Genomic DNA, 57,671 nt, shown 5'->3' with positions numbered 1-57,671 from the left:
TTTACCTCCGTGAGTTCAGCCGCGCAGCGCAAGCGCATCTTGGTTCGAATGCGATTGTCGGCCTCATCGACTCAGCACCGCGGCGTTTGGAACTCTATGGTCAGCAGGCTAGCCGTTGGGTTCGATCGAATTTGTTTGTGATGGACAAGCACGCACTGGAAAGTATAAACAACCAGATTTACGTCGCGCCACTGGATTCTTTCATCAACGAAAGCCCGAGAGAGGATGACTTCTTTTCCGCGAGCATTGGGCCGTCACTGCGGTCCCATATCTCCCATTGGCTGTTCTCTGGTTCGTCGGACACCTGGTATAAGTCTGAGCCGCTATCGCTCGATAACCACCTGAGGATGGCCAGGAAAGCACGGTCTATCTTGCAAGAGCTTTTTCTTAGCATGCGCCTGGAAGGCGCTGAGACTGCACTCGTCCAGCCACAGCTCAGCAAGGTCGAAAGAGTGCTGGTGAATCTTGGTTGTGCGGCGGTCTAACAAAGCAAGCCATGACGACGAGAAAGGTAATTGCCTCACTCTACTCTGTTCAATTGCTGAACTATGCGGTGCCCGTCGTGGTTTTGCCGTACTTGTCGCGCGTTCTCGGACCGGCGGGGTTCGGTGTAGTCGGGTATGCCCAAACTGTCGCGCAAATTTTGTTGATCTTCGTCGACTTCGGCTTCGACCTCACAAGTGCTCGCAAGGTCGCTCTTCATTCCGACCAACCCGAGGTCTTGAATAAGATCTACTGGACAACGATGAGCGCAAAGTCGCTGCTCGCCATGATCTGCTGCATGGGACTGGCCGCTCTCGCATTCCTCGGCCCTGACAGTGGGACGAATCGGGTTGCAATGCTGCTCGGCATGCTGATTATCTGGGGAAGCGTGCTTACTCCGACATGGTTTTATCAGGGCATTCAGCGCATGCCGATGCTCGCGCTGTCGATGTTGCTGGTCCGCGGAGTACTGTTGATTCCGCTTTTCATTTTTGTCAGGACGGCAGCCGACGTGGCTGTTGCGGCCGCATTGCAGTTCTCGCCGGCAGTAGTGGCGGGGCTTGTCTTGACGGCATGGCTATTCCGGACGCGCCGGGTATCGTTCGGGTGCACGGTCAAGCTACGCGACGTCTTGCGCGACATGAAAGACGCGTATCACATCTTTGTAAGTTCGGCACTAACGTCGGTTTATATGTACGCGAACGTCGTGTTCTTGCGAGCGATAGCAGGCAACGCCGATGTCGGATACTACGTGGCTGCCGAGAAATTGACGACGCCGCTTCGCCAGCTATCCGTTCCGTTGATCCAAAGCTTTTTCCCAAAGATGTGCCAGTTATATGCGAACGGTGATGTCCATGCGGTTGGTCGGGTCTTGCGCCGCATCGTGGCAGTCTTCACTATTGCGGGCGCACTCCTCTTTGTCGGCTTTCAGGTGTTGGGCAAGTGGTTTGTTACACGCTTTTTTGGGGACGGGTTCACGAAGACATACCATATCCTGCAGGTGATGATCCTGGTGCCAGCCATCATCTGCGTCGCCGCGGCGGTGGTGCAGTTGTGCATCGTCGCGTCAGGTAATCAGAACGTCTTGAAGCGCATCTATGTGGTTGGGGCGCTTTTCCATCTTTGTCAGATGCCGCTGGCGATCTACTTTTGGGGCAGCGTTGGTGCCGCATACTCGGTGGCCGCAACAGAGCTATTCATGAGCGTGATCGCCTGCTTCAAGGCCGCAAAGATCAACGCACAGCTGTTAGCAAGCGGCCAGTCGAAAGACCTGGCCGAGACGCTCAGACGGGCACAATGACGTGACCAGCTCGCCGCCCACTGCGGCGGAACCCCGAGATTGTAAGTGGCGGATACCGCCACAACAATGTCTGAACACCCCTTGCCACCTATGTTGAGATGGGCCAATACCGGCCGGTAAAAAAACCGCAGCAGGCGGCGTTCAGACCGATACCGCACGAGGGCAAAGCGCATGTCAGGCTCATATCTCAATACCATGGCGCAAAAAGCGGCGCTCATCAGCCGAAGTCATCAACCGCCTTTTGCCCGGTCGTTTCATGCATAAATTTCATATGATTGAGAGCCAAAAATGCACCCGACAGCAGTTAGCAATTGCAAGAGTTTTTTTGAGGCGTATGCAAGCTCATTTTCGTCACAACCGAAAGCAAGAGTCATTGAGATAGGCTCGCAAGACGTGAACGGCAACCTGAGAAGCACAATTCCGTCTGATTTCGAATACGTCGGCGTCGACTTTATTGAAGGCAAGAACGTTGACATCGTTTTGGAAGACCCATATAAACTGCCATTTGAAAACAACTCAGTTGACATCGTCTTGTCAAGCTCCTGCTTTGAGCACTCAGAAATGTTCTGGCTCGTCTTCCTGGAAATAATGCGAGTTTTGAAGCCAAAAGGCCTTTTTTATTTGAACGTCCCATCAAACGGTTGGTTCCATCGACACCCGGTAGACTGCTGGAGATTTTATCCGGACAGCGGAAGGGCTCTGGTTTCCTGGGCGAAGAGAAACTCGATCAACGCTGCGCTGCTGGAATCCTACACAAGCCTGCAGGCAAAGGATGTCTGGAATGACTTTGTCGCCGTATTTCTGAAGGACGAAAAATACGTACCCGGGTTTCCATCAAGAATATTGAACCACAAACGCGATATAACCAATGGCCTTATTTATGGCAGCAATGATTTTATAAGCAAGTCGGATGCGACAGAGGATCAAAAAGGGCTTTCTATTATTCACAGGAAAAGGATACATCGAAGAAGACTTGAAGCGTAGCCAAAGTTCCAATGCCTGGCTAGCACACTCTCCAGAAGGCCCGCAATCGACGGTTTTCGAGCGAACTCGAATCGTTTGAACACGCCTCGCCGTAACAGGAAGTCCTTTATCGAACGCTGCAGCGAAGTTTATTCAACCGTCGTTACGGACTGCAGACGAATTGAACTGCATTTGCGAGTGACCACTCCTGGCTGGTGTCGACAAACGAGTTTTGGCTCATGCGGACTCGAAAGAACCGGTCGAGCCTCTCGCTCTCAGCCATCCATTGACTGCCACGCAACGGACATTCGAGAAAGCGGCGCAGTGACCTGAACCATCACCATTGCAATGCGGCGCCGCTGCATCGTAAGCGCTTATGACACCACTTCGCCGTACACCACAAACGACGCTCTCGAATCAGACCGGGCTGTGTTAGATTAAGATGAGTAACGACCCGCTACGAAAAATAAAAATGAAAACTTTAATTCGATTTAACAATGGTTTTCCGATTGCATGCGTGAGCGCATTTTTCTTCCTTGCGGCATGCGCCCCGGTTGCAAACAACGCAGCGCACGCGTCCGGCCAACCTGAAACTTCGACATTTGCCGACGCGCTCACTCCGCCAGGCGGCGTGCCTTGCCGCTTCAAACGACCGCCTTACACCGCGCTGCAACGTCAGTTGGGAATAAGCGGCAGTGTCCACGTCACTTATGTGGTCAACGCCGTCGGTCGGATCGATCTTGCCATCGTCGACAAAAGCAGCGGTAACCAGGAACTTGACAATGCAGCGCGTGATTCCGTCGCGCAGGGGAGCTGCGCGCCGTACGTCGTGGATGGCGTTGCACACCGGGTTGTGCAAAACACGACCATCACCTTCGGACCCGCGCTAACGGTTAAACCGGCGAGTCGGACCGATGGCCCAATGGCCGTCGACTCAGCATCCGCGATAAAGCCGGGTAACGCGTCACCGGGTCACACGTCACAACAGGCAGCGCTCGCCAATCCGCTCAATCCGCTCAATCCGGCCAATCGGGTCAATCGGGCAACACCGGCAACCAGCGCATCATCGGCAGCCACAGGGCTCCCCGCGTCGTCGATCGCATCGCCGCTGCCGCTGGAGCAGGCGATCCAGGCGGCCATGCTGCAAAGAATGGGGATCGCACCAGATTCGGCCAGGGCAGCCCAGATCAAACGCTGGAGCGCACGCATAAAAGACGATCCCGATATCAGCCGCCTCCTTGGCAACGGACCGAATCACGCCAGCGTCTTTTCTCTTAGCCCGCAAGTGCGTGCGCAGTTCTTCGCTGATGCCGTGTTGCGGCTGTCACCGGAGGATCGCAGCAAGCTCCTGGAGCTAATGTCGAAAGCGCTGGACAACGCGCCGCCGGACTGCGGGGGACTCAAAGACTCGGGTCTGGTGATTTCACGCTACATGCCGATGGCAAAGATGTCTGATACGGATTTCGACTCCTATTTTGGCGTCACTTTCGCGATGCTCAAGCAATCGGCGGTGCAAGCTCCCGTCGCTCGCGTGACCGAGGAACAACGTGCCGAAGCTATGCATGCCGTCATGAACACGCTCAAAGACATGCTGAAGAGCGACGCCGAAGGCACGCGCGATATCGCTGCCGCGGTGGTCGATCCGACAGGCGTTTCGGCCGAAGTCTGGTGCAAGAACGCGCGCCTTTATAACCGCGCTTTGCTGGCTACACCGCAGCCCTTGCGCGATTGGTCTCTAGTGGCCGCCGACACCGATGCGAAAGCCAGGCTCAATTCGTTGGGCAAATTGGTGCCGGGAGTCGCGCTGCCGAGCGCCCGCTCGCAAGACTAGACCGAGGCGGTGTGCCGCGCTCGCTGTGACCGGAGTGGAAGCCGCCCGCGGCGGCGACGCCGACGAGACCGTGGGCGCTGGCTGGACCGCAGTGCGGAGTGCGCTCCACACGCACGGCGAAACGCTTAGTAGATCTAAGGTCATCGATACGCGAGAAAAATACCTCATGCATACCGTCGCTGGCCTCATATAACCGCTTTCTGAGCTGCTCCTTGTACGCGCCGATGCGCTCGGGCGAGACCTGGCAGAATGCCTGCGCGAATTGATTGGGCACGCTCGCCCGCCGTCTGCGCGCTGGCGTTCGCGGCGTCCTCGCTCGCCACGGCCGACACCGGCACCGCCGTGGCCAGCACGAGCACGGACGCTGCCGCGAAAATCACTCGATAGCAGTACTGCCGGTCCTTCATCATCGCCTCCAGACTCTTCGCCACAGCGCCCAGGGATTCCCCCTGGCCTTCGCGACATTCCCGCCGCTTCACGCCGATGTGTCCTGATTGGACTGCAGGATGGCGTTTTCGCGCGCTATCCTATGTAGTGTGGTGATCATCCGCGGTGTTACGCTCGCCAAAGCAGCCTTCGCGACAACGACCCGCCGCTCAGCGGCAGAATCGACAACCAACTGACCACGCCGCGAAGTGCAATGGCCAATGAAAAATGCGAAACGAAACGGCGAAACATCGCTGCGGGAGCAACTGCGATGGAACTTAGAACATATACCGTACTGACGCTGATGGTGTTTAGCACTGCCGCCTTCGCGTGGCAGCCGCTCACCTATCCAATCCAGAGTCAAAGCCCCTATCGGCGCGGCGTCGATACCGCGTTGTGCTTCGCGGAGGCGAGCCACAAGACCAAGGTCGACATCCGGCGCGAACCGCAGATTCCGCCGCGCACGCCGCCTGCCAGCAAAAGCTCGTCAACCGGTGTGCCGTCGCGACCGCCATTGCCGTCCAGCACCTTCTCGGCCGCACCGATGAGCGCGAGCATGCCGTCCGCCGCGACCGCGCCGGGCGCCAGCGCGCCGGTGGCGACCGCGGCGACGGCCGCTGCGCCGGCGAAAACGGCGAGCGAGGCCACGACGGGTAGCGCCACGACGGCCACGACAGCCGCGTCGGCGACTAGCGCGGACCTCGGCGCATCGAATCCGCAGGCCGCCGGTTCACTGGAGGCGAACGCCGCATCCGGCGTGAAGCTGCCACCGCTGCCGGCACCCGAGCCACCCATGACACGGTATTGGGCCGCGTATGGCGCGTGCATGCAGGCGCGGGGTTACGTCGTCGTGCAGTAACCACCGCTTGCAAGCGTCGTTGCCGTACCGGTCCCTTTTTGACTGTGGCGCCGGCACCCGACGCCCGTTAGCGATACGTCCATGCACAGCGAGACCCGTTCCGACCAGCCGGATTTCCTACGCTGCCGCCATTGCGGCGTGCCGCTTGCGAGCCGCTTTTCGCCTTGTCCTTCATGTCATGCGCGCCCGGTCGGCACGTTCGGCGCGCACGCCATCCGACCACCGGCGCTGAACGCGCCATGCGATGCTCCGCAAGCGATGCCCGCCACCCTATGGCCGGTGCGCAGGAGCTGGAGGCCGACGTCGCGCGCACTGGTCAATCGCTACGAGGTGATCGAAGAGTGCGTGGCCCGGCCGAGCCTTTATCAGCGGCTGCGCCAACCGATCGCGTTGGCCGCTTCCATGCTGCTGGCGACGTCCGCCGTCTATCTGGGCTTCATTTATCGCCACGATGTGCGCGTCGGTACACCGATCGCGGTATCCGGCAAGGTGCAGATGCAGCAAGCAAAGCCCTCCATGGCCGCTTCGCAAAAGCCGGCCAGGGCTGCAACGCCGCAGCCGTCGGCTGAGCTCGCGCTGCGCCCGGCGCCCTTGCGTTCACCGTTGGGCACGTTGCCCGCTGCCGCACCGACTATCTCAACCAATGCTGCGTTGCCGGCGCGGCGTCGCGCCACGCCGCCGGCAACGCCCGGTGCAATGAGCGCGTCCGCCAGTGTGCCAGCCGACCCGGCCGATAAACTGCGCGCGGATCTGTCGAGACATCTGAATGCCGCGCGTGCGAATCTGCAACGGAACAATCTGTCGGCAACCAGGACGCGTCTCGCCGCGGCCATCGCGGTCCAGCCGGACAACCGCGACGCGCAGCACATGCGCTCGGCGCTGAGCACGCGCGAACAGGAGCGCGACGCGCTACTGAGCCTGGCGCGCGGCTGCAGCTATGTCGCGCATTGGGCGTGCGTCTCGCGCAACGCCAGCGACGCGCTGCAGGTCGATGCGAGCAGCAAGGAAGCGCAGCGACTCGTGACGCTCGCGATGCAGGCGTCAGAACTGCAGCAGGTCGCGCCGCCCGTCGAAGTGCAGCGGGTTACGCCGCCTGTCGAACAGGCGTCCGATGCGCGCAACCTGATGACCCATCATTGACAGCCGGTCGACGACCATCGGCTACCAGCGCACGCGCTGGACGCTAACGCGCCGCAATCGCAAGACTCACCTGGCGCGCGATCGCGCGGTAACGGGCGGCGGTATCCGTGAGCGTCAAGCCCGCCAGCGAGCGTTGCGCGCGCGCCTGACCGAGCGCGACGACAACCGCATCGGCATAGCTCTGCACGTTGTCGGTATCGACTAGCTGAACGCCTGGAAAACCGTTCGCAAACGCAAATGCGGGGATCTTGCTCGCCACGATCGGCACACCCGAGGCCAGCGCCTCGAGAAAAGCCACGCTGTGCGCCTCGGACTGCGACGGCATGACGAATACATTCGACTCCGACAGCACCGTCGCCACATCGGAACGCGGGCCGGCCACCTCGACGCGCTCCGCGATGCCCAATTCTTTCGCGAGCGCGATGACCGCGCGCTGATAGTCGGGATCTTCCACCACGCCATACAGCACGAGACGCGCATCGCTCACTTGCTTGAGCACTTCGCCGAAAGCGCGCACCGTCAGCAGTTGATTCTTCACCGCTGCGTAGCGGCCAATCTGCGCGACCTGCGGAGCGGCGCCGTTGCGCCCCGTGCCCTCGGTGAACGTGAACCGCGCGAGGTCGACGCCGTTGGGCACCACGGTCATCGAAGGATGCGGGCCGATCGCCTGCACATAGTCCGTCACGCCTTGCTGCGACACGCTTATCACCACTCTCGCGCGGCCCGACAGGATGTGTTCGACGCGCCGGAACAGGGGCCGCTCGAAATCGTTGGTGGCCGAATGCATCACGTACACGACCGGCACGCGCAGCGGCAACGCACGCGCGTAAAACGACGGAATGGTGGCATGCGCGAAGATCACGGTCGGACGAAAGCGCCGCACCGCGACAAACAGATTCCACAGCTTGAGAGCCGCGCGGTGGCGCCGCTGCGGAAACCAGCACTGCACGCCATGGCTTTCCAGCTCCTGCTGCACCGGCATGAAGTCCGCATGCGCGGGCAGCAGCGACGCGACGCAGACCGGCATGCCTTCCGCGCGTTGATCGAGCGCGAGATCCCTCGCGAGAACCTCCGCGCCCGACAACCGTGGGGCAAGGACCAGATGTAAAACCCGCATTATTGCGTCCTTGCAGTCAGCGTCCTGAACAGCATCCACGCCGCGGCGCAGCCGAGGCCAAGCGTCATCGACCACGCGATGCCCGTCACGCCCCACCAGTGCACCCCGAGCGGCGCACTGACGAGCAGCACGACGACCTGAATCGCCGACGCATGCACGGTCGCCTTCGCATCGCCTACGGCGCGCAGATAAGCGACCAGTACCGCGATCAGCGCGCCGATCGCCATATTGATCACCAGAATCCGGAACAACGGCACGGCGGGCAACCATGCCGGTCCGAGGACGAACGAGAACAGCGGCTCGGCGATCAGTCTCAGCGCCTCGACGAAGGCGGCCAGTCCGATCCCGACCAGCAGCAGATAGATCTTGATGATCCGCGCGGCCGCCTGCGGACTTCTGCGATGATGCGCGGCAAAGGTGGGGAACAGATATTGCGACATCGCGATCGCGGCGTCGGCGAGCAACATCTGCGCAAGCCGCGACGACATCTGATAGCTGCCCAGTTGGGTGGGGCCGAGCAGCTTGCCGACCACCACCTTGTCGAACTGGTTCAGCAACAGGTTGATCACGCTGCTAGCCCAGATCCACCGGCTAAAGCCGATGTAATGACCAATGCCCGACCACACCGGGCGGATCGGCGGACGCGGGTTCATGGTCGTCCAGGTCAGCACGCTCTTCAGGCTTTCACCGGCCACGAGCCCGATCAGCACCGACACCGCGCCGGCGCCGAAAAACGCGAGCGCGAGTCCGACCGAACAATCGACGAAGGCCGCCGCGACTTCCACGCCGGCGATATGCTGGAAGCGCCGCTCGCGCTGCACCACGTAATAGGTAGGCGACGCCAGCCCACGCAGCAGCGGCAACAGCGCGGCGAGCTGGATCAGCACCAGCGAACCGTCGAGATGGAACTGGCTGCCCAGCACCGGCGCCAGCGCGACCAACAGCAGCGAAATGAGCACGCCGCGCGAGGTCAGCGTGGTCCAGACCGCGCCCAGCTGCGTGCGTGTCGGCGCATGCTCGCCTTGAATGACCGCTTGCGCGAGACCGGTGTCGGACAGCGCTTCCGCGATCGCCACCGCGAGCAGCGCCACGCTCACGCTGCCGATCGCCGCCGGCCCCAGCATCCGGCCGATCAAAAGAAACTTGATAGCGACGAGTCCGCGCACAGCAAACTGCTGCAGCAGCACCCAGGTCGCAGCACTTGCGCCGAAGCTGCCCGCTATCGAGAACGCCGGAAGCCTGATCGCCCGCAAGCTGAATCTCCGTCGAGTCGCAACGCCGTTCAGTCGGTCATCCCGCAGCGCATTAAACGATCGCTGCAAACGCCGCCGGCGCGTAATTGATTAGTTGCACCAGCAAGCTGGCGAAGTGCCTGACTGCACTTCAGGTACGACCTTACCGCGAGAGAATCGGCGACAACCGCCATCAGCTAGGCCGGTTCAGCCGAAGCCCCGGCGCACCAGTACGTTGCCACACAAAGGCGCTCAAATAGGTCATTCTCCATACGTCTGCAATGCTAACGTTGTTGCTGGCGCCGCCGGACCGTCGGCGCCGATGTCCTTTCTTTGCAACGCACATGACTACAGACGCACCACAAGCCGACTACGTCCTGATCGTGGAACCGAATCTCACCGGCCATCGCTGGCGTTATGTCGAGTGGACCATGCAGGCCTGCGCGGATGCGGGCTATCCGTGCCTCTTCGTGACCGAGTGCGCCAACGAGGATCACCGGCTCCCCCGGCAGATCGCCGCCGCCAACCGGCCCGACCAGCAGATCGCCTTCGTCGATCCCGACGAGCCGTCGTCACGGCGCCTCGCCGGCAACGATCAGTACACACGCTTTCACCGCTATTTCAAACGCGCGCATACGATCATCAGCCGCACGCAATCGATTCGTCTGGTAGTCGTACCGTACGCCGATTATTTCCTCTATGCGCTGCCGTTTCTCGGTTCGCCGTTCGGCGCGACACCGTGGATCGGCATCACGATGCGTTCGACGTTTCATCATCACGAGGTCGGCATCAAGGCGCCCGATCGGCCGTTCGTGAATGCGCTCAAGGCGCAGCTGTTCAAGCGCGCGATCCGCACCGCCGGACTGCGCACGCTGCTGACGATCGACCCCACGTTGCCGGAATGGGCGGCTCGCCACGCGTCGAAGCGCAGTGCCGCTGTTGGCTACGTGGCCGATCCTTTTCCTGACGAGCACGCCGAGAACCCCGTGCTGGCCCGCCAGCGTCTCGGCCTCGCGCCCGACGCGCGCTATCTGCTCGTCTATGGCGCAATCACGGAACGCAAAGGGATTTACGAACTGGTCGATGCGTTGACGCGTCTCGAACATGCGCCCACGCTGATCGTCGCAGGCGAGCAGGATGCCGGCACGCGCCATTTCATGCGCCATCATGTGCGCAGCCTCAAGCCCGCGCCGCTGGTGCTCGACGCGTTCATTTCCACCGACCTCGAACGCGACCTGTTCTCCGCCTGCGACGCAGTCTGGCTTGGCTACAAGGGGCATTACGGCATGAGCGGCGTGCTCGTGCAGGCCTACCGGTTCGGCAAGCCCGTGATCGCGACGGAAGATGGATTGATCGGCTGGTTCAGCCGGCGCTGCGAGCTCGGTCCGATTCTGGGTGACCTGAGCTGCGCGTCGATCGGCAACGCGATCACCGAAACCATGACGAGTTGGCCGCACGCGCCCGACACCGTGCCGGCCGCACGCGAGGAACTGCTGTCGCGACATACGCTCGGGCAGTTCAAGCAGACCTTGTTACAGCAGATGGCCTGAGCCGGCTTCGGAACGGGCCGGCCGGGCGGCTTCACCGACAGCCGGCCACGCACTGCCCGTGAGTGTTGAGGGCGACTGCCCACCAGCGGGCGCTTCTTCGTGCACGAAGCTGCTGCGCTTTTCCGGGAACAGCGTGTTGCGCATCAGCAGGAACGGATACTCGATCGCACGCGTGGTCACATAGCCGAGCCCGATCGCGAGCGCGGACTGCGCAGCCAATGCCATGATCCAGATCAGGCTCGGCGCGAGACCGAGCGCGCTCGCCTTGTGAATGAGCATGTCGCCGGGTACGAGAGCAACCGAATGCCAAAGATAAATACCGTACGAATAGAGACCGATCCACGCGACCCCGCGATAGATCCACGTCGAGCGCAGCGAGCCGGAATACTCGAGCACCAGCACGATGAACGCGGCAAAGCCGATCGCCTGCACCGTGTAGCCAATGCTTTGGTCGAGCGCGAGATGCGGGATCGCAAACGCGAGCCACGCGCATAGCACGGCGACGCCGGCGAGCAGCAGCCATTTTCGTCTGGCGAGCTGATGGTAGACGCCTGGCTTCAGCCAGTAGAGCGTCGCCAGAATCACGCCGTACAGCAAGCTGTCGAGGCGGTATTGCGTGTAGGCGAAGGTCCCTTCCAGATCGCCATTCGCGACCGCGAAGCAGCGCGCCGTGAGCACCACCAGACAGATGCTGGTCAGCACACTGACGATCGTCCACGCGCCGAGTCGCAAGCGCGCGAATAGCAACAGCAGCGCCGGCAGCACCAGATAGAAATGTTCTTCGACCGCGAGGCTCCAGGTCTGCGTGATCGACGTGCCCAGATAGTTCTGCAGATGGGTCAGGTTCTGGACCAGGAAGGTATTCCACGGATGACGGCCGGCCAGCACATGAAACGCGATCAGCACGTAATACGCAGGCCAGATGCGGAAGATCCGCCGGATGATGAAGCGCCGGGCATCGACGTGACCCGTTTCGGCGTACTGCCGAAGCAGCAGTCCACCCACGAGGAAGCCGCTCAGCGTGAAGAACAGGTTGACGCCTTCGCGGCCAAAATTCTTCAGCGGGTATTCGATAGTCTCGATCAGCAAGTTGCCGGTATGGACAAGATGAAAGTGATAGCCCATCACCATCATAATTGCGATGCCGCGAACGAAATCGAGCTCAATTGCCCGTGCGCCCATTTTTTTTGGAGGCCCCGACCCGCGAAACGATTTCATGTTGTTCTCTCCAATCACCTAGCCGGGCCAATGCCCCTTTTTACATCTTCACTGGCGGCACACCGGCATGTGCGCCAACCTAGAGGCATTAACCGACAACATACTCCAGTGTGCGCGTATCTTGCAGTGGGCGCCCTTGCCGCGGTCGCCAGAACCCAGGCGATCAGCGACGAATGTGGTCGGGGTAACTAACAACCAGGGAGATTCCCTCACAATGAACCCGTGCGAGACCGTCCGCCACAGACCGACGGCGAAAACGAAGGCGGGGGAGGGAATCAACAATGCGCCATCAGTATGCGACGCCCTGGATATGGATTTTTCTGTTACCGCTTGCGCTGGACTATAAGGCAACCGATGCGAACACGGGCCACCTGGCGCAATTCGTGTTCGTCGCGCCCGCAATGGCCGCGGGCCTCGCGCTGCTGCTGATCGCGCCACGCTTTCACGAACGCTCGCGGCTGCAATCGGTCGTCACCATCAGCATGCTGCTATGCGTGTTCGGCAGCATCGTCGCGCAACTGGTGCAGGATAACGACGTCGGCAACTATCTGCGCACCGTGCTGCCATTCGTGCTGTTCATGCTGGGCTATTTTGTGGCGTGTCGCCCATGGAGCGAATACCGGATCTCGCAGTTCGAAAAGGCGCTGTTCGTCGCCAACGTGATCAGTCTGGTGTTCACCCTCGTCTACGGCATGGCGACGGGCGGCGCCCTCGAGAACGTGCGCTACCGGATCATCTCCGTGACGCTGCTCGGATTGCAAGGCGTGCTGCTGCACGAATTCGTCGTGGCGCGGCGTTACTCGTTCTTCTCTATCGCGGTTTTCGTGGTCACCATGTTCGTCGCATTGCTGAGCGTGACGCGCAGTCTGCTGGTCGGCACCGTGCTGCTGTTCCTGCTCGCCATGGCGCTGAGCGCGCCGTCGATGCGCCATGTCTGGCGCGCGCTGAACCGCAGCCTGCTGATCGGCGCGGTGCTGGCGGGGATGGCCGGCATCGCGGCATTGAGCTTTCCGGAAGTGGCGGAGCACTGGACGCAGCGCATCTTCGCGTCAGAAGAAACCGTGTCCGGCAAGGACCCGACCACGATCACGCGTCTCGCGGAAATGCGCGATCAGTACGACCAGGTGACGAAGTCGGCGGACACGCTGTTGTTCGGCGAAGGCTATGGCCACTACTATCGCTACTCGCCGGTTTATCTGCCGGATCTCGCCGGCCAGTTCAGCGAGAAAGACTTCTATGCGATCAACGAATGGGCCGCGGGCCACAACTTCTGGGTCTATCAACTCTTCGCGGGCGGCCTGCTGTTCGGCATCGGCATGCCGCTCGCGACGCTGGCGGCGCTGGCCATCTGTTTCTTCTCGTATCGCTACTGGCGCTCAGCCGTGCCCGACGCGCCCCTGCTGCCAGTGCTGGGGCGCGCCATCATGCTGTTCGCCGCGTTGCCGGCCACCTCGATCGGCGGCAATCCGCTCGGTCCGCGTTTCTCGGGCCTGGTCTTCGGCGTCGCGCTCGGCTTGATGATCGCGACTCACGCGCGCCTGCAACGTGCGCTGCCGAGGCGCGCGATGCGCCGCCCGCGGCCACCGCATCGACCGCCGGTTGCGGCGCCCGCGCCCGAGTTACCCGACGAGTTGCCCGACGAATTACCGGAATTACCCGGCAGGATTCAGCCCGGCACGGGCCGCGCCGACCTTGCAGCCGCGCTCGGCATGTCGCGTGCGGGCTCCGCCGCGGCCCCGCCCAACCAGTTCGGCGCGCTCGTGCCACGGAATGCGCCAACACCACATCCCCACCACCCGGATATCACCCGATGAAAATCCTGCATCTGCTTCCCAGTGTCGATCCTCGCAGCGGCGGCCCGGTTGAAGGGGTACGCCGCAGCGGCAGAGCCATGCAGAAGGCCGGACACGACATCGAGGTGGCGACGTGCGACGATCCCGGCGATAGCTACCTCGAGACCTTTCCATTTCCGGTCCACGCATTGGGCCCGGGCCGCGGCCGTTACGGCTACTGCAGGCGGTTCGTACCATGGCTCGCCGCCAACGCGAAACGCTTCGACACGGTCATCGTGCATGGCTTGTGGCAATACCATGGCTTGGCAGCATGGCGGGCCTTGCACGACAGCGGCGTGCCGTACTACGTCTACGTGCACGGCATGCTCGACCCGTGGTTCAAGCAAGCCTATCCGCTCAAGCATGTGAAGAAATGGCTGTACTGGCCATGGGCCGAATATCGCGTGCTGCGCGACGCCCGCGCCGTCATCTTCACGACCGAGGAAGAACGCACACGTGCGCGTGAATCGTTCTCGCTGTACCGCGCCAACGAACGGATCGTGCCGTTCGGCACGACGGTGCCGCCGCTCGATCCGGCGGCGGTGCGCGAGGCGTTCCTGCACGCGATCCCCGGCTTGCGCGGCAAACGCATCGTGCTGTTTCTCGGCCGCATCCACGCAAAGAAAGGCTGCGATCTCCTGATCGACGCGTTCGCACGCGTCGCCAGTCGCGATCCGGCGTTGCATCTCGTGATCGCCGGTCCGGACGAAACCAGCTGGGTCCCGACGCTGCGCGCCCAGGCCCAGGCGGCCGGCATCGCGCAGCGCCTGAGCTTGCCGGGCATGTTGCAGGGAGACCTCAAGTGGGGCGCGTTTCATGCGAGCGACGTCTTCGTTTTGCCCTCGCATCAGGAGAATTTCGGCGTGGCGGTTGCCGAGGCGCTCGGTTGCGGACTGCCGGCGCTGATTTCCAACAAGGTCAACGTATGGCGCGAGATCGACGCGGACGGCGCTGGACTGGTGGCCGCCGACACCGTGGACGGCACCGAACGGAATCTGCTGCGCTGGATCGAACTCGCCCCCGAGGCACGCAAAGCGATGCGCGCGCAAGCCATCCGCACCTTCAATTCGCGCTTCCGGATCGACACCATGGTGAGTGCGCTGACCGCGCTGCTGGACACGCATGGCGCTTCCACAGGCGCACGCGAACAGCCGCTAACGGCGCTGCGCGAAGCCGCGCAGCAAACCCGTTAGTTTTCGTCGGCTCGCATTCCTGCCGTTTCACCGGACCTGCGGGCCGATCCCTCGCGCCGCGATCGGCAGCGTCTCGACCTGGGACGGCGCATCAAGCGACGCGGCCGGGCTGTTGGCGGTGTCGATCCCGGTCCTCGCGATCACGTCCGGCGTATCGAGCCGCCGCACCAGATGACCGGCCAGACGCAATGCCAGCGCGGCAATCGTGATGGTCGGGAAATTGGCGCCAACGGTCGGAAACACTGAACTGCCGCCCACATACAGATTGCTGATCCCGTGCACCTTGCAATCGCGGTCGACCACGCCCTCGCGCGGCGAATCGTGCATACGCGTGGTGCCCATGTGATGCCACGTGCCCTCGAGCTTCGCCGGCCATGGCCGGCCTTCGAGCGGCGCGTCGAGCTTGACGTCCGCGATATTGGCCATCTGCAACTCCTGCGCGAGCAGCATGAAGGTTTTGTCGAAGGTGCGTTTCACCTGCTCGCCGAGGCGCCACTCCACCTTGACGCGCGGCATGCCGAAGCGGTCGCGCTTGTCGGCTGACAAGCTCACGCGGCTCTCGGGATCGGGCACTGCTTCGACGATGGCCTGCAGCGTCACGTCGGTGATCAGCGACGGCCATTGCAACAGCCGCGCGAGGCCGTATCCCACGGTGTGCAGCGGGTGCGCGATCATCGTCGCAATGTCCGTCTGCAGGCGGCGGCCCGGCTGGTCCTTCTTCATCAGCGCTTCTTTGCAGTGAATCAGCGCCTCGGAAGCCGCGCTGCTTTCGCCGTACCATTTCGAGTAGAGCCACACGCGTGAATTCAACAGCTTGTCGCGCTCCATCCATTCCCGCTTCGGCGCGAACTGGGAGGAGATCTTCGTGCCGTGTGCCGACACTGCGGCGTTCTGGTAGTGATACTTGATGTCGTACAGCTTGTTGCGCGCGATGCCCGCACGAAAACGCACCTTGCCCGACATCATGCGCGGATGATCCATGAAGTAGCGGCCAACCAGATCGTTCGCATTGCCGAGCCCCGTGGCCTGAACACGGTTCGATGCAAGCAGCAGACGCGCATTCTCGATGCCGCCGGTGGCCAGCACGAAGATCCGCGCTTGCACCGAGATCCGTCGGCCGCTGATCGTGCCCGCTCGCACACGGGTGATCGTCGTGCCCTGCGCGTCGGCGTCGATGCTGAGCACGTTCGCGTACAGGAATACGCGCACCCCGTTCGAGTTCGCCAGCTCCCTGCGATACGCCTTGCCAAAGCGCACCGGCGGGCTGAACTGCGCAACGGTGTCGCGCATGTCACCGGTGCCGAGCGGCATGCGATGCACGTCATGGCGGCCGATCTCGCGCTCCCAGTAAGCAGGGTCGAAGTTGCGCGGACCGAGCTTCAACAGCGCGTGGGTGCGCGCGTAGTACGGCGCCAGTTCGTCGAGGCCGAATGGCCAGCCGCTGTGCGCGATCCAGTCGCGCTTCTCGAAGTCCCAGGGATCGAGCGGCCGGCACCAGCCGCCCCAGCAGTTGCTGCTGCCGCCCAGGAAGCGGCTGCGCGAGCCGTCCGCGAAGGTATAAGGCAAGCCCACGTTCTCGCCGCGATAGAGGTCGCGGGTTTCGTCGTCGGGGCGCAAGCCACCGCTCTCGAGCATGCAGGTTTCCACGCCTGCGCGTGACAATTCCAGCGCCAGCGTGATGCCAGCGACGCCTCCCCCGATGATGCAGACCGTCGTTTCAATAACCGTGTTTTGTTCAATGCTTCTAGTATCGATGAACATCCGCTGCTCCCCATCTTCGACATGCATTCACGGGTGCGCCACTGACCTCGCCGGCAGGCTCCAGCCGCTCTGGCAGATGACATTTACGCTGCGCCGCGAGACTTGATCGGCCAGGTCGTCGGCTTCGACTGACCGGCATCGGTCCGTTCACGGCGCCCACCGAGCTTCCGGTGAACCGGTTGTGGCCTCCGCAGCGGATGCCCGCTGTGGTTCTCTTTCTGTTGCTCTTGGGACGGTAAAACGCTTCCGTATGAAGCGGCACGGATTTCCCCCATATACGCCTTCCGCTTCCAGCGAGCGATGCACGACCGACAAGGGTGTCACCACCGCCGAGCGCCCGATCGTCACCCCCATTTGCACGACGCACTTCGACGTGATCCACACACCGTCCTCGATGACGATCGGCGCGACGCGCAGATCCATCGTCGTGCTCATGTCATGCGACCCGGCGGTGAGAAACGTGCCCTGCGAAACGCACACGTTCGAGCCGATGTGAATCGGCGCCTGGTTGTAGATCCAGACATCGACGCCGAACCAGCACTTGTCCCCGACCTCGAGATTCCACGGCGCTTTCACGCGCAACGGATGCACGAACCGGCAACCGCTGCCGATCTTCGCGCCGAACAAACGCAGCAATCCGACCCGCACGAACGACAGCGGCAGCAGCTTGTTGTTGATCACGCACGCTTCAAGAACGAACCAGATGAACTCAATTAGAACGCTGCGCCGCGCCTGATAGTTTCCCTTTCCAGCCAGACTCAGATCGATCACGCGCCCATCCTCGCGCGCCTGTTCGGCGGGTCGCGCGCCTTCAAATTGCTGATCTCCGGCAACGTTATCCATCACCTACCTCCCAGCCAGGAGCCTTGGTATGCATGTGCATGCATGCGAGACCAACTTCGTACATTATGTTGCCTGCCCCTCTGACGCTTTGTGCAGTGGCCGCGCAGGCTAGCGTTTTGGCGGCTGCGCGTGCCAGGGTTGGCGCACGATGACTTTCTTACGACTGCATTTCCTTGGGGACCAACATGACCAATTCGATCCGACTCAGTGCTGCATGGATATTTGTCGCCGTCACAACCTGCGCGCTGCCGGCATTCGCGCAAAACAACGCGGCACCCGCAGCACGGGATGCGACGGCGGTCAACCGTTATGGCTATGGCACCGGGCTGCCTGCTGCGGTCGACCGGCGCGCCACAAATCGCTACAACGAACAACAGTTTCTCGGCGCACCGGCTGAATACGGCAGTGGCGATACGCCACAAGGCGATACCGACGACGCGCAGCGCACCGCGCTGCTCGACGAGCAACGCATGACGGTCACGGCTGGCGGCGCTGGCGCCCAACGCGCGCCCGCCAGGGCACAACGCAAGGCGCCCGCGGCAGCCGCCAATGGCCAGGTGCGCGTGGCAGGCCAGCCGGGTCGCCCGACCGCGGCCGAGGGCCTGCTCCCTCAGGGCGCAGCGAAAAACGCTTACGCCGATCCCTATGCCAGCAAGCACGCCATCTATCGCTCGCCCTGGTAAGTTCGTCTTCATCTCGAATGGCCGCGTTCCGGATCAATCCGGCGCGGCTTCCTCCGCGTTAGCCGTATTGGGCATCTGGCCTGCGCCCGCTGAAGAGCGCGAATCGAAATAGGCCGCCCTCGTCTTCACGCGCGTCACGCCCACCTGAAGGAACACGGCCGCGAGACGTTCCTCGAAAGTCTGAATGATCGACTCCGGCGACAGCGCGCTTTCTGCGTAGTCGCGCGCAGCCTTGCCGAGCGCGGCACGGCGCCCCGCATCGCTCGCCAGCACGCTGATCGCCGTCGCCAGCGCGCGGGCGCTGTCGGGCGGCACCACCACGCCGCGCGACGCCACCGCTTCATGCAACGCCGTGCCACGGTGCGCCATCGCCACCGTCGCGCGGCCGCTCGCTAACATGCCGGTGAGTTTGGACGGCATCACCAGATCCGCCGCGTCGGCGCGTTGCGGCAGCACATGAACGTCCGCGAGATTGAGCAGTTCGTTCAGACGTTCGGCCGGTTGCAGCGGAATGAAAATGCAGTTCGTCAATCCCGCACAACGCAACAGCAAACTCTCTTTCGCAGGGCCATTGCCGCAGAACACGAACGTGATGTCGCTGCGAGCGACGAGCAGTGCGGCCGCGTCGGCAAGTGTTTCGATGCCCTGCTTCGCGCCCATGTTGCCCGAGTACAGCACCACGACCCGGTCGTCCGGAATGCCGAGCTGTTGCCGGTATTCGCTCGCACGCGCAAGGGGATAGATGCTCGAGGCGTCCACCCAGTTAGGCAGACACAGCACGCGCGCCGGCAGCACGCCCTTGGTGGTCGCGCGCGCGCTCATCTGCCGCGTGATCGACGAGACCGCATCGAAGCGCCGCAACAGCACGCTTTCGAACCAGCGCGCCAAACGAGCCGCACGCGAGCTTTTCAGCAGCCCCAGATCGAAGGCCGCATCCACCTCGTAGTCCTGAATATGCAGCCATGCGCGGGCGCGCGTGACGCGGGCGAGCGCCAGCGCGGCCGGCGCGCACATCAAGGTGGGCGCGATCAGCATCACGGCATCGGGGCGCCACAGCACATGGCGCGCGAGCAGTGGCAGCGAACTTGCCGCGAAGCTTGCCAGGTGCAGCATCCGCTTGACGCCGGTCGGCTGTGACGGCACCCACAGCGGCGCACGCCAGAGCGTCACACCGTCACGCGTCTCGCGCCGATAGCGCCATGACGCGTAGCCCGCCGACACCTGCCACTCGGGATAGTAGGGCGGCGCGCAGATCACCCGCACCTGGTGTCCACGGCCGGCCAGCAGCGCGGCCATTTCTGCCGTGTACTTGCCTGTCCCCGTCAGTTCGGGCGCGTAGTTGAGGCCGTAGATCAGGATCTTCATTGTGCCTGCCAGAACGTTTATGGTTGCGCGTGGGCGACGCTGCCGCGTGTCAATCGCTCAATATCAATGCGCAGCCGCGAGCGATATTGGCGGCGGCCGACGGTGGATCGAATTGGCCAATCACATCCATGCAGCGATGCGCGGTCTCGCTCACGTCCGCGAACGCTTCAATGGCCTTGAGCATGGTGCGCCGCAGCCCAGGCACGTCGCCGGCGGTGAATGCGTAACCGCTCACCCCGTCGATCACCAGCTCCGGCACGCAGCCGCAACTCTCGCTGACCACAGCGGGGCAGCCATGCGCGAGCGCCTCGTTGACGACCAGCCCCCACGGCTCGCTGTAGCTCGGCAGCACCATGCAGGTTGCCCGGAAGTATTCCTGGGCAAGCGGTTCGTCCTGCAAGCTGCCGACCAACGTCACCGCGTCGTCAAGTTGAAGTTTCGCAACCTGCGCTTGCAATGCGGCGCACATCGGCCCAGAGCCGACGATGCGCAGGCGCGCCGCCGGAATCCGCTGCTGCAGTCCGGCGAACGCATCGATCAGCGTGCCGATGCCCTTCTCTTCCGACAGACGCCCGACGAACAGGAACACCGGCGGCTTGCCCGCGCGCGCGGCAACCCGCTCGGCCAGCGCACCTTCCGGGGTGAACGATCCGGGCAACGCAGCGGCCTGACACGGCACGAAGATCTTGTCGCGTTTCGCACCGAGCGAAAGGAGGTACTCGCGGCTGCGCTCGCCAAAGCCGAAGTAGCCGTCGCACAGCGAGAAGAACACCCGCTTCGGAATCGACGTAATCAGTTTCTTGGGCCGGTCGCGTGCGGTCGAATCGCAGAACACCGCGCGCCGTTTGCCGGTCACGATGCACGCGGCCAGCATCGCCCAGTACTCGGGGCGGTGATAGCCGGGTAGAACGATCAGTTCCGACTTGGCCCGCAGTACCTCCCAGGTGAGCCGCGCGATCAACTTCATGGTCGGCACGTCTTCGTAACAGCCGTCGAACAGCTTTTGCATCGGATAGCGATGATACGAATAGTCGACGTCGGAGAAGCCGATGCGGTCGCGTTCCGTTTCCGCGATCTGTACCATCGAGTAGTGAATGGCTCCCGATGCCGAAATATTATGCAGAGCTGAAAAAACGACACCTTTGTGCCGCGACCATACAACGCTATGAAAGATCGTGACTGACGCTGCCATTTTGTTGTACTCCTCCAAAAACCATCCCCCGCGTGGGTGCGGAACCCGCACCCACGCCGTCTGCCTCCCCTCTTTCGCCGCGGCCTTCAGCGGCCGCGGCTCGAGCGCCTATGCATGCAATGCGGCGGCTGTCGAACCGGTATCGGACTCGACGAAGTCCCGGTACGTAGCCGCGATTCCCTCCTGTAGACCGATCGTCGCGCGCCAGCCCATCTGCGCGAGCCGCGAGACATCGAGCAGCTTGCGTGGTGTGCCGTCGGGCTTCGACGCATCGAACACGAGTTCGCCCTCGTAGCCGACCTCCTTGCAGATGCATTCGGCCAGCTCGCGGATTGTCAGATCCTCACCCACGCCTACATTGAACACACCGTCCGTCACCCCGTGCTCGAGCACGAACAGCGTGGCCGCGGCGAGGTCGTCGACGTGCAGGAACTCGCGGCGCGGTGTGCCCGAACCCCACACTGTCAACGTCGGTGCGCCGCTCACGCGGGCTTCATGTGCTTTGCGCAGCAGCGCCGGCAAAACGTGGCTGTTGTTCAGGTCGTAGTTGTCGTTCGGGCCGTACAGATTGGTCGGCATCAACGCGACGTACTGCGTGCCGTACTCGCGGTTGTACGCTTCGCACAGCTTGAGGCCGGCGATCTTCGCAATCGCATACGCGTCGTTGGTGGGTTCGAGCGGCGAGCTCAGCAGATACTCCTCGCGGATCGGCTGCGGACATTGCTTCGGATAGATGCACGACGAGCCGAAGAACACCAGCCGCTCGACCCGCGCACGATACGCGGCGTGGATCACGTTGGTTTCGATCACCAGATTCTCGTAGATGAACTCGCCCGGCTGCGAGGCGTTCGCGAGAATGCCGCCAACGCGCGCCGCCGCGAGCAGCACCACGTCGATCTGTTCGCTTTCGAAAAAGCGGTTCACGGCCGCCTGATCCTTCAGATCGAGCTCGGCTCGCGTACGCGTGATCACGTTCTCGTAGCCATCGGCGACGAGGCGCCGGACCAGCGCCGAGCCGACCATGCCACGATGGCCGGCGACGAAGATGCGTGCTTGTCTGTTCATCGCCATTACTCGTGATGTTCCAGCGCGGTGAATCCGGCCAGCGTGACGAGCGCGTCGCGCCGGGCAATCTGATAGTCCGCGCGCACCATTTCCTTGACGAGCGACGCGAACGACGTGACCGGTTGCCAGCCGAGCTGCGCATGCGCCTTCGACGGATCGCCCAGCAGCGTTTCGACTTCGGCGGGCCGGAAGTAGCGCGGGTCGACCCGCACGATCACGTCGCCCGGCGACAGCCTGATCTCGCGTCCTTCCACCCTCTCGACGATGCCCACCTCGTCCGTGCCGGTGCCTTCAAAGCGCACGGTCACGCCCAGCTCGGCAGCCGCATGCAGAACGAACTGGCGCACGCTGTACTGCACGCCGGTGGCGATCACGTAGTCCTCCGGCTTGTCCTGTTGCAGCATGCGCCACTGCATCTCCACGTAATCGCGTGCATGGCCCCAGTCGCGCAGCGCCGACAGATTGCCGAGATAGAGCGTCTTCTGCATGCCCACCGCAATGCGCGCGATGGCACGCGTGATCTTGCGCGTGACGAACGTCTCGCCGCGCACCGGCGACTCGTGATTAAACAGAATCCCGTTGCACGCATACAGCCCGTAGGCCTCGCGATAATTCACGGTGGACCAGTACGCGAACAGCTTGGCGACCGCATACGGGCTGCGCGGATAGAACGGCGTAGTCTCCGACTGAGGCACCTGCTGCACCAGCCCGTACAGCTCCGAGGTGGACGCCTGATAGAAACGCGTCTTGTGCTGCAAGCCGAGAATCCGGATTGCTTCGAGAATCCGCAATGCGCCGAGACCATCCGCGTTAGCCGTGTACTCCGGCTCCTCGAACGACACCGCGACATGGCTCTGCGCCGCGAGGTTGTAGATTTCGTCGGGCTCGACGCGCTGGATCACGCGCAGAATGCTGGTGGAGTCAGTCAGGTCTGCGTGGTGCAGAAAGAGGCGCTGCTCCGGGTCATGTGGATCGCGGTAGAGATGATCGATCCGGTCTGTGTTGAACAGCGACGACCTGCGTTTGATGCCGTGAACGTCGTAACCCTTGGCGAGCAGCAACTCAGCCAGGTACGAGCCATCCTGTCCAGTGATACCGGTGATCAACGCGATCTTGCGTGTCATGGAACCTTCTCCTTATAGAGTTTGCGCGATGCCAAAACCGATGCCGGCATAGAGGCGCGATTGAACGGCCCGCGCCGCGGGCCGCGCCTTCAACCGGCGATACTGTCGTAACCGTAATAGCCCCCCTGATAGCCGGAGCCGATGAACGCGGCTTCCTGCGGCACATCGGTGAGCAGCACACCACGCAGCGCCACGCCGCCGTTGCGCAGACGCTTGGTCGTCTCGACGATCTCGTTGACCGGATGGCGGCCGTGGCGCACCACCAGCAAGGTCGTGCCCGCATACTTGCCGATCAGCGTGGAGTCGGTGACCGCGAGCACCGGCGGCGTATCGACGATCACGAGGTCGTAGTGCGACTTCAGTTCGTCGAGCATCGTTTCGAAGCGCTTGCTCATCAGCAGTTCGGACGGATGCGTGGGCAACGTGCCCTTGGCGAGCACGTCCAGACCGGGCAATACGTCGCGCTGGATCATCGCGCCCAGATCGCCGCCGCTCAGCACGTCGGACAGACCCGGCTGATGGGTGACGCCGAAGTGCGAGTGAACATCACCACGCCGCATGTCGCCGTCGATGATCAGCACGCGCTTGTTCGCCGAAGCCACCAGCGCCGCCAGGTTCACCGACAGGAACGATTTGCCCGCATCGGGCCGCGAGCCCGTGATCATCACGACGTTGTTCTCGGCGTGATCGAGCGACAGCTGCAGCGAGGTGCGCAGATTGCGCACACCTTCCACCGCGATGTCTTCCGGCGCCTGCTGCGCGAGCACGTGCAGACCGCGCCGGCGCAGCATCACGTTCTCCTGTAGCCGCAACTGCGTCTGGCTGCGCGGCACGACCGCAAACACCGGCACGCCGAGTATCGCTTCGAGTTCGTCGGGACGCTCCACGCCGCCGTACATTGCGCGTTTGAAGAAGGTCAGCATGATGCCGAGCGCGAGGCCGCCGCCGAGCGCGATCAGGATCGCCAGCACGCGCTTCGGACGCACCGGTTCGTCCGGCGTTTCGGCGAGGTCGACCACGCGCACGCTGCCGACCTGGCCGGCCTTCGCCACGCGCAGTTGCTGCGCGCTGTTGAGCAGGTTCGTGTAGAGCTCGGTATTGACGTGCACGTCGCGCAACAGGCGCAATGCGGTCTGCTCGGTATCCGGCATCTCCGCGACGCTGCGGTTCATGTTGGCCTGGGCGCCCTGCAACGCTGCGATCTGCGCGTCGAGCGCGGCCACCGCCGGGTGATGCGCGGTGAAGCGTTGCGACATCTCCGCGCGTTGCTGCTGCAGATCGATCAGCTTGGTGCGGTTATCGACGATCTGCTGCAGCAGCAGGCGGCTTTCCTCGCCGAGGTCGACCGTGCCATGCGTGTTGCGGAACTTGTTGTAGCGTTGCTCGGCGTCGTCGAGTTCCTTGCGCAAGCCGGGCAGTTGCTGATCGAGGAACGCGAGCATGTGCTCGGCCTCGGTCGAACGACTCGCGATATCCTGGCGCACGAACTCGCGCGCCATGTTGTTGACGATCGCCGTGGTCAACGCGGCGTCGCCGCCTTCGAGACTCACGCGAATCACGCCGGACTGCAGCGTGGTTTCCTGCACCAGCAGCGCTTTCTGCAGACGGTCGACCGTGCTCAGCGTCGATGCGCGCGACAGTTCGAAACGCGAGCCGGGCGCGCCGACCAGCTTGTCGACACGCAGTGCGATCGGGCCGTCGGCGGTATCGGTTTCGACGGTCTCGCCGGCCCGCCCCGACAGGATCGCGATACCGTTGCGGTCACGCAGCACATAGGTGCCATCGGCGCCCGCGATCAGCGTGAAGGTCGTGTCATACATCTCCTTCGACGTGTCGAAGCGCGACACCGCAATGCTCTCGTCACCCCACGCGAAGCCGGACAGATTGATGAACGACGGCAGCCTGAAACCCCACCGCCCGTTGACCAGCCCCGCGATCATCCCGCCGATGAACGGCAGATAGCGCGGCGTCGCGCTGATATCGAGGTGCAGATTCCTGACGGTCTCCTCCGTGACCAGACGCGATTTCAACAATTCGATCTGGGCCGCCGTCGACGGCTTGGTGTCGAACATGCCGGTGAGCGGCGGCAAGGAGTCCTTGCCATTCGCATTGCCATTGGCCGTCTTGTCCTCGACGTGGAACAGCACGTCCGCACGATAGGTGGGCGGCGCGAGGAACGCGTACGCGCAGCCCAGCGCGAGCGCAATGAGCGTCACCACCAGAATGGTGCGCCAACCGCGCACTATCGTGCGCAGATAGTCGGACAGATGAAGCTCGTCCGGTCCGGACACATCGGTGTAACGGTTTTCGAAGTTGATTGCCATTTTCTTCACCCAACAAAGCCCGGCAGTTCAGTTTCACGTTGCGCGTCTGTCATTTCGACACCACGACACCCGTCACAGCCGCATTGATCGCCGGCAGCAGCAGGTTCAGCACGCGGTTGAAGCGGACCAGCCCGCCTTGGCCGACATAGACAATGTCTTTCGGCTGAAGCTCGAACTGATTGGCAAGCACCATCGAAACCGGAGACGTGGCGTCGAGGTGGTAGATCTCCGGCGATTCACTCGTCGAATTGCGGATCACGAACAACTGCCGCGCGGCGGCCGTGTTCGAATCGAAGCTGCCGCTGTCGGAGATGGCTTGCGAAAGCGTCAACTGGCCGTTACGCATCGGCAGGATGGTCGCGGGCTTGTTGACCTCGCCCATCACGTAGACGCCGCTGTCTTCACGCGCGGCGATCCGCACCAGGTCGCCCGGCTTCAGATAGATGTCCGACGGATTGTGGCCATGCTTGATCAGATCGTCGAGGTTCAGCGGATAGATGACGCCGTTGCGGATCAACTGAACACGACTGCGGTCCGCGTTCGCGCTGAAGCCGCCACCCTGGTTGATCGCCATCATCAGCGATACCGGAATGTCGTTCAGCGATTGCGCGCCGGGCGTGCGCACTTCGCCGTCGAGATAGAACTGCGCATTGCGGAACGACGCCACCCGCACCGTCACTTCAGGCTTCTGGTACACGGCGCTCAAACGCCGCAGCAGTTCCTTCTGAATCGTCGAAACGTCCTTGCCGGCCACGTGCAGCGTGCCCGCATACGGGAACTGGATCTCGCCTTTGTCATCGATCAGGAAGCCCGGCATCGCGTCCGAAGGGCGCGAATTGGCGGGCGGCTGGCCAAGCGCCGCGGCGAGTTCCGGGTGATCCCACACGACGATTTGCAGCACGTCGCCAGGGCCGACGAGGTACGGGGTCGGTTTGCCGAACAGCGCGAGCGTTTCCCGCGGGACCGTGGCACCTGCCTGCGCCGCGTTTATCTTGCGCACCAGCGAGAGGTTGATATCCGTGATCGGAATCTGCTTTTGCTGCGATGGCTCACTGCTGAAATCTCCACCCGTGTCCTGAAGCGTGGCTGGCGTGATCATCCGTTGGCCGGGTACGATCCCGCATCCTGACAGCAGTGCGGCGGCGGCGAAAATCAGGAGACTTGCCGTGCGTATACCAAATGAGCCAAATGAGCCAAGTGAGTTCATGACATTTCCTCCTTGCGCCACGGCGACCGTTCTCAGAGGAGACAGTGCCCAGCGTGTTGTTAACTGCTTAGTAAGCGTTTCGATGCACCAGTCCGGCGACAATCGTCGCGCCGATAATCCGCATGTCGAGTGCGAACGACCAATGACCCAGGTAATACAGGTCATGTTCGACACGACGCTCCATCTTCTCGATGCGGTCAGTTTCGCCACGAAAGCCGTTTATCTGTGCCCACCCCGTAATACCCGGCTTGATGCGGTAGCGATTGATGTAGCCGGCGACCACTTTCTGATACAGGTCGTCGTGCTCGAGTGCATGGGGACGCGGTCCAACGACCGACATGTCGCCAAGCAACACGTTGAAAAATTGCGGCAGTTCGTCGAGGCTCGTGCGCCGCAGGAACGCGCCGACTTTCGTCACCCGCTTGTCGTTGCGTGTGGCCTGACTGAGCGTGCCTTTAGCTTCCGTATGCAGCCGCATCGAGCGGAACTTGTAGATCGTGAAAACACGTCCATCCGCGCCCTTGCGCCGCTGCTTGAACAGCACCGGCCCGCGCGAGGACAGCTTCACCGCGATCGCGATGGTGAGCATCACTGGCGCAAGACAGATCAGCACGACGGCCGCGAACAGGCGGTCGAAGATTTCCTTCTGCAGCATCGAACTGGCGGACAAAGGCGAGGCGACCAGATTGATCGCCGGCACACCGAGCAGATCGATCACGCCGCTACCCTCGAACAGCGCATGGCTGCGCACGTCCGGCATGAAGCGGATATTCACCAGATCGTCACGGAACTCGCCGATCAACGCACAGATGAGCGGCTCCTCGGTCAGCGAGAGCATCAGCCAGAGCTCGTGCACGTCGTTCGTACGGATGTAGTCGGCGAGCGCGTCGACCGTGTCGAACACCGGCACGCTCGCGCTCGTCACCGCCGATACGTCCGGTCGCGTGTTGTACACGGCCGTCGCGCGAAAGCCGGCGGTGGGAGCGGATTCGATGCGGCGGATGATGGTGTCGCACTGCGAGCCGCTGCCGACAATCGCCACCTGATGCAGGTTCATGCCCGCGCCGCGGGCGCGCGCCAGCACCGCGTGCGTGATCAGCCGATACGCGACCAGCAGACCACCGGACATCGCGGTCCAGTAGGAGAACCACAGCCGCGACACGAAGTCGCTGCGATGCAGCGAATACATCAGCACGAGCGCGCAGGCCTGCACCATCAGCCACGCGAGCGAGACCTGACCGGCGAGCGCCAGCTTGGAGCGGCCGCGCCACGATTCGTAGACGCCGAACGCCGGAAAGATGGCCAGCGCGAAGGCGGCGGAAAACATCACGAGCGCCCAGTAGAACCCCGATTGAGAGAGGTATTCGAAACGGATCTGCGACGACGCCGCCGCACCCGCCAATACCAACGCGACATCGAAAACTCGCGCGAGTAAATCCTGAAACTTGCGCATTTTGCTTGCCTCTTTGTTGCCGTTCCATCCGCAAATGAATCCCGGCGTGCTGCTTAGGAGCAGCGGCCGTAGGTGTCGTTGAACCTCACAATGTCGTCTTCACCCAGATAGGTGCCTGACTGGATTTCAATGATTTCGAGCGGCACTTTCCCCGGGTTTTCGAGCCGGTGGCGAGTGCCGAGCGGGATATAGGTCGATTCGTTTTCGCTCAGCAGGAACTGCTCTTCGCCGCGCGTGACGAGTGCCGTGCCACGCACGACCACCCAATGCTCAGCGCGGTGGTGATGCAGTTGCAACGAAAGCTGTGCGCCCGGCGTCACGACGATGCGCTTGACCTGAAAACGCTCGCCGTGGTCGATCGAATCGTAGAAGCCCCAGGGGCGGCGCACCTTGCGATGCGCGTCGGCCTCCGGCGCGTGCTGCGCCTTGATACGCGCCACCAGCCCCTTGACGTCCTGCACGTGCGAGCGGTCGACCACCAGCACCGCATCGGCGGTCTCGACCACCACGACGTTGCTGGTGCCGACGCAAGCGACCAGCCGTCCTTCCGAATGCGCGTAGCTCGACACCGCACCTTCGAACGTGACCCGTCCACGCCCGGCGTTGCCGTTGGCGTCCTTCTCCATCGCGGCCCACACCGCGTCCCACGAACCGAGGTCCGACCAGCCCGCCTCGAGTCGCACGACGATGCCGGCGGGAATCGCCACCGGCGCGGCGCGCTGTGTGACGTCGGCGCTGTCGGCGCTGTCGGTGCTGTTGGCGCCGTCGGTGCTGTCGCTGCTGTTCTTGCTGCTCGCCGCACCCTGGCCCGTGCTATCGGTCAGGTGTTCCATGACCGCGTAATCGATCGAATCCGCGGGCACGCTGAGGAACGCGTCCAGCAACGGACGGAACACCGCGCCATCATGGCGGCCGCCGGCAAATGCCCGCTCGCAGGCCGCATGCATGTCCGGTTGCAGCCGCTTGAGCGTGTCGAGCCACACGCTCGCGCGCACGATAAAGATGCCGCTGTTCCACCAGTACGTGCCGGCCGCCACGTACTGCGCGGCGATTTCCTGCGCGGGCTTCTCGACGAAGCTGTCGATCGCATGCGCGCCGCCGGCCAATTCCGCGCCGATGCGGATATAGCCGAAACCCGTGTCGGGATGCGTGGGCGGCACGCCGAGGGTCGCCACCGCACCTTGCTCCGCATGGCGTGCCGCGCACTCCAGCGCGCGCTGCAACGCGGGCACGTCGGCGATCGAATGATCGGCCGGCATCACGACGAGAATGGCGTCGCCGCCGTCCGCACAGGCGAGCGACGCCGCCAGCGTCAGCGCCGGCGCCGTATCGCGGCGTGCGGGTTCGACGACAAGACGCGCATCGACGCCATTTTCGTGAAGCTGCTCGGCAATCACGAAGCGATGCTCTTCGCCGCACACGATGATCGGCGAAGCGTTCACGTTCCAGCCGGACGGGAAGCCGTCCATGCGCCGCGCGGTCGCCTGCAGCAGCGAATCGGAGCCGACCACGTCGATCAGTTGCTTCGGGAAATTCTCGCGCGATACGGGCCACAGGCGCGTGCCCGAGCCCCCCGCAAGAATCACCGGGACGATATGCGCGCAACGTGCGCCAGCCGCCCCGGCACTCGCGCCGTCCAGGTCGGCAGATGTGGCGCTCACCGGTCCGTGCGTCAACATATTCGGATTCCTTATATTTTTCCAAAATCAGCGGATACTCGCCCCGGACGCCGCGCTCCTCGCACGGCCGCCAGGCCGGGTCGCTCGTATGCTATTGGCCGACCATGCGCCGGCTTTGAATCCTGAACTCGGTGGGAGAAATTCTCATCCGCTTGCGGAATACTTTCGCGAGGCGGTCGCCGTTGCCCATGCCAGTGCGGCGAGCAATCTTGTCGACCGGTAATTCCGATTCGGTCAACAGGCTGCAAGTCACCGCGAGACGCTCGTGCAGCAGAAAGCTGGACGGCGTGATGCCCATTTCCATCTTGAAGCGACGCAAAAAGTTGCGCTCGCTCATCGCCGCGAACTGCGCGGCGTCGGCGATCGAAATGGACTGCTGGCAGTTCTCCTGCAGCCAGCGCGCCGCCGCGCGCACCTTGTCGCCAGGGCTCAAGCCGCCGTCTTCGCCGAGCAGCGGCGCGAGGTTCGAACACGAATCGGCGAGCAGGCGTTCGGCCACCGTGCGCGCAACTGCGCCGCCGAGATCGCGCTTGATCATCGCGAGCGCGCTTCTCATCGATTCCAGGCGGTCGCCGCCATCGGCGCCCGACGCTGGATGATGTGCGCCATTCGTCTGCGCACGGATGTCACCGCTGTCCTTGCCGTCGGACAGGTAAGCCATCTCGAGCAACGCGCGTCCTTCCGCGATCGGCCGGATCATGCCGGTGTTGCGGCGAATGCGGCGCAGCCACGCGATCAGCCGCTCGTCAGTGGCGGCCGCGCCGGCGCCCTTGCCGCCCGCGATAAACAACGCATCGAAGCCGCCGAAATGCCGCGCATCGAGTCCGTCTGTCCAGACGCGCAGCGCCGATGAAGACGTCACCATGCCGCCGTCGGCAGACAGGAAAGATACGTCGTACAACCAACCACCCGAGCCGGGCGAAGCCATTTCATTGGCTGTCTGAAACACCTCGGCGACGACGCCCGCGCCCTGCAGCGAGCAATCGTTGAACATCAGTATCGCGATGCGACGCATACCCTTGTTCGGAGCATGCACCCAGCGCAGCATGGCAGACTCGAGACTCGCGCAGGTCATAGTCATCCTCTCTACAGAAAGCGGAGCTACCCTTCACTCTTGATGGCCGCACAGGGCTGACTCTCTACAACGGATCAGTGCGACGGACATTCCAGCATTTAGCCGCCATGACCGAAACTGCCGACATGTTGGCGCATCGATGAAGTGGCCCGTCATTGGGATTCGGAACACCTTCCCGACGGCACGGCCTATCAATGAATTAATGGCCGATTCCACATAGGAATGAATAGGTAGTCCGCAAATCTTAATGCAAATGAAAAATCGCCTGCGTACGCCAGCGCACACTACGGGGCCACTCGAAAAAGACGGACTTACGATTTGATCCGCCCGTTATTTCGCACATTTGAAGTGACTTCTTGCCGCTGTGCCGGCAGAATGAGTACAGCCCGCTCGCCGCACCAGCGCTCGCTGACGGGCCGTGCGCCGGATTTTTCCCGCCAGATACCAGGCGGGGCACAATTGGAGAATCAAGTGTCTAATATAAGCACCTTACGGGGCGTCAAATTATTTAATTGGTTGTTATTGGATAAAGCGGATATAAACACTGCGATTAATGTTTCAATCGTGAAACACGGATATAAGACAACTTTAGCCCGCCCCGCAATAGGTGGGCCAATGGCGGATTGTGCCGATCGAAGAGCGGCTCAATTCCGCCAACGGATTGCGGAAATACACTATGCGGTTTGCGCAACAGATTGCCCGTGCGAGTGAACGCAGTCCGTTCTGACCTGGTGATCTAGCAATTTGGCGACGCATCGCAGGCGATCGTCGCCGGCAGAAGATGCAGCGAACAGGACGGGGGACCCATGTCGAATCCACGCGAATACCGCGCTTTGCGAACGCTCACCGGAGCCATTGCCGTTGCCACTGCCATTGCCATTGCCGGTTATGGACGAGCGCTGCGCGTCGGCGCTGCGGCAGCCGTCTTCTTCGTGCTCGGCCTCGCGGCGAGTCACGGCAGCGCGGTCCATGCCGCGTCACCAGAGCCGGCGAGCGAAAGCCACGCCGACATCACTGCCGAGGGCAGAAAGTGGACGCCGTGCGCGGCGGAATACGGCACCTGCCGCTTCGACGGAACACGCGACGTGCTGTATGGCACGGCCGAACAGCATGTCGTGAAGACGTTCACGAATAGCGCTGAGTGCAACAACGGCGTATTCGGCGATCCGGCGCCCGGCATCGAAAAGCGCTGTGCGGTGGCGCAAACCGCGGCCAATACCAGCGCGCCGTCCGCACCCGCACCCGCGACAGCGACAGCGACAGCGACAGCGACAGCCAAGGATGCATCTGCGCAATCCCGTGCGAGCGCGGCGCCGATTGATCTGAAAGCGCCACCCGGATCAGGCATGCGTTGCTCAGCGCCTGTGTCGCCAGTACGCGCCGCGGCCAATGGCGATCTGCTCGAAGCCGACACGCCGGGCGACGGCACGCGCCTCTTCGCCGTCAACAAGCCATTCGCGCTGGCCTTCACGACCCGGCCGACGCAAGACGACACGCTCGTCTGGCAGATCCGCGATAGCTGGAATGTCGTGCGGGCCAGTGGACGTTTTCCGGTGACGGCGGGCGCGACGCTGTCGACGCTCGGTTGCGCATCCACCGTGGCCGGCTACTTCGCGGTCTCCGCCTCGCTGGAACACGCGCACGGACAACTGGAATCGCGCGGCACGCGTCCCGCGGGCATCGCCACCTTCGGCGTGCTGCCGGACCCTTCGTCCGTGTTACCCGCAGTGCGCTTTCCCTACGACGATTTGCATCGCTTCGGCGGCCAGGGCACCGCGTATCTGGCGCCCGGTCAGCACTGCTGCGACGGCGACGGCTACCGCCCGGTCTACACCGCGCTCGGTCTCGCGTGGGCGAACGACAATCGCAACTGGTACATGGAAGAGCCGAAAAAAACCGGCACGTTCGACCCGGCCACGCGGCAGCTCACCCCCTACTTCCGACGCGGCGACATCATGCGGCTGATCCAGCTCGACGGCATTCCGCAATGGGTCAGTCCAACCGGCAAGGAAACACACAGCTACGCGCCGACCTCGCTTGCGCAGATGAGGGATTACATGGCGAAAGTCGGCGCCGAGTCGAACCGTGTGCGCACGACCTACTTCCCGCGTCAGCGCGAAAACTACTATCAGGTGACATGGGAGCCGGATGCCGATGGCGGACTGCCGTGGCGCGACAGCGACGCGAATTTCATCGCGATGTACAAGGCCGTTTGGGAAGGCATCCATCAGACCGATCCCCATGCGGTGGTGATGGGCCTCACGTATTCGTCGGTGCAAGGCAACGTGACGTGGATGCGCCGTCTCGGCCCACTCGGCATCGGCCGTTATATGGACGGCATGACCGTGCACGGTTACTACGACGTCGGCACGACACCTTCGCATCCGCCCGAACGGGTCGCCGATACCGCCAATCAGGGCACCGTCGCAGGTGCGCTGCCTGCTTCGATGCGCGCGCTGCGTCACGAGCTGAGTCAGTACCTCAAACCCGGCGCACCGTTGTTTGTCACCGAAACAGGCATCAGCTATGACATCGGCGCGTCGTATGGCAAGAACTATCCCGCTGCGGACGTGCTGTATGCGCAGGCCGCGGTCGTCGCGCGCACCCATCTGATCCTGCTCGGCGAAGGTGCGGACATGACCTATGTGTTCTATCTCGCCGATATGCCGGAGACCGCATCGGGCTACGGAATTTTCTTCGAGCTCGATCAACCGGCCGGCGCTTTCGGTCCGACCCACATCAGTCCGAAGCCGGCCGCGCTCGCGGTGGCGGCGATGACGCGCATCGTCGATGGCACCGACACGCTCGGGCCGCTCAAAGGTCTACCCAAAGGCGTCTACGCGTATGCGTTTCGCCGCCTCGGCGGCGGCAAGATCGTGACCGCGCTCTGGACGCACGACAACGATCGCTGGAACGCGAAAACAGGTTTCGACGCGAACCTGAGCGTCGACTATCGGCTACGGGTCGACGCGCCCGGCACGAGCGGCGAAGTGACGGCATTCGACATGATGGGCAACGCGACAACAGTGCCGTACCGCGACGGCCTGGCCAGTCTGAAGCTGTCGCCCGCACCGCTATACGTGGTCTCCAGCCATGCCGACGTGTTCAGGGACGCCGTTACAACACCCGAGGGCTACGTGGCGCATTAGTGGCGCGATGTGACGATAGTTCGGCGTCAGGTGACGGAATCGGCGCTGGCTGCCGCACATAGCATCGCCGCCCGAGCGGGTTAGCATGCCTGACAATACGCTGGAGCGGCACAGATGAACGGCCTTGCATGGATAATGCTGATACTGGCTGCAATGATCGGGGCGTTCCTCTTTGTGACGATCTGCGCGGTGCTGCTCGTGTTGCTATTGGCACACGTGTCGGACCGGCTCACACGGAATGACGAGCATCATCAGGATTCCTAATGCATCGATCCACACCCCGCGCATCGCTCGGGGAACATTGCGCGCCTGATCAGCGCCCGACCTGCTGGAGAACTCATGCTGACCCAGAGCGATTTTCTTGACGTAGTGCGTCTGACACCACTGGTCGCGATCGATCTGATCGTCAGCGATGCCGACGGGCGCGTCCTGCTCGGCCATCGCCGCAACCGCCCGGCGCGCGGCACCTGGTTCGTGCCGGGCGGCCGCATTCAAAAAAACGAAACACTCGACGCCGCGTTCGCGCGCATTGCCGACGCCGAATTGGGCCTCGCGAATCTGACACGCGCGGCCGCGCGGTTCGAAGGTGTGTTCGAACACCACTACAGCGATAACTTCGCGGCCGAGCCGCACGTGTCGACGCATTACATCGTGCTTGCCTATGCGCTGTCGCTGACCAGCGCGGCACCGATCGGACGGCTCGACCAGCACAGCGAGTATCTCTGGCTCACGCCATCCGAACTGCTTGTACGCACCGACGTCCACGAGAACACCAAGGCGTACTTCCGCTAAAGCGGTTCTGCCACGCAACGCCATAACGCCGTGACGCCGCGCCTGCCCGTGCGCAGCCCACAACGTGAAGCCGACTGTGAGTTCGCCCACGTGCCGCGCGATTCCGCTGAAGTATGATCGAGCCCACTGTCAGGGGTTCGAATCACCATGCGATCATCGGTAACCAGGCTCGTTCGCGGTTCATCCATTGCCTTTCTCGTGCTGTTTCTTTTCGCCTTGTGCGCAGGCCCCGCACGCGCGGCCGATTGCGGCGCAGGCACGCTGATCACGGTGGTCGCCCATCTCGACGATGATCTGCTGTTCGTGGACCCCGCGATCAACGAGCGGCTCGACGCCGGATGGTGCGTGACCACCGTCCATCTGATCGGCGGCGCCAACGGCGCTGACTTCGCCTACGTGCAGACTCGCGAGCGGGCGTCGCGGCTCGCCTACGCACGGATGGCGGGCGTGCCCGACGAATGGGCCGAATCGAATATCCCGCTTGCCGGCAAGCTCGTGCATCAGATGGTGTTGAAGGCGAAGCCCCAGGTGCGCCTGCTCGAATTGCGTCTGCCGGGCGGCGGCGTGCGCGGCGGCCGTGTGCCGCTCGGTCTGCTATGGGAGCAGCGCGCCACGCTCTTCACCTACCCGATGAATGGGGACGGCACCGGACGTGTGAAATACGATCGCGATTCCCTGTCGGCCACGCTGAGAGCAATCCTCGCGCAGGCATCGCAGATCTACACGCTCAATCCGGATACCGTACCGTTCATCGAGCATCCCGATCACATCTTTGCCGCGCGCATTACGCGTCACGTCGCCCAGACTCTGGGCAAGAGCGTGCCGATCGTCTACCACGTCACCTACCCGACCGGCGGCTGGCCCGCCAACCTTGCACCGGCAGAAGTGCAGCGCAAGCGTGACATTGTCGCCAGCTACTTTTCGATCGACGGCAGCGAATCGTCGCATGTGTTCGGCGAATTTCAATGGGACGGCAACTGGGTCGCGCGCCGCTATGCATTTGCCGATTACACCGGACGGCGCGTGGCGGATTTCCAGGCGCATCCTATGCAATTGTTCAACGCGGCGGCGAGCCGTTGCGTGACATCCGCGGGCGCTGGCGCGGCGCCGACGCTCGCCGCGTGCGACGGTTCGGCCGCGCAGCAATGGCGCTGGGAACCGCTGAGCGTGTATCCCGGCAATACGCGCAATGCCGCGCTCGTGAGCGTGGCGACGTCGCAATGCATCGCCGAGCGCGACGGCTATCTGGTTTCCGAAACCTGCGATCAGTGGGACACGGCGCAGCGCTGGACGCCATGGGATTTCGGCCTCGTCTATACGCCGCAGCGGCATTGCCTCGGCGAGAGCGGCGGCAAGCTGACGATGCGCGGCTGCACGTCGCTCACCACGCGCTTCCGCTGGGCCGCCAGGCAACAGGCTCAGGCCAACGATCTGAGGCTCGCCACCGCGATGTACGGAGACATCACCGGTACGGGCGATGAGGCCGCCGTGTATGTGCAGCGGCAACACGATGGTCCGGGTTTCAACGTGTATGCCGCCTCGCTCACGAAAGCCGCGCCGCCGGTCCTCTGGTACGCGAGCGCGGTGCCTTTCGATCCGCGCGCCACCGCGCCGAGTTGCACCGCCGACTCGCTATGCTTCGACAGCGCGCGCTTCGTGCTCGGTGATTTCGACGGCGACGGCAAGCAGGACCTGATGGTCATCACCGCGCGTCAGGGTGGCACCGCATTCTGGTTGCTTCGCAGTACTGGCGAACGCTTCGACGTGCCGCGCCTGTGGTTGCAAACCACCAGCGCATTCAAGCCCGAATTGACGCAGCAATACGTGGCGGCGGATTTCGCGGCAACGCGGCGAGCCGGCGTGCTGATCGCGCAGAAGCGATCCGACAGCGGGCTCGATCTGTGGGTCGCAGCTTCGCAGGGGACCACCGGCCTGGCGCCTAAGCTTGTCGCGCAGGCGAGGACCCTGCAGCGGAACGCCGATTTCCTGCCGCTGCAGACCATGGGTTCGCGCGTGTCGCTGGTCGCGGTGGAGAGCGTCGACGGCCGGCTCGCACTCACGCCGATCAGGAACAACGGCGCCCGCATGACCATCGGCGAACGCCGCCCGTTGCCGGCGCGTTTCGTGCCCGGCTTCGTGAAGACGACAATCGGTGCCGTGCACGGCAAAGGCAGCGACACGCTGATCCTGCTGAGCCCGCATCTCGACGAAGCCAACGACGACGCGATGATCGACATCGCCACGCTCGACATGGATAGCCCAGCGAGCGTGCCCGTCGAATCCGCGACATTGCATGGCATGGCGTGGTCGGATGTGTTTCCGGCCTTCGTGCGCGACCAGCGCGGCGCGGCGCTCGTGTTGTACCGACGAGCCGATGCGACGCTTGGGGATTTCTATTTCACCGGCGGCGCACCGGCCCTGTCGCGCTATCCCTATGCGTCGGGTGACGGCTTCGCGCTCGGGGCCGCACAGGAACTCGGCGAGCTGCCTGGACTCTTCTCGGAGACAGTGCGCGTCGACCGGCTCGCGCAGTAGCGCGAGCCGGCCGGATTGGCGGGAATGGGCCTGGGAATGAGCCTGAGAATCGGGCCGATGTAATCAGGCCGAGACCCGCAACGGCTGCACGAACTTGCGCGCGATCGACATGTAGCTGTCGGCCGTGTCATGCAGCGTATAGCCCGCCAGTTGCCGGTTCGCACGCGGCGTGTGGAGCGCGTTCAGCAGTGCGCGGCCATACGCGTCAGCGTCGGTCGTATCGACCAGACTCACGCCCGCGAATGCATTCGCAAAGCCGAACGACGGAATCCGGCTCGCCACGACAGGAATACCCGACGCCAGCGCTTCGAGAAAACCAATGCTCTGCGCTTCGAAGCGCGAAGGCATCGCGAACACGCGCGAGCATCGCAGGAGCGCGGCCACATCGGAGCGCGGTCCCGCTACCGTCACCTTGTTCTCCAGGCCGAACTGACGGACGAGCGACACCACCGCCGCGTGATAGTCGATATCTTCGACGACGCCGCACAGCAGCAGATGCGCGTCCGGCTCGCTGCGCAACACGCGCTCGAATGCACGGATCGTGTCCAGCTGGCTTTTGCCTTCGATATAGCGGCCGATCTGAACGATCTGCTTGGCCGGTACTTCCAGAGCCGGCGCGGCGACTTCGTCCTCTTGCGCGAATAGCGATGCATCGACACCGTTAGGAATCACAACCATCGACGGATGTCTGCCAATTTCCCGCAGGTAGTCGTCGAGATTTTTCTGTGACACCCCGATGATGGCCCGCGCACGGCGCGACAACAGACGCTCGGCCCGTTTGAGCGCACCGTTCTCGAAGTCGTTGACGCCGGAATGCATGACCCACACGATCGGCGTATGCACCGGCAAAAGCCGGACATACAGCGCCGCGAGCGTCGCATGCGCGACGATGAAGTCGGGACGGAACTGACGCACCACACGATATAGATGCAGCAGCTTGCCCAGCCTGCCGTAATGAACCTCTGGAAAGAGACAGGTCACGCCCGCGGCCTGCAATTCGGCGCGAATATGGACGAAGTCGTCCTGTTGAGGCAGCAGCGACGTGATGCAGACTTCATGGCCCGCGCGCTGATGATGAATGGCGACACCTTTTACGAGTATTTCTGCCCCGGATAGCCGCGGTGCGTGAACCAGCTGAAGAATCCTCACGATTTATCCCTTTGGATAACCGCTATTTTTTGCGCAGCGGATGGAAACGCACGCCCTGAACCCATGGCCCCCGACTGGCATCGGCATCCCACCTTCGTTTGATGACGCGTCTGTGCGGAACGCGTCATTGTCTCCGTACGACAGCGACAGGTGCGCTGCGAATTCAGTGTCGCGAGAAAACCTTACACCGAAGGCCAAGCACTATTACGCCAAGTCCAAGACTTATTCGGCTATGCAATGAGCGCTAGCGCCCATTTCGTGGGCATTTTTGTCCGATCTTGATAGTTAGATGTCCGTTTCAATTCAGCGTCGGAACGAGGTTCGCGCTGGCGGAAAAATACTGCTTTCCTCCGGCCTCTTTTTTCGTCCGAACGATGCAACTAATACCTGACCATTGTTCATATGTAACGACTCGTTACTTCTTTTAAAAATACTAATGCGTATCGTTGCGGGCGATTCTTCTTTTTCATGCCGCCACAGGCTTACAGAACAGTAAAAAGTTCGTTAGTCACCGCTATTGATCCAAGCGCTGCGATTTAAATCGCACTGCTCGTCAAGTCATCGGTTGTTTTCGTCGCACCTCCCCGGTCGTCCGATTCCGCCAGATTCGCCGCACTACGCGGCGTGGATTCGTTCGACCTGAATTTCTCCACTGAGAAACGCGTGCGGCGCCTGCAACCGCGAAGCCATGAGCTTCAGCAACCCAAGGGTTGCGCCCCAGGACGCCAGTCGAACCTCCGTCGTCGGCTGGCTTGCAGATGAACCCGACGTTCAGTCGTCTTCCGGCGCGCGCCGCGCGAAGACGGACGAATGTCCGCTAAAACATGGCTCACAGATTGATGAAATCGCAACTCCTCCTACTCTCGACCCTCTCCCTCGTGCTCGCCGGATGCGGCGGTGGTGGCGGCAGTGACGGTTCCAGCAGCACCGCGGCAACCCAGGCCAATGGCAGCAAGAACGCTAGCAGTAGCAGCAGCTCAGCCGGCTCGACTGCCGCTGGCAGCAGCAATTCCATGGCGCTGAACGCCGCCAGCACGAGCGCGGCGAAGCTGAGCTGCACGTCGCCGGCGACGTCGGCCGGCTCGGGCAGCGCGACGATTTCCGCCGACACGCCGAGCGCGGACGGCACGCGCATCTTCGCGAACGGCAGCACCTTCAATCTCGTCTTCAGCACCAACGCGCCGAGCGATGACACCCTGAACTGGGCAGTCACGGATACGCTCGGCAAGGTCGCGGCGAGCGGCAGCACGCCTGTACCAGGCGGCTCGAAGACCATCACGTTCAATTGCACCTCCACGCTCGCCGGTTATTTCGCGGCGACCGGCACGCTCGCGCAAAACGGCGGCCAGTTGCCGCAAGCGGGCACGCGCCCGGTCGGCATCGCGACCTTCGGCGTGGCGCCGAACCTCTCGGGCATCGTTCCCGCCGTCACCTACGCGCGTCAGGAGCAGCATCGCTTCGGCATGCAGGGCGCGAACGACAACGGGCCGGTGCTGGCTGCGCTGGGCATTTCGTCGACCATCGACGACCGCGAGCTGTCGGGCACGGAACCGAACGGACCGAACACGTTCAACCCGTCGGCCGACAATCTCGATTCGTTCTACAAGCCCGGCAACGTGATGCGACTGATCCGTCTCGATGGCATTCCCGCATGGGCGAGCAGCACCGGCGCGTTCCAGGACGACACGACTCTGCCGGCCAACCTGTCGTATTACCAGAGCTACATGAGCCGCGTCGGCACGGAATCGAATGCGATTCGCGCGGCGTACTTCCCGACCCAGTCGGCCAACTACTACCAGGTGACGTGGGAGCCGAACCAGATGTGGGCCGACACCGACGCCAACTTCGTCGCGCTGTACAAGGCGGTCTATCAGGGCATTCATTCGACCGATCCGCACGCGGTCGTGATGGGGCCGACCGACGCGTTCCCGAGCCTGACCACGTCGCACCTGAAACGCCTCGCGCCGCTCGGCTTCGCGCAGTACATCGACGCGGTGGCCACGCATGGCTACTACGACGCGGGCACCTCGCCGTCGCATCCGCCTGAGCGCTACGACAGCGATCCGTCCACGGCCGACGGTTCGTTGCGCGGCCAGATGCGCAACCTGCGCGCGGAAATGGCGACCGACTATCGGACGGGCATGAAGCTGCTCTCGACGGAAGCCGGCATCAGCTACGACCTCGGCAGCTCGTACGGTCCGAACTATCCGAGCGCGAACGTGTTGTACGCGCAAGCCGCGGTCGCGGCGCGCATGCACATCATCACGCTCGGCGAAGGGGCGAACCAGACCTACGTGTTCTACGGCGCGGACTATCCGGGTGAGGTCGGCTACGGCACGTTCTTCGATCTGACCGACGCGCAAGGCGCCTTCGGCGCGCCGAACATCAGCCCGAAGCCGGTCGCGATGGCGATCAGCACGATGACGCACACGCTCGACGGCACCACCACGCTCGGCCCCGTGAACGGCACGCCGAGCGGCGTCTACGCTTACGCGTTCCAGCAGGTGGGCGGGGGCGCCGTGATCACCGCGTTGTGGACGCACAGCAACAACGTGTGGAGCGCGAGCACGGGATTCAGCTCGACCTATAGCGTGCCGTACAGCCTCGCGGTGGATGCGCCGGGCACGAGCGGCACCGTGAACGTAGTCGACATGATGGGCAACGCGACCAGCGCGAACTACAGCAACGGCATGCTCACGTTGAACCTGACCGAGTCGCCGGTGTACGTGGTGTCGAACAATGCGTCGGTGGCGAGCGCCAATGCGACGGTTCCGGTTGGATACGTCGGCATGTAATTCGACAACGCGCGACAACGCGCGGCGACAACACACGGCGCGGTTTGATCCGCGTCGTCCGAACCGGCTCGCGGCCGCACGCGGCAGAAACCTCTGCAATGACGGCGAAATCAGCGCACACTAGCTCTCTGCTCCACTGAGGGGCACCAGCCAGTTGGGAGGCCATCATGGCAAAGAGTCAATTGCGCAGTACCCGCGAGGCCAAGAAGCCGAAGCAGGCGAAGAAGCCGCAGCCCGCCACATCGCCGTCCGGCGCTCCACCGAGCCGCGTAGCACCGACCATTTCGGCAACGCCGAAGAAGCATTAAGAAGAGCGGCCCGCCTGCATGAACTGAACCCCAGGAGCGTGGATGGATGTCCAACTCCTGGGGTTCAGTTCATCACGAGGCGGGCCGCTTCTCAAATCGTCCGTCTGTCCGTCGCTCACATCGTCCGTCACCTGCCCACCTGCCCGCTTCTACCTGGATATATCCTCCAGCGCGACATTGCGCGTTCGCGGTCCAAGCGTGCCGATGGCGACCATCACCACGGCCATCGCGCCGGAGATGAACACGAACACCCCGTTCACGCCGAAGCGGCTCAGGCATGCTGCAATCACGAACGCGGAGAACATCGCCGAGAGCCGGCTCCACGAATAGACGAACCCCACGGCGCGCGCCCGGATACTGGTCGGAAACAGTTCGGCCTGATACGCGTGATAGCTGTACGAAATGATGTTGCCCGCCAGCACGAGGCACACGCCCAGGCTCACCAGCAACACCGTCTCGCGTGCCTGGCTGAAGGCCAGACCGCATACCACGTTGACTCCCGCCATGCAGATGATCACCGTCTTGCGCTCGAAACGGTCGGCGATCAGCAAGCCCAACAACGGCCCGAGCGGCGCGGCGAGCGCGATGATGCTCGCATACATCAGGCTGGTCGTGATCGTGATGCCCTGCTTGATCAGCAAGGTCGGAATCCAGTTGGCGAAGCCGTAATAGCCCATCGTCTGGAACACGTGGAAGATGATCAGCATCAGCGTGCGCTGGCGATACGGCGGCACCAGCAGATCGCGAAACGCCGCGCGTGCGCGCACCGGCTCGGGCGAGGCGGGCGCCGGCAGGGGCTGTGCGCATTTGCGTCGATATTCGCGCTCGACGCGCGCTTCGAGGCGCGTCATCACTGCGTCGGCTTCCTCGAGCCGGCCTTTCTGCGCAAGCCAGCGTGGGCTTTCGGGCAAGCCGAGGCGGATCCACCACACCACGATCGCACCGACCACGCCAGTCAGCACGACCAGTCGCCAGCCGTCGAGACCAAAGTAACGATGCGGCACCAGCAGATACGACAGAAACGCGACGATCGGCACCGCGCAGAAACCGACTGCCTGCGAACAGGCCGACGCACGACCGCGAATATGCTTCGGCACGAGTTCGGAGATATACGTGCCGATCGTGACGATCTCCACGCCGATGCCGATCCCCGCGATGAAACGCCAGAGATTGAGTCCCAGCGCGGTGTCCTGAAACGCCATGATGATGTTCGCCGCGGTGTACCACAGCAGCGACCACGTGAAGATCGCGCGCCGTCCGAAGCGATCGGCGAGAAAGCCGCACGCCGCCGTGCCGATGAAGAGGCCCGCGAACAATGCGGCAATGAAACTCGCCACACCGGTGGTGCCGAACAGACCATGCGTGGTCGCGGTGAGCATGCCGCTGCGCACGAGCCCTGGCGCGATATAGCCGGAGAACATCAGGTCATACAGTTCGAAGAAGAGCCCAAGGCTCAGCAGCATCACCAGCTTCCAGATCGAACGCGTGGCGGGCAAACGGTCGAGCCGCGCGGCAATGCGCGCGCCGTCCAGCGCGATCTGGTCGGTGCGGCTGCCTGCCGACGCGCCCGCGTCCGCAGGCAAACCGCCCAGCCCGGCGGCGTCGCTAATCGCTGTTGCGTACACCGTCTCATGCGACGATTTCATCGTCTGTCTCCTCTTGTCTTCGATCTGGTTCAAACTTCGCTGCCGCCCAGCGCCGCGATCTGCCTTTCGTCATAGCCGAGACCGCGCAGCACTTCAGCGGTGTGCTCGCCGATCTTCGCGATCGGCTGGCGCGGCTGTAGACGCGCGCCGTCCAGTGAGATCGGCAGCAACGGCATGCTGGTTTCGCTGCCGTCGTCGAGCGTCAGACGGGCAAGGCCGCCGCTCTCGTTCAGATGCGGATCGTCGAACAGCTGCTCGGGCTTCGTGATCGACGCGAACGGAATGTGGTCGCGCTCGAACAGCGGCGCGAGCGCCGCGCCTTCGAAACGGCTCAGGCTCTCGCCGAGCGTTTTCAGCAGCCAGTCGCGCGCCAGCACGCGATCGTTGTTGGTCGCGAGACGCGGGTCGGCAAGCAGGTCATCGCGGCCGAGAATCGCGCACAGCGCGCGCCACTGCCCGTCGCCGATGGCGGCGATGAACATCTGCTCGCCGTTGGCGAGCGCGAACACGTCATACACGGCCCATGCGCTGATGCGCTCGGGCATCGGTGCGGCGGGCACGCCAGTCGCGGCGAACTGCTGCATGTGCTGCGCACACAGCAGCACGCAGTTCTCGAACAGCGCGCTTTGCACTTCCTTGCCGCGCCCACTCGCCTGCCGTTCGTACAACGCGGCCAGCACGCCGATTGCGCCGAACATGCCACCCATGATGTCGTTGACCGAGCTGCCCGCACGCAGCGGACGGCCGACCGGCCCGGTCATGTAGGCGAGGCCGGCCATCATCTGCACGACTTCGTCGAGCGCGAGACGGTGTTCGTAGGGCCCGCTCAGAAAGCCTTTGTGCGATACGTAGATGAGCTTAGGATGGCGCTCGCGCAGCGTCGCATAGTCGAGCCCGAGACTCGCCATGCGGCCCGGCTTGAAGTTCTCGACGAACACATCGGCGCTGGCGACGAGCTCGTGCAGCGCGGCCAGTCCCGCTTCGCTATCGAGGTCGAGCGCGACGCTCTTCTTGTTGCGATTGAAGGTGCGAAAAAAACCCGCGCCGGTGCCGAGCAGACGGCGCGTGCCGTCGCCGCGCGGCGGCTCGACCTTGATCACTTCGGCGCCGAGGTCGCCGAGAATCATGCCGCAGGTCGGGCCCATCACCATGTGCGACAACTCGATCACGCGAATGCCGGCGAGCGGCAACGCCTGTTGCTGTGGCGCGGAGCAGGAGGAAGCTGACGAAGACGAAAGCGGATTCATTGCAGTACCTGCGGGCTGGAAGATTGGGAAGGTTGGCAAGATTGGGCAGACGCTCGGGAAGATGCAAAGCGTTCACGGGCCGCCGCGAACTGCTTCGGCAGACCGGCGCGCGCCAGATAGCCGTATAGCGGTTCGCCGGGCAACGCGTCGGCGAGCACGGCGCGCGAGGCGAGCAGCCGGGTGAGATCGATGCCGGTGTCGTAGCCCATGCTGTCGAGCATGAACACGAGGTCTTCGGTGTTGACGTTGCCGGTCGCGCCCGGCGCATGCGGACAGCCGCCGAGACCGGCCAGCGACGCGTCGAATTCGCGGATGCCGTGCTGCAGCGCGACCAGCGTGTTGGCGAGGCCGAGGCCGCGCGTGTCGTGAAAATGCAGCGAGCGCAGGCGGTCGCCCGCGACATCGCGCACCAGCTCGATGATTTCGCCGACCTGACGCGGCGTCGCTTCGCCGGTCGTGTCGCCAAGCGCGATCACATCGGCGCCTGCCTGCACGGCGGCACGCGCTAGCGCGGCGATGTCCGCATAAGGCACCGCGCCTTGCAGCGTGCAGCCGAACACCGTCGACAAACCGGCGATCAGTTCGACGCGCGGCGCCCCGGCGTTGAGCGCACCGTCGATCAGTTCGCGCATCGCGGCGAACGCGTCGATCATCTGCGCGGGCGTTTTTCGCACGTTGGCGAGGCTATGCGCGACGCTCACCGAGATCGGCGCGACGATCCGCTGCACGCCGGCGTCGAGCGCGCGCTGCGCGCCTTTCAGATTCGGCACCAGCGCCGTCACGATCAGATCGTCGTAGGTGCGCGCGTGGGCGATGACGTCGTCGGCGTCGGCCATTTGCGGCAGCAACTTCGCCGGCACGAACGACGCGACTTCCATATGCCGCACACCGGCGGCATAGGCGGCGTCGATCCAGCGTCGCTTGAACGCAGTGGACATGATCCGGTCGATGCTTTGCAGGCCGTCGCGCAGGCCGACTTCAGTCACGACGACGCGCTCCTGGGTGTCACTCATGGTTCTGGTTCCCGGTCTTGAGTCCCGCTGAGGACGCGGGCAATGAAGCAACTGGGTGACAGCGTGCCTAAGCGCGAGCGCGTCGCAAAGTCTGCGTTGACGACGCACTCCATCGCCGCTCGCGATGGCGGCTCAGGCAGACGGGACGGGGGTGGGCGGGCGTCCAGGCAAAACCCTTAAGGGCTTCTCAGGGGATGTGGCGAACAGGAAACACAACGGGAAGCACATCAGGGAACAAAACGGGTAACGTCGCCTGCGGACCCGCGGCCACGCATCGCGGTCTACTTCGTATCAAGCCGCGTGCAGCAAATGCTCCAGCAGATGCGACGCCGCCAGCGTCAGCGCGTGGCGCTCGCGCATGCAGATCACGAAGCGCCGCTCGGCCCACGCTTCGCGCAACGGCACGGCGACGATGCCGTATTCGTCGGCGGCATGACGGGGCAGCGCTTCGCGCGGCAGGATCGCCACCGCGAGGCCGGCCTGAATGAAGCGATAGGCGGCATCGAACGTCGACACGTAGGTTCGATAGTTGAGCTCACCACCCTTCTCGGCCGCGATGCGCTGCATCAGCGCATTCACCGATGCGTTCGACGCGAGTCCGAGATGATCGAAGGCCAGCGTCTCGCCAAAGCCGACTTCGGTCGCGCTGGCGAGCGGGTGATCGCGCGGCACGATCAGCGCGAGATGATCGGCGCGATACGGCACGACGTGCAGACTGCCCATCGACACCATGTCGCGGCAAATGCCGAGATCGGCGACGCCTTCTTCGAGACCGCGCACGATCTCCGTGCTCACGCGCTCTTCGACGTCGACGCGAATTTGCGGGTTAGCCTTCAGGAACGCCGAGAGCGCCTCGGGCAAAAACTCCACCATCGACGACACGTTCGCCAGCACCCGCACATGACCGCGTGCGCCGGCCGCGTATTCGCTGAGTTCGGCCTGCAGCCGTTCGTGGCCGCGCATGATGAGTCGCGCATGCCGCAGCAGCGCTTCGCCGGCGGCGGTCGCGCGCACGCCGCGCTGGCTGCGCGAGAGCAACGCGACGTCGACCAGCGCCTCGAGGTCGGCGAGCCGCTTACTGACCGCCGATGGCGCGATGAACTCGCGCTCGGCCGCGCGAGCGATCGTGCCTTCCTCGCATACGGCGATGAACAAGCGTAGCGTCACCTGATCGATCTGCCACATGGACATGCATGCTCAAAGAGTTTGAAGTGGCAAAATTATGCCCGAGCGACGCGGGGACCAAGTCGAACTTAGGGTATCCACGGCCGGCGCGAGAGCGTGGCCGTGCCGGTCGATCGACCGCTGGACCGCCCACGCCGATTTCGCGTGGCGGCAGCGCCCGGCGATCAGGCGCGGCCTTGTCCGCGCTTTTCGGTCTGGCTATGCTGGCGTGCGTGGCTGCATGCCCTCAGGCATCGCCGCGCCGGCCCGCGCGAGGCCGCATGAACCACCGCGGGCGCTGCAAGCACTGCAAGCACTGCAAGCACTGCAAGCACCAAAAGCACCACGAACCAGAACCGCCAATCAAGGGCTTCCTCTCATGTCCACCACCAGTCTCTTCTTCACCGCCGCGGGCGTCGGCCTCGCGATTGCCGCGCCAGTCGGCCCGATGGGCATGCTGTGCATCCGTCGCACGCTGACCGGCGGGCCGCGCGCCGGGCTCGCAATCGGCTTGGGCATCGCGACCGGCGACGCCGTCTATGGCTTGATCGCCGCGCTCGGCCTCGTCGGCATCTCGCAGTTCATGCTCGCGTACGACCGCCCGTTGCATCTGCTGGCCGGTCTGTTCCTGCTCTATCTCGGCGTGCGCGCGCTGCTGCAGAAGCCGGCCGCCGACACCGGCAATGGTAACGGCAACGGCGACGGCAAGCTCACGCAAGTCGGCCGGGCCGGCGCACTGCGCGCCTATGCCAGCTCCCTGCTGCTCACGCTGACCAATCCGCAAACCGTCATCATGTTCGCCGCGCTGTTCACGACGCTCGCGCCGCGCGGCGCGTTTTCATCGGCCATCGCGCTGACCACGGTGGGTGGGGTGTTCGTCGGGTCGATCGCGTGGTGGTGTTTTCTCGTGACCATGGTGTCGCTCGCGCGCCATGCGATCGGCAGCAGGTTGCGCGTCGCCATCGACCGCGCGGTCGGCTTGATGCTGGCGGCGTTCGGCGTCGTCGAGATACGGCGCGCGTTGTGAGCGCAAGCCGGTGCCGTGTGCGCTTTGCGACGCGCCGTGCGGCACGTTCCTGAGAGCAGTTTGGACGCGAGCGCGGCAGTTTTGCGACAATAGCGGCTTTCGCCGCGCCGCGGCGGTCCGTGGCGCGCCAGCGGCGAGCTTCGCGCCGCACCCGGCCAACGTGCGGCAGCACGCGCCCGCGGGCCTTGCCACCCGCTCCTTCCACCCATCCGACCGTTTGCGGTCCGCTCAATGGCACTTCCCCACATCGATCTGCTGTACTCCGTCTCCGGCCTGTTCGTCGGCTTTCTGGTCGGGCTGACGGGCGTCGGCGGCGGCTCGCTGATGACGCCGATCCTGGTCCTGCTGTTCAACGTCCATCCGGCCACCGCGGTCGGCACCGACCTTCTGTACGCGGCCGCCACCAAGGCGACCGGCACCCTCGTGCACGGCCTGAAAGGCTCGGTCGACTGGCAGGTCACGCTGCGTCTGGCCGCCGGCAGCGTGCCCGCGGCCACGCTCACGCTGATCCTGCTGCATCGCTATGGAATGGACACGCCGGGTGCCGGCCGCCTGATCCAGATCGTGCTCGGCGCGGCGCTGCTGGTGACCGCGGTGGCACTGGTGTTCCGTCCGCAACTCGCGGCGCTCGGCGCGCGCCGCCAGCGCACACCGAAACAGGGGCGCACGCTGGCGCTGACCATACTGACCGGCGCGGTGCTGGGCACGCTGGTGTCGCTCACCTCGGTGGGCGCGGGCGCGATCGGCGTGACGGTGTTGCTGCTGCTATACCCGTTGCTGCCGACCACCCGCATCGTCGGCTCCGATATCGCCCATGCGGTGCCGCTCACGCTGCTCGCGGGCGCCGGTCATTGGCTGCTGGGTTCGGTCGACTGGTCGATGCTGGTCTCGCTGCTGGTGGGCTCGCTGCCGGGCATTGCGATCGGCAGCTATCTGTCGTCGCGCGCTCCGGATGCGCTGCTGCGCAATCTGCTCGCCGCCACGCTCACGCTGGTCGGCGTGCGTCTCGTGCTGTCCTGAAGCGCGCCGGCGCCGGCTCGGAAGCCGACACTACGGCGCGCCGCCCAAGCCGCGGCTACTTGAAGAACCGACAGGTCAGATCGGCCTCGAACTGTCTGATCCATTGACCATGACGGTCGTGATAGGACTGCGCCCAGCCGCCGCGTCGCACGGTAACGAGGCGCTCGTCCTCAGGCTCGCCCGACTTCGCACAGGCACTGATCTCGAAGTGCGCCGGCGCAAAACCGTGCCGCGCGCACACCAGTTCGAAAGCCGCCCGATCGCCGATTGGCAGATCGGTATAGCGCAACTGTGTGATTCCCATGGCATCGACTCCAGTTCCCATGCTTCACAGTACGCTTGGCTACACGGCAACTATGTGTCACAGCGTACGGAGAACGAGTCGTGGCGGGGCTGGCACGCCAGCCATCAGCGGCGTTTCAAACAGGCAACGCGACGATAAAAGCCGAAAAAAAAGCTCCGGCATCGCGCCGAAGCCCAGGTACATCATGCATCGCGCCGGCGCACGCGGTGTCGAACCGCTTGCGCCGATCCGACGACCGACGACGCATGCGCCGATCAGATCCGCCCCACGCAGCCCGTTACGTGCTGCGCGCATGGCAGATTGGTTACTGTTGCATAACGGTCAGCTTGTTGCTCACCGACTTCACGCCCACCACGCCCTTCGCGGCGGTCTCGGCCGCTTCGATCTGCCCTTCGTCGGGCACGGTGCCGGTCAGTATCACTGCGCCGCCATGAGCGCGCACGGCGATGTTCGCCACGTCGAGGCCCTGCTCCTTCGCAAGCGCACCGCGCACCTTGCGACCCAACTGGCTGTTCGCCCGCTTGCCAGCCTTGGTGCTGGCAGCCGGCGAGGCCGTGTCCGTCGCCGCATCGTTTGTCTGAGCGTAGACATTGCACGCCACTACCATCGCCACGACCGAACCCAGCGTTTTCAGAAAACCGACCGATTTCATAGTTTCTCTTCTCCTAAGTTCCGATTGGACCGCTTGGGCCGCTTGGACAAGCGGCTACGTTACGACTCCTGGCGGCTATGGCAAGACACGACAAAGCGCGACTCGGCGACGGCCGGCTATGGTTGCAACACGATGCGCGAGAGACGGGAGAGGCGGGTTGCCGAGCATCGCTTGCCGCATGCGATGGCGGGCATGCGAAGCGGCAAGCGACGTGCCGCGGAGTCGGCCAGCGCGCCCGGTTCTTGTGTGTCATGCCGGGTCGCGCCGCGCAAACGTTGGATCGCGGCGGCGATGCACAATTTAATCTAGCCGGGACAGAAGCGCAAAGGGTTTAGTCGGCGGCGCGGCATTCATATTCACATTCTGTTCATATCGCATGCACGCCGCATAGGCGCGCATTCACGCCGCATTCACACCGCATTCACGATTTGTTACGGGTTTGTCGGCGCATGGCGACGCCACACGTTCCGCCGTCGCGTGAATCTCAGGTACCATCGGCGCGACGCGTGCTGCCGCGCGACTCGTGCGACATTCGCCGCGGCCAGCCCAGCCTCGCCCGCGCACCAACGCAGCGCGCCTGGTGCGTGCGCCGCAGCGCGCCGCCCCTGTTCACTTTGACCGTCGCCGTCACGTCATCCGATGAAGCCAGCCACCGGCCGCAAGCGCCCTCCCCGTCTCGTCGCCCGCTTTGTCGCAATCTCGTGGCGCGATCTGGCGGTCTCGTTCGGGCCGATCCTGCTGCTCGCCGCAGTGGCCATCTGGGTCGCCGTGCGGCTCATCCAGCCCGCGCCGCCGAGCACGCTGACGATCACCGCCGGACCCGAAGGCAGCACCTTCTGGAACGCCGCGCAAAAGTACAAGGCGATCCTGGCGCGCAACCGCATCACGCTGAACGTGCTGGCGTCAGAAGGTTCGCTGCAGAATCTCAAGCGGCTCTCGGACCCGGATTCGGCGGTCGACGTCGGCTTCGTGCAGGATGGCCTCGCGCCCGCCGCGGCGAGCAAAGGGCTGATGTCGCTCGGCAGTGTCGCCTACGTGCCGCTGGCGATCTTCTATCACGGGCCGCCCGTCATGTGGCTCTCCGAGTTCAAGGGCCAGCGGCTGGCGGTCGGCGCCGAAGGCAGCGGCACGCGCGAGCTGGCGCTCACGCTGCTCAAGGCGAACGGCATCGTGCCGGGCGGCGCGACCAAACTGCTGCCGCTCTCGGGCGACGAAGCCGCCGAAGCGCTCATCTCCGGCAAGGTCGACGCGGCCTTCCTCGCCGGCGATTCGGCGCAGCAGGCGGTGATGGGCAAGCTGTATCGCACGCCGAACGTGCGCTTCTACGATTTCACGCAAGCCGACGCATACACGCGCCGCTTTCCTTTTCTGACCCAGTTGAAGTTGCCGATGGGCGCCTTCGACCTCGGCAAGAACCTGCCGTCTGCGTCGATCAACATCGTCGCGCCGACCGCCGAGCTGGTGGCGCGCGACTCGCTGCATCCGGCGCTGTCGGACCTGCTCATCGAAGCCGCACGCGAGGTGCATGGCAGAGCGACCACCCTGCAGCGCGCCGGCGAATTCCCCGCGCCGCTCTCGCACGACTTCCCGATCAGCGACGACGCCGCGCGCTACTACAAGTCTGGCAAGAGCTTCCTGTACCGGACCCTGCCGTTCTGGATCGCGAGTCTTGCCGACCGGCTGCTGGTGGTGGTGGTGCCGTTGATCGTGCTGCTGGTGCCGGCCCTGCGGATCGTGCCGGGACTCTATGCATGGCGGGTGAAATCGCGCATTTATCGCTGGTACGGGGCGCTGATCGCGATCGAGCGCAGCGCGCTCAGCGAACACTCCGCGCAGGAGCGCGCATCGCTGATCGAACGGCTCGACGCGATCGAGGATTCGGTCAACGGACTGAAGATGCCGCTCGCCTACGCCGATCAGTTTTACGTGCTGCGCGAGCATATCGGGTTCGTGCGCCGGCGGCTCATGCTAGGCCGCGAGGACCTGCGCGATGCAGCGGACGACGCAGTGGACGACGAAGGCGACAACCAGGCGGACATCCCAGCGAACAACCAGGCGGACAACCAGACAGTCGACCGGACGCAGGCAAAGCCGGCCGCCGCGCCAGACGAGCGGCCGGGCCACCGCGCCGACCAGACCAGTGCCGTGCACGCGCCACTCGCCGCGCCATTTACCGCGCACGAGGCGGCCGAGATCGGCGAAACGCCCGACAACGCAAGCAAGCCCGACGCCAGGCCAGATTGACGGATGCAAGCCGTGGCCGCACCGCGTAAGATCATTACAATTTTGGCGGTATAGCGGATACACCGTCCGACTCAGGCAATCCGGGAGACATCCATGACCGTTGGCATCGACGCCACGCAACCACTGTGGTTTTACGATTTTGTCTCGCCGTTCACGTACCTGTTGCTCGAGCAACACGACAAATGGCCCGGCATGGACTTCGCGTTCACGCCAGTCGTGCTGAACGACCTGTACACCCACTGGGGACAGCGGCCGGCCTACAGCGTGCCGGCCAAGCGCACCTTCATGTACCGGCACGCGCTGTTTCGCGCGGAGCAGCTCGGCATTCCGTACAAGATGCCGCCGGCGCATCCGTTCGATTCGATGAAGGCGCTGCTGCTGGCAACGGCGGCGAACGGCGACGTCAACTTCGTGCGCGAGATTTTCCGCTTCGTCTGGCGCGAAGGCCGCGATCCGTCCGGCGACGCGGCCTTCGCTGAGCTATGCGAACGCGTCGGCATGCCGGATGGTCCCGAACTCATCAAAAGCGAAGAGGTGAAAGCGCAATTGCAGCGCAACACCGCAGATGCGATCGGTCTTGGCGTGTACGGCGTGCCGACTTTTCGGCTGAACGATCAATTGTTCTGGGGCGAAGACGCGTTGCCGATGGTGCTGTACTGCGCGCGCACGCCGAACTGGCTCGAATCGGGGGAAGTGAAGCGGATCAGTTCGCTGCCGTGGGGTCTCGCGGACGCGCGAGCGTAGTGACGGCGTGAGCGAGGAGCAGGCGGCACGGCGATTGGGCGCGCCGGGTGGTTCCCGGTTCGCGAGACAGTTTGGCTTGGGCAAGATTGCATCGAAAGACGTATCGCTGATGCCGGCCATACCGCGCCCGCTATGCCGCTAGCCCGCAAACGGGCCTAAGGTTATATCCTTTGCGCCCGCGCGGGCGTGCTGCGCACCGGGGTCGATGCGATCCTCGACCCGGCCGCGCTTCACCTGCCCAGCCTCGCCTGAACCATGGACGACACCGCCGCCTCACTCGATATCTGGCTCGTGCGCGTGCTGCACACGCTGCTGATCGAGCGCAGCGTCACGCAGACCGCACTGCGTCTGAATCAAACCCAGCCCGCGATCAGCACCGCGCTGCGCAAGTTGCGCGAGACGCTGAACGATCCGATTCTGGTGCGCGGCAAGTCGGGCATGGTGCCGACGGAATATGGCGAATCGCTGCTGGCCTCCGCGCAGCGGGTGTTGCGCGAAGTCGACTTCGTCGCGACACCGCACGGCGACTTCGATCCCGGCCGCTCGCGCCGTACGTTTCGCGTCGCCGCGCCAGATTATCTGAACGATTTCTTCATGCCGACCGTGATCGCGCAGTTTCGCGACGCGGCACCGCATGCGCGGCTCGAGATCGAATCGCTCGGACCGCTGCTCGATCACGCGGCCGCGCTCGATGCCGGCGAACTCGATCTGGTGATCGGCAACTGGCCGAAGCCCGAGGCGCGTTTTGAACGCAGCGATCTGTTCTCCGATACGGTGGTCTGCATGATGCGCGCCGATCATCCGCTCGCTCGGGCGCCGCTCACGCGTGAAGCGTATCTGGCGGCGCCGCATCTTGCGCCGACGCCGTATAGCGGCGCACGTGGCGGCGCGATCGACACCGGCTTCGCGCGGGCCCATGCCGAGCGGCGCATCGTCGCCACGCTGCCCTACTTCGGGCTCGTGCCGCAGACGCTGCTCCAATCGGATCTGATCTTCACGACCACGCGCCGCTTCGCGATGCACTACGCGGACATCCTGCCGCTCGCGGTGGTCGAGGTGCCGATCGCGTTTCCGCGTATCAAGTGCTATCAGTTGTGGCATCCGCAGCCGGATCGGCCGAGTGATGTCGGCTGGCTAAGGGCGTTGATGGCCCAGGTATCGGACAGGTTGGTCGCACGCAAGGTGCGGCGCGCGAAGCAGCCGCGTAAGCAAGAGGCTGCGGGCGCGTAGAGGGGCCAGCCCGGGGTTGCCAGCCCGCTCAAACATGCGCGCAAAGCCTCTGCATTGCGACCTGCGCCGCGATCTGCCGCGTCCTGACCTGCAGCAGTTCCGCGCACACCGCGACCGCAATCGCTGACGGCGCCTTATCGACGATGCCGCTGACCCCGATCGGACACGTCATCTGCACCAGCCGGTCAGGATCCACGCCGCGCTCGAGCAAACGCCGCTCGAATTTCACGCGCTTGGTCTTCGACCCGATCATGCCGAAGTAGCTGAAATCGCGCCGTCGCATGATGCGCGCCGCCAGCGAGAAATCGAGCGCATGGTTATGCGTCATCACCAGCAGATAGGCTCCGGGCGGCGCCGCATCGACGATCGCATCCGGTGTGTCGGTCGCTTCGATCTGCACGTTGGCGGGCGTTTCGTCAGGGAACAGTTCGTCGCGCTCGTCGACCCACTGGACCACGCACGGCAAACTGCCGAGCAACCTGATGAGCGCGTGTCCGACGTGCCCCGCGCCGAACAGCACGATATGCATCGGCGCCACATTCGCTGCCGCGCTAGCGGCCGCATTCCTTGCCGCATTCCTTGCCGCATTCCTTGCCGCATTCCTTGCCGCATTTGCTGCCGCATTTCCTGCCGCATTTCCTGCCGCACTTGCCGCCGCACTCATTGCCGCGCCTCCGCGGTGGCGGCCCGCACCGCGCCGATCGCCTTGAGAATTTCCTCGCTGGTCGCGGGTGCGTTCAGCGGCGGATTGACCTTGTGCTCGCCCACCGCCGACACCGCGTCGCGCACCGCAAAAAACACCGAGAACGGCAGCAGCAACGGCGGCTCACCAGTCGCCTTCGACCGGTGGATGCTGTCCTCGGCATTGCGGTTGCTGAACAGGTGCACGCGGAAATCCGGCGGCATATCGTTGACGGTCGGAATCTTGTAGGTGGATGGCGCGTGCGTCATCAGCTTGCCGTGCGCGTCCCACCACAACTCTTCGGTCGTGAGCCAGCCCATTCCCTGGATGAACGCGCCTTCCACCTGGCCGATGTCGAGCGCCGGATTCAGCGACGCGCCCACATCATGCAATGCGTCCGCGCGCAGCACGCGCATTTCACCGGTCAACGTGTCGATCACCACCTCCGACACCGCCGCGCCATACGAGTAGTAGTAGAACGGCCGGCCTTGCAGCTTCGCCTGATCCCAATGGAGCTTCGGCGTCGCGTAGAAACCATCGGACCAGAGCTGGATACGCGCAAGGTAGGCCTTCGCGATCACCTCTTCGAACGTGACGATCACATCGCCGACCACCACGCGGTCATGCCCGAAGCGCACGTCGGCGGCGCTCACCTGCCCCGCGCCGAAACGCTCGGCGGCAAACGCGGCGAGGCGGTCGCGCAACTGCCGCGCCGCATCCTGGGCCGCCTTGCCGTTCAGGTCGGAACCCGTCGATGCCGCGGTCGCCGACGTATTGGCGACCTTGCTGGTATCGGTGGCCGTCACGCGAATGCGGTTGAAGCTCACGCCCAGTTCATGCGCGACGACCTGCGCGACCTTCGTGTTCAAACCCTGGCCCATTTCGGTGCCGCCATGATTCACCAGCACCGAGCCGTCGGTGTAGATGTGCACGAGCGCGCCGGCCTGGTTGAAATGCGTGACGTTGAACGCAATGCCGAACTTGACCGGCGTGAGCGCGAGACCCTTCTTCAGCACTTCGTTGTTCGCATTGAACTCATTGATCGCAGCGCGGCGCACGCGGTATTCGCTGGTCGCTTCGAGTTCGTCGATCAGTTCGTGAATCACGTTGTCCTCGACGATCTGACCGTACGGCGTCTGGTTGCGCTCGGTCTTGCCGTACAGATTGCGACGGCGCACGTCGAGCGCATCGGCACCGACCGACCGCGCGACGTTGTCCATGATGTATTCGATCGCGAACGCGCCCTGCGGACCGCCGAAGCCCCGGAACGCGGTATTCGACTGCGTGTTGGTCTTGCCGCAGAAGCCGTCGATCGTCACATCCGACAGCCAGTAGGCGTTATCGAAGTGGCACAGTGCGCGCGTCATCACCGGGCCGGACAGGTCGGCCGAGAAACCGCAGCGCGAAGTCATGTCGACCGCCACGCCGTCGATCACGCCCTGGTCGTCGTAACCCACTTCATACGTGTAGTGAAAATCGTGGCGCTTACCCGTGACCATCATGTCGTCGTCGCGGTCCGGACGCAGTTTCACGGGGCACAGCAGCTTCCACGCGGCGAGCGCCGCGCAGCACGCGAACAGCCCCGATTGCGATTCCTTGCCGCCGAAGCCGCCGCCCATCCGCCGGCATTCGACCACCACGTTGTGCGACGCGACGCCGAGCGCGTGCGCGACCAGGTGCTGCATTTCGGTCGGGTGCTGCGTCGAACAGTAGACGTGCATGCCGTCGTCATCCTTTGGCACTGCGTACGAAATCTGCCCCTCCAGATAGAACTGCTCCTGGCCGCCGAGCAGCATTTCACCGGCCTCGCGATACGCGGCGCGCACGATCTTCGCGCTGGCGTCTCCGCGTGCGAGTTTCATCGGCGGCAACACGGACTGGTTCGCGGCACGCGCGTGCTGTGCGCTCAGAATCGCCGGCAGTTCCTCGTAGACCACCTCGGCGCGGCGCGCGGCGAGACGCGCCGTTTCATGCGAGGTCGCGACCACGATGAAGATCGGCTGACCGACGTATTGCACGACACCATCGGCGAGAATCGGGTCGTCGCCGTGAATGATCGGGCCCACGTCGTTGGCGCCCGGGATGTCGTCGGCGGTGAAGACCGCGACCACGCCGGGCGTGGCGCGCACCTTGTCGAACGAAATCGACACGAGCTTCGCATGCGCTTTCGACGACAGGCCGAGCGCGGCGTGCAGCGTGCCGGCGAGCACCGGGATGTCGTCGGTGTAGGTGGCGCGACCGCTCACGTGCAGATGCGCGGACTCGTGCGGACGCGAGATGTGGACCTGGGCGAAGTTATCGAGGCAGTCATCGAGGTCCTGAAGCTCGTTCAGGAACGGCACGGCTTGCTGATTCATCGTTATGTTCTCCGTATCCTTCGTGGGCGTAGCGTGATTCAGGCGCTGGCGCCGGCCGGCGCGCACGCCGCGGCGACCGCGCGCACATCGAGCGCGCTCTTGAGCAGCGGGTTGTTCGGGCGCGTTTCGAGCCAGAAGCGGTACAGCGTGTTCTTCGCCGCTTCGAGACGATAGTGGCTGGTCGCGCGCATGTCGGTGAGCGGCGCATAGTCGTTGCCGAGCGCGAGCATCGCGGCCTGCGCGGTGGCTTCGTGCCATTCGGCGTCGCGCAGCACGGCTTCGGCGCGAAGTGCGCGGCTCACCGTGGCGGCCATCCCGCCGAACGCGATGCGCGGCTCGCGCACCAGCTTGCCGTCGGCGATGAACGAAAACGCGGCGCACACGGCCGAGATATCCGAATCGAAACGCTTCGAGAGCTTGTAGGTGCGAAAACGCAGGTTCTGGCGCATTCCACTGCGCGTCGGCACCTTCAGCCCGACGACGAACTCGTGCGCTGCCATATCTTTCTTCTGATACGCGAGGTACAGCTCTTCGAGCGGCATCTCACGCTCGATCTCGCCGCCGCGCACGACCACGCGCGCACCCAGCGCGATCAAGCCGGGCATCGAATCGCCGATCGGCGAGCCGTTGGCGATGTTGCCGCCGAGCGTGCCGGCATTGCGGATCGGCAGCGATGCGAAGCGCTGCCACATTTCGGT

46 protein-coding genes (2 of these 46 cut by a window edge) are annotated in these 57,671 nt (G+C 63.7%); 21 read left to right on the top strand and 25 right to left on the bottom strand.

The features are described 5' to 3' along the window. The 4 genes from BN2475_RS18255 to BN2475_RS18240 all read left to right on the top strand — a co-directional run. Positions 1-485, top strand: partial view of a hypothetical protein gene (locus tag BN2475_RS18255; RefSeq protein WP_143325806.1) — the 3' portion only. It extends 376 nt beyond the left edge of the window; the window shows 485 of its 861 coding nt (coding positions 377-861); its start codon lies beyond the left edge, outside the window; it ends in the stop codon at positions 483-485. An 11-nt stretch (positions 486-496) separates the two neighbouring features. Continuing rightward, positions 497-1,783, top strand: a complete 1,287-nt coding sequence (locus tag BN2475_RS18250) for a flippase (protein WP_094780899.1) — start codon at positions 497-499, stop codon at positions 1,781-1,783. A 288-nt stretch (positions 1,784-2,071) separates the two neighbouring features. Next, the gene (locus BN2475_RS18245; RefSeq protein WP_094780898.1) at positions 2,072-2,767 is read left to right on the top strand and encodes a class I SAM-dependent methyltransferase; all 696 of its coding nucleotides are present in this window, start codon (positions 2,072-2,074) and stop codon (positions 2,765-2,767) included. A 451-nt stretch (positions 2,768-3,218) separates the two neighbouring features. Then, positions 3,219-4,577 carry a TonB family protein gene (locus BN2475_RS18240; RefSeq protein ID WP_159444567.1) on the top strand — a complete coding sequence of 453 codons (1,359 nt, stop codon included), beginning with the start codon at positions 3,219-3,221 and terminating at the stop codon, positions 4,575-4,577. 185 nt (positions 4,578-4,762) lie between these two features. Here BN2475_RS18240 and BN2475_RS34280 read toward each other — a convergent pair whose 3' ends face one another. After that, on the bottom strand, positions 4,763-5,056 hold the full coding sequence (locus BN2475_RS34280) for a hypothetical protein (RefSeq protein ID WP_094780896.1): 294 nt from the start codon (positions 5,054-5,056) through the stop codon (positions 4,763-4,765). Positions 5,057-5,274: 218 nt separating this feature from the next. Here BN2475_RS34280 and BN2475_RS18230 point away from each other — a divergent pair, with 218 nt between their 5' ends. After that, positions 5,275-5,862, top strand: a complete 588-nt coding sequence (locus tag BN2475_RS18230) for a hypothetical protein (protein ID WP_094780916.1) — start codon at positions 5,275-5,277, stop codon at positions 5,860-5,862. 258 nt (positions 5,863-6,120) lie between these two features. Continuing rightward, positions 6,121-7,002 (top strand): hypothetical protein, encoded by an 882-nt coding sequence (locus BN2475_RS18225; protein ID WP_245841373.1) that lies wholly within the window; start codon positions 6,121-6,123, stop codon positions 7,000-7,002. A 43-nt stretch (positions 7,003-7,045) separates the two neighbouring features. Here BN2475_RS18225 and BN2475_RS18220 read toward each other — a convergent pair whose 3' ends face one another. Beyond that, positions 7,046-8,119 carry a glycosyltransferase gene (locus BN2475_RS18220; protein ID WP_094780894.1) on the bottom strand — a complete coding sequence of 358 codons (1,074 nt, stop codon included), beginning with the start codon at positions 8,117-8,119 and terminating at the stop codon, positions 7,046-7,048. After that, positions 8,119-9,372, bottom strand: coding sequence for an oligosaccharide flippase family protein (locus BN2475_RS18215; RefSeq protein WP_094780893.1), 1,254 nt, complete (start codon positions 9,370-9,372; stop codon positions 8,119-8,121). Before BN2475_RS18215 ends, BN2475_RS18220 begins: the two co-directional genes overlap by 1 nt. Positions 9,373-9,695: 323 nt before the next feature. On the opposite strand from BN2475_RS18215, the gene BN2475_RS18210 reads away from it, so the two are divergent. Beyond that, positions 9,696-10,901 carry a glycosyltransferase gene (locus tag BN2475_RS18210; protein ID WP_094780892.1) on the top strand — a complete coding sequence of 402 codons (1,206 nt, stop codon included), beginning with the start codon at positions 9,696-9,698 and terminating at the stop codon, positions 10,899-10,901. Here the strand turns inward: BN2475_RS18210 and BN2475_RS18205 are convergent. Next, the gene (locus BN2475_RS18205; RefSeq protein ID WP_094780891.1) at positions 10,884-12,119 is read right to left on the bottom strand and encodes an acyltransferase family protein; all 1,236 of its coding nucleotides are present in this window, start codon (positions 12,117-12,119) and stop codon (positions 10,884-10,886) included. The two genes, BN2475_RS18210 and BN2475_RS18205, sit on opposite strands and share 18 nt — an antisense overlap. Before the next feature lie 281 nt (positions 12,120-12,400). On the opposite strand from BN2475_RS18205, the gene BN2475_RS18200 reads away from it, so the two are divergent. Continuing rightward, positions 12,401-13,933, top strand: a complete 1,533-nt coding sequence (locus BN2475_RS18200; RefSeq protein WP_094780890.1) for an O-antigen ligase family protein — start codon at positions 12,401-12,403, stop codon at positions 13,931-13,933. Then, positions 13,930-15,144, top strand: a complete 1,215-nt coding sequence (locus BN2475_RS18195) for a glycosyltransferase (protein ID WP_094780889.1) — start codon at positions 13,930-13,932, stop codon at positions 15,142-15,144. The genes BN2475_RS18200 and BN2475_RS18195 overlap by 4 nt, the downstream gene beginning before the upstream one ends. Positions 15,145-15,171: 27 nt before the next feature. Here the strand turns inward: BN2475_RS18195 and BN2475_RS18190 are convergent, their stop codons facing one another. Both BN2475_RS18190 and BN2475_RS18185 read right to left on the bottom strand, forming a co-directional pair. Beyond that, the gene (locus BN2475_RS18190; protein ID WP_094780888.1) at positions 15,172-16,905 is read right to left on the bottom strand and encodes an FAD-dependent oxidoreductase; all 1,734 of its coding nucleotides are present in this window, start codon (positions 16,903-16,905) and stop codon (positions 15,172-15,174) included. Positions 16,906-17,052: 147 nt separating this feature from the next. Next, positions 17,053-17,748: a DapH/DapD/GlmU-related protein gene (locus BN2475_RS18185; protein ID WP_245841372.1), complete on the bottom strand. Its 696-nt coding sequence runs from the start codon at positions 17,746-17,748 to the stop codon at positions 17,053-17,055. Between the two features lie 185 nt (positions 17,749-17,933). Between BN2475_RS18185 and BN2475_RS18180 the strand changes: the two genes are divergently transcribed. Further along, positions 17,934-18,431: a hypothetical protein gene (locus BN2475_RS18180; protein WP_094780887.1), complete on the top strand. Its 498-nt coding sequence runs from the start codon at positions 17,934-17,936 to the stop codon at positions 18,429-18,431. A gap of 33 nt (positions 18,432-18,464) precedes the next feature. Here the strand turns inward: BN2475_RS18180 and BN2475_RS18175 are convergent, their stop codons facing one another. From BN2475_RS18175 to BN2475_RS18135, 9 genes are all read right to left on the bottom strand, one after another. Beyond that, the gene (locus tag BN2475_RS18175; RefSeq protein WP_094780886.1) at positions 18,465-19,796 is read right to left on the bottom strand and encodes a glycosyltransferase WbuB; all 1,332 of its coding nucleotides are present in this window, start codon (positions 19,794-19,796) and stop codon (positions 18,465-18,467) included. 49 nt (positions 19,797-19,845) lie between these two features. Continuing rightward, complete coding sequence (locus BN2475_RS18170; RefSeq protein ID WP_094780885.1) at positions 19,846-20,988, bottom strand: glycosyltransferase family 4 protein; 1,143 nt, start codon at positions 20,986-20,988, stop codon at positions 19,846-19,848. A 108-nt stretch (positions 20,989-21,096) separates the two neighbouring features. After that, positions 21,097-22,053 carry a GDP-L-fucose synthase family protein gene (locus tag BN2475_RS18165; protein WP_094780915.1) on the bottom strand — a complete coding sequence of 319 codons (957 nt, stop codon included), beginning with the start codon at positions 22,051-22,053 and terminating at the stop codon, positions 21,097-21,099. Positions 22,054-22,058: 5 nt separating this feature from the next. Continuing rightward, positions 22,059-23,177, bottom strand: coding sequence for a GDP-mannose 4,6-dehydratase (gene gmd, locus BN2475_RS18160; protein WP_094780884.1), 1,119 nt, complete (start codon positions 23,175-23,177; stop codon positions 22,059-22,061). A gap of 89 nt (positions 23,178-23,266) precedes the next feature. Then, positions 23,267-25,501 carry a polysaccharide biosynthesis tyrosine autokinase gene (locus BN2475_RS18155; protein ID WP_094780883.1) on the bottom strand — a complete coding sequence of 745 codons (2,235 nt, stop codon included), beginning with the start codon at positions 25,499-25,501 and terminating at the stop codon, positions 23,267-23,269. Positions 25,502-25,550: 49 nt separating this feature from the next. Next, positions 25,551-26,708, bottom strand: a complete 1,158-nt coding sequence (locus BN2475_RS18150) for a polysaccharide biosynthesis/export family protein (protein WP_174641978.1) — start codon at positions 26,706-26,708, stop codon at positions 25,551-25,553. 67 nt (positions 26,709-26,775) lie between these two features. After that, on the bottom strand, positions 26,776-28,161 hold the full coding sequence (locus BN2475_RS18145; protein ID WP_094780881.1) for an undecaprenyl-phosphate glucose phosphotransferase: 1,386 nt from the start codon (positions 28,159-28,161) through the stop codon (positions 26,776-26,778). A 53-nt stretch (positions 28,162-28,214) separates the two neighbouring features. After that, the gene (locus BN2475_RS18140; protein ID WP_094780880.1) at positions 28,215-29,840 is read right to left on the bottom strand and encodes a sugar phosphate nucleotidyltransferase; all 1,626 of its coding nucleotides are present in this window, start codon (positions 29,838-29,840) and stop codon (positions 28,215-28,217) included. 91 nt (positions 29,841-29,931) lie between these two features. Beyond that, positions 29,932-30,915 (bottom strand): GlxA family transcriptional regulator, encoded by a 984-nt coding sequence (locus BN2475_RS18135; RefSeq protein WP_094780879.1) that lies wholly within the window; start codon positions 30,913-30,915, stop codon positions 29,932-29,934. Between the two features lie 806 nt (positions 30,916-31,721). Here BN2475_RS18135 and BN2475_RS18130 point away from each other — a divergent pair. From BN2475_RS18130 to BN2475_RS18120, 4 genes are all read left to right on the top strand, one after another. Beyond that, the gene (locus tag BN2475_RS18130; protein WP_094780878.1) at positions 31,722-34,064 is read left to right on the top strand and encodes a hypothetical protein; all 2,343 of its coding nucleotides are present in this window, start codon (positions 31,722-31,724) and stop codon (positions 34,062-34,064) included. 114 nt (positions 34,065-34,178) lie between these two features. Further along, positions 34,179-34,328, top strand: a complete 150-nt coding sequence (locus BN2475_RS34685; protein WP_162844489.1) for a hypothetical protein — start codon at positions 34,179-34,181, stop codon at positions 34,326-34,328. Between the two features lie 75 nt (positions 34,329-34,403). Continuing rightward, positions 34,404-34,856, top strand: a complete 453-nt coding sequence (locus tag BN2475_RS18125; RefSeq protein ID WP_094780877.1) for a GDP-mannose mannosyl hydrolase — start codon at positions 34,404-34,406, stop codon at positions 34,854-34,856. A 147-nt stretch (positions 34,857-35,003) separates the two neighbouring features. Continuing rightward, positions 35,004-37,391, top strand: a complete 2,388-nt coding sequence (locus BN2475_RS18120) for a PIG-L family deacetylase (protein ID WP_094780876.1) — start codon at positions 35,004-35,006, stop codon at positions 37,389-37,391. Between the two features lie 63 nt (positions 37,392-37,454). On the opposite strand, the gene BN2475_RS18115 is transcribed toward BN2475_RS18120, so the two are convergent. Beyond that, positions 37,455-38,540 (bottom strand): glycosyltransferase family 4 protein, encoded by a 1,086-nt coding sequence (locus BN2475_RS18115; RefSeq protein ID WP_094780875.1) that lies wholly within the window; start codon positions 38,538-38,540, stop codon positions 37,455-37,457. An 839-nt stretch (positions 38,541-39,379) separates the two neighbouring features. Here BN2475_RS18115 and BN2475_RS18110 point away from each other — a divergent pair. Together BN2475_RS18110 and BN2475_RS34680 are read left to right on the top strand one after the other, a co-directional pair. Next, positions 39,380-41,335 carry a hypothetical protein gene (locus tag BN2475_RS18110; RefSeq protein ID WP_162844488.1) on the top strand — a complete coding sequence of 652 codons (1,956 nt, stop codon included), beginning with the start codon at positions 39,380-39,382 and terminating at the stop codon, positions 41,333-41,335. 167 nt (positions 41,336-41,502) lie between these two features. Then, on the top strand, positions 41,503-41,643 hold the full coding sequence (locus BN2475_RS34680; protein ID WP_162844487.1) for a hypothetical protein: 141 nt from the start codon (positions 41,503-41,505) through the stop codon (positions 41,641-41,643). A gap of 149 nt (positions 41,644-41,792) precedes the next feature. Here BN2475_RS34680 and BN2475_RS18105 read toward each other — a convergent pair whose 3' ends face one another. From BN2475_RS18105 to BN2475_RS18090, 4 genes are all read right to left on the bottom strand, one after another. Next, positions 41,793-43,289, bottom strand: coding sequence for an MFS transporter (locus BN2475_RS18105; protein ID WP_094780914.1), 1,497 nt, complete (start codon positions 43,287-43,289; stop codon positions 41,793-41,795). Positions 43,290-43,318: 29 nt separating this feature from the next. Next, positions 43,319-44,536 carry a CaiB/BaiF CoA transferase family protein gene (locus BN2475_RS18100; protein ID WP_094780873.1) on the bottom strand — a complete coding sequence of 406 codons (1,218 nt, stop codon included), beginning with the start codon at positions 44,534-44,536 and terminating at the stop codon, positions 43,319-43,321. Then, positions 44,533-45,549 (bottom strand): hydroxymethylglutaryl-CoA lyase, encoded by a 1,017-nt coding sequence (locus BN2475_RS18095; protein WP_094780872.1) that lies wholly within the window; start codon positions 45,547-45,549, stop codon positions 44,533-44,535. Before BN2475_RS18095 ends, BN2475_RS18100 begins: the two co-directional genes overlap by 4 nt. Positions 45,550-45,840: 291 nt before the next feature. Then, positions 45,841-46,734, bottom strand: a complete 894-nt coding sequence (locus BN2475_RS18090) for a LysR family transcriptional regulator (protein WP_094780871.1) — start codon at positions 46,732-46,734, stop codon at positions 45,841-45,843. 358 nt (positions 46,735-47,092) lie between these two features. Between BN2475_RS18090 and BN2475_RS18085 the strand changes: the two genes are divergently transcribed. After that, positions 47,093-47,740: a LysE family translocator gene (locus tag BN2475_RS18085; protein WP_094780870.1), complete on the top strand. Its 648-nt coding sequence runs from the start codon at positions 47,093-47,095 to the stop codon at positions 47,738-47,740. 231 nt (positions 47,741-47,971) lie between these two features. Next, entirely contained in the window at positions 47,972-48,760 is a 789-nt protein-coding gene (locus tag BN2475_RS18080; protein ID WP_094780869.1) for a sulfite exporter TauE/SafE family protein, read from the top strand. Between the two features lie 55 nt (positions 48,761-48,815). Here the strand turns inward: BN2475_RS18080 and BN2475_RS18075 are convergent, their stop codons facing one another. Both BN2475_RS18075 and BN2475_RS18065 read right to left on the bottom strand, forming a co-directional pair. After that, entirely contained in the window at positions 48,816-49,064 is a 249-nt protein-coding gene (locus tag BN2475_RS18075) for a hypothetical protein (protein ID WP_094780868.1), read from the bottom strand. A gap of 304 nt (positions 49,065-49,368) precedes the next feature. Next, positions 49,369-49,716, bottom strand: coding sequence for a BON domain-containing protein (locus tag BN2475_RS18065; protein WP_094780866.1), 348 nt, complete (start codon positions 49,714-49,716; stop codon positions 49,369-49,371). 639 nt (positions 49,717-50,355) lie between these two features. Between BN2475_RS18065 and BN2475_RS18055 the strand changes: the two genes are divergently transcribed. From BN2475_RS18055 to BN2475_RS18045, 3 genes are all read left to right on the top strand, one after another. After that, on the top strand, positions 50,356-51,960 hold the full coding sequence (locus tag BN2475_RS18055; protein ID WP_094780864.1) for a TAXI family TRAP transporter solute-binding subunit: 1,605 nt from the start codon (positions 50,356-50,358) through the stop codon (positions 51,958-51,960). Positions 51,961-52,053: 93 nt separating this feature from the next. Continuing rightward, positions 52,054-52,704: a 2-hydroxychromene-2-carboxylate isomerase gene (locus BN2475_RS18050; RefSeq protein ID WP_094780863.1), complete on the top strand. Its 651-nt coding sequence runs from the start codon at positions 52,054-52,056 to the stop codon at positions 52,702-52,704. Between the two features lie 255 nt (positions 52,705-52,959). Continuing rightward, positions 52,960-53,934 carry a LysR substrate-binding domain-containing protein gene (locus BN2475_RS18045; RefSeq protein ID WP_094780862.1) on the top strand — a complete coding sequence of 325 codons (975 nt, stop codon included), beginning with the start codon at positions 52,960-52,962 and terminating at the stop codon, positions 53,932-53,934. A 28-nt stretch (positions 53,935-53,962) separates the two neighbouring features. Here BN2475_RS18045 and xdhC read toward each other — a convergent pair whose 3' ends face one another. The 3 genes in view from xdhC to xdhA are tightly spaced (at most 38 nt apart) and all read right to left on the bottom strand, a layout consistent with a single transcriptional unit that may run on beyond the window. Then, entirely contained in the window at positions 53,963-54,598 is a 636-nt protein-coding gene (xdhC, locus tag BN2475_RS18040; protein ID WP_281254233.1) for a xanthine dehydrogenase accessory protein XdhC, read from the bottom strand. Continuing rightward, positions 54,595-56,973 (bottom strand): xanthine dehydrogenase molybdopterin binding subunit, encoded by a 2,379-nt coding sequence (gene xdhB, locus BN2475_RS18035; RefSeq protein ID WP_094780913.1) that lies wholly within the window; start codon positions 56,971-56,973, stop codon positions 54,595-54,597. The genes xdhC and xdhB overlap by 4 nt, the downstream gene beginning before the upstream one ends. A gap of 38 nt (positions 56,974-57,011) precedes the next feature. After that, on the bottom strand, positions 57,012-57,671 hold the final stretch of the coding sequence (xdhA, locus tag BN2475_RS18030) for a xanthine dehydrogenase small subunit (protein WP_094780860.1). Its footprint extends 870 nt past the window's final position; 660 of the gene's 1,530 nt are visible here — the last part of the coding sequence; its start codon lies beyond the right edge, outside the window; the stop codon is at positions 57,012-57,014.

Origin of the sequence: Paraburkholderia ribeironis (assembly GCF_900019265.1) — a bacterium.
Classification (GTDB): domain Bacteria; phylum Pseudomonadota; class Gammaproteobacteria; order Burkholderiales; family Burkholderiaceae; genus Paraburkholderia; species Paraburkholderia ribeironis.
The sequence above is the reverse complement of the archived record's forward strand: the minus strand, read 5'-3'. Positions and strand labels throughout refer to the sequence as shown.

Excerpts from the sequence above, each read along its gene's own strand:
- BN2475_RS18250 (WP_094780899.1), top strand. The coding sequence starts at position 497 with ATGACGACGAGAAAGGTAATTGCCTCACTCTACTCTGTTCAATTGCTG.
- BN2475_RS18245 (WP_094780898.1), top strand. The coding sequence starts at position 2,072 with ATGCACCCGACAGCAGTTAGCAATTGCAAGAGTTTTTTTGAGGCGTAT.
- BN2475_RS18240 (WP_159444567.1), top strand. The coding sequence starts at position 3,219 with ATGAAAACTTTAATTCGATTTAACAATGGTTTTCCGATTGCATGCGTG.
- BN2475_RS18230 (WP_094780916.1), top strand. The coding sequence starts at position 5,275 with ATGGAACTTAGAACATATACCGTACTGACGCTGATGGTGTTTAGCACT.
- BN2475_RS18225 (WP_245841373.1), top strand. The coding sequence starts at position 6,121 with ATGCCCGCCACCCTATGGCCGGTGCGCAGGAGCTGGAGGCCGACGTCG.
- BN2475_RS18220 (WP_094780894.1), bottom strand. The coding sequence starts at position 8,119 with ATGCGGGTTTTACATCTGGTCCTTGCCCCACGGTTGTCGGGCGCGGAG.
- BN2475_RS18210 (WP_094780892.1), top strand. The coding sequence starts at position 9,696 with ATGACTACAGACGCACCACAAGCCGACTACGTCCTGATCGTGGAACCG.
- BN2475_RS18205 (WP_094780891.1), bottom strand. The coding sequence starts at position 12,119 with ATGAAATCGTTTCGCGGGTCGGGGCCTCCAAAAAAAATGGGCGCACGG.
- BN2475_RS18200 (WP_094780890.1), top strand. The coding sequence starts at position 12,401 with ATGCGCCATCAGTATGCGACGCCCTGGATATGGATTTTTCTGTTACCG.
- BN2475_RS18195 (WP_094780889.1), top strand. The coding sequence starts at position 13,930 with ATGAAAATCCTGCATCTGCTTCCCAGTGTCGATCCTCGCAGCGGCGGC.
- BN2475_RS18190 (WP_094780888.1), bottom strand. The coding sequence starts at position 16,905 with ATGTTCATCGATACTAGAAGCATTGAACAAAACACGGTTATTGAAACG.
- BN2475_RS18185 (WP_245841372.1), bottom strand. The coding sequence starts at position 17,748 with ATGGATAACGTTGCCGGAGATCAGCAATTTGAAGGCGCGCGACCCGCC.
- BN2475_RS18180 (WP_094780887.1), top strand. The coding sequence starts at position 17,934 with ATGACCAATTCGATCCGACTCAGTGCTGCATGGATATTTGTCGCCGTC.
- BN2475_RS18175 (WP_094780886.1), bottom strand. The coding sequence starts at position 19,796 with ATGAAGATCCTGATCTACGGCCTCAACTACGCGCCCGAACTGACGGGG.
- BN2475_RS18170 (WP_094780885.1), bottom strand. The coding sequence starts at position 20,988 with ATGGCAGCGTCAGTCACGATCTTTCATAGCGTTGTATGGTCGCGGCAC.
- BN2475_RS18165 (WP_094780915.1), bottom strand. The coding sequence starts at position 22,053 with ATGAACAGACAAGCACGCATCTTCGTCGCCGGCCATCGTGGCATGGTC.
- gmd (WP_094780884.1), bottom strand. The coding sequence starts at position 23,177 with ATGACACGCAAGATCGCGTTGATCACCGGTATCACTGGACAGGATGGC.
- BN2475_RS18155 (WP_094780883.1), bottom strand. The coding sequence starts at position 25,501 with ATGGCAATCAACTTCGAAAACCGTTACACCGATGTGTCCGGACCGGAC.
- BN2475_RS18150 (WP_174641978.1), bottom strand. The coding sequence starts at position 26,708 with ATGAACTCACTTGGCTCATTTGGCTCATTTGGTATACGCACGGCAAGT.
- BN2475_RS18145 (WP_094780881.1), bottom strand. The coding sequence starts at position 28,161 with ATGCGCAAGTTTCAGGATTTACTCGCGCGAGTTTTCGATGTCGCGTTG.
- BN2475_RS18140 (WP_094780880.1), bottom strand. The coding sequence starts at position 29,840 with ATGTTGACGCACGGACCGGTGAGCGCCACATCTGCCGACCTGGACGGC.
- BN2475_RS18135 (WP_094780879.1), bottom strand. The coding sequence starts at position 30,915 with ATGACCTGCGCGAGTCTCGAGTCTGCCATGCTGCGCTGGGTGCATGCT.
- BN2475_RS18130 (WP_094780878.1), top strand. The coding sequence starts at position 31,722 with ATGTCGAATCCACGCGAATACCGCGCTTTGCGAACGCTCACCGGAGCC.
- BN2475_RS34685 (WP_162844489.1), top strand. The coding sequence starts at position 34,179 with ATGAACGGCCTTGCATGGATAATGCTGATACTGGCTGCAATGATCGGG.
- BN2475_RS18125 (WP_094780877.1), top strand. The coding sequence starts at position 34,404 with ATGCTGACCCAGAGCGATTTTCTTGACGTAGTGCGTCTGACACCACTG.
- BN2475_RS18120 (WP_094780876.1), top strand. The coding sequence starts at position 35,004 with ATGCGATCATCGGTAACCAGGCTCGTTCGCGGTTCATCCATTGCCTTT.
- BN2475_RS18110 (WP_162844488.1), top strand. The coding sequence starts at position 39,380 with ATGAAATCGCAACTCCTCCTACTCTCGACCCTCTCCCTCGTGCTCGCC.
- BN2475_RS34680 (WP_162844487.1), top strand. The coding sequence starts at position 41,503 with ATGGCAAAGAGTCAATTGCGCAGTACCCGCGAGGCCAAGAAGCCGAAG.
- BN2475_RS18105 (WP_094780914.1), bottom strand. The coding sequence starts at position 43,289 with ATGAAATCGTCGCATGAGACGGTGTACGCAACAGCGATTAGCGACGCC.
- BN2475_RS18100 (WP_094780873.1), bottom strand. The coding sequence starts at position 44,536 with ATGAATCCGCTTTCGTCTTCGTCAGCTTCCTCCTGCTCCGCGCCACAG.
- BN2475_RS18095 (WP_094780872.1), bottom strand. The coding sequence starts at position 45,549 with ATGAGTGACACCCAGGAGCGCGTCGTCGTGACTGAAGTCGGCCTGCGC.
- BN2475_RS18090 (WP_094780871.1), bottom strand. The coding sequence starts at position 46,734 with ATGTGGCAGATCGATCAGGTGACGCTACGCTTGTTCATCGCCGTATGC.
- BN2475_RS18085 (WP_094780870.1), top strand. The coding sequence starts at position 47,093 with ATGTCCACCACCAGTCTCTTCTTCACCGCCGCGGGCGTCGGCCTCGCG.
- BN2475_RS18080 (WP_094780869.1), top strand. The coding sequence starts at position 47,972 with ATGGCACTTCCCCACATCGATCTGCTGTACTCCGTCTCCGGCCTGTTC.
- BN2475_RS18075 (WP_094780868.1), bottom strand. The coding sequence starts at position 49,064 with ATGGGAATCACACAGTTGCGCTATACCGATCTGCCAATCGGCGATCGG.
- BN2475_RS18065 (WP_094780866.1), bottom strand. The coding sequence starts at position 49,716 with ATGAAATCGGTCGGTTTTCTGAAAACGCTGGGTTCGGTCGTGGCGATG.
- BN2475_RS18055 (WP_094780864.1), top strand. The coding sequence starts at position 50,356 with ATGAAGCCAGCCACCGGCCGCAAGCGCCCTCCCCGTCTCGTCGCCCGC.
- BN2475_RS18050 (WP_094780863.1), top strand. The coding sequence starts at position 52,054 with ATGACCGTTGGCATCGACGCCACGCAACCACTGTGGTTTTACGATTTT.
- BN2475_RS18045 (WP_094780862.1), top strand. The coding sequence starts at position 52,960 with ATGGACGACACCGCCGCCTCACTCGATATCTGGCTCGTGCGCGTGCTG.
- xdhC (WP_281254233.1), bottom strand. The coding sequence starts at position 54,598 with ATGAGTGCGGCGGCAAGTGCGGCAGGAAATGCGGCAGGAAATGCGGCA.
- xdhB (WP_094780913.1), bottom strand. The coding sequence starts at position 56,973 with ATGAATCAGCAAGCCGTGCCGTTCCTGAACGAGCTTCAGGACCTCGAT.